Origin of the sequence: Pontibacter sp. SGAir0037, from assembly GCF_005491705.1 — a bacterium.
Taxonomy (GTDB): Bacteria; Bacteroidota; Bacteroidia; order Cytophagales; family Hymenobacteraceae; genus Pontibacter.
This window is the reverse complement of record NZ_CP028092.1, coordinates 1-57,671: the sequence shown is the minus strand read 5'-3', so window position 1 is coordinate 57,671 and position 57,671 is coordinate 1. Positions and strand designations below refer to the sequence as shown.

Below are 57,671 nucleotides of genomic sequence, written 5' to 3'. Positions count from 1 at the left end.
GGATTTTGAGGATATACAAGATTCATTTTTAGAACACTTGCCAGTGATAATTCATGGCATCTATCATCCTCCTCATCTTCTCCATCCTGAAGATCCTGATTCAGATAACAAAAAAGCCCGCCCCGGAGAGAGGCAGGCTTCCTGTATGTCTTTAGCTTTATCTTAGCTGGCCTGGTGTAGCCAGTCTTTCTTCGCTAATAGCTCCTCTTCTGATTCACGGTAGTCGGGGTCATCCACGCAACAATCTACCGGGCAGACAGCAGCACACTGAGGTTCCTCATGGAAACCCATACATTCTGTACATTTATCTGATACAATGTAGTAGAACTCATCTGAAATAGGAGTCTGAGGAGCATCACCAGGTATGATTTCGCCACCGTCGATCTCTACTTCAGAAAGTGCTGTACCGCCACCCCAGGTCCACTCCATACCGCCTTCATAAATAGCAGTATTAGGGCATTCCGGTTCGCAGGCGCCACAGTTAATACATTCATCAGTGATCATTATCGCCATAATCGTATCTCCTGTATATTTTTTATAATTTTGTAATTCTGGATTTATTATCGAACAAAATTAGGAACAATTAGTATCCTATCAAATAAATTTTTTACTAGAAGCATTTGCCATGACATTAGAGAACAGGATTGAGGCTTTCGTTAAACTTGGAAAACAACTGCAGGAAACGACAACAGAAGAGCGCAAGGCGATGGCATCTATTGCTTTTGCGAAGAATCCCTGGTTTACCGAAGACAATGTTTTCTCTGCCTTAAATGGCGTTATTTTAATGCTGCATGAGCAATACCTACGTGAGTGGCTTTACCCTTACCACCTTAAACAGGTTACACCCAAAAAGGTTGGGGTTGTTATGCCCGGAAATACGCCTCTGGTTGGTTTTCATGATTTTCTTTCTGTTCTGATAAGCGGGCACTACCTGCTAGCGAAGCTACATGCCGACGATGATGTATTAATGCGCCGCCTGGCCGGCATGCTTATAAACATCGAGCCAGCCTTTGCAAATCAGTTTGCTTTTGTTGATATGCTGAAAGAAGCCGACGCCATTATTGCGACAGGCTCAGACAACACGGCCCAGTCTTTTGCCTATTACTTTTCTAAAAGACCTCATCTTATCCGGAAGAACCGCACCAGCGTGGGTATTTTAACCGGACACGAAGATGAAGAGGATCTGAAAGCTTTTGGCGACGACTTTTTCGGGTACTATGGTTTAGGCTGCCGCAACATATCAAAGGTGTTTGTACCGGAAGGCTATACGTTTGACAAGCTTTTTCAGGCTAACGAAAAGCGCAAAGACGTACTGGACCACCACCGGTATCAGAACAATTACGACTACAACAAATCTATTCTGCTTGTAAACCAGGAGCCGCATTTCGACAATGGCTTTTTCCTGGTAACACCAAGCCAGCAGCTGGTTTCGCCTATTTCTGTGCTGTTTTACGAAACATTCAGTTCGTTGCCAGACCTGCGCCAGAAACTGGAGGCCGTGAAAGATCGGATTCAGTGCGTTGTTTCAGCGCATGGCTGGTTTGAAAACAGCCTCCCTTTCGGCACTACACAAATACCCATGGTATGGGACTATGCTGACAATATAGACACGTTAGAATTCTTGCAAAATTTATAATTAATGCTGGTTTAGCAGTTTTACACTTGCATTTATATAGGCATCCTCTTACATTACCTGCTTAATAACAGATACCACTATGAATGCATTAACCACACCTGCTCCCCTGGTAGAGAAAGAGGTAATTCCTTCTTTACACTTCAACTCGGAGGAAGTTCTCACTGATCCTGTTGCCCGTTCTAAAAGAATGAATGATCTGAGCCGCGCTACCACCTTAGGTAATTCGTATCATGGCAAAGTTGAAATAACGTTCCAGACAGCCGATGGAGAACGCAAAAGAGTAGCCACTACTATCTGGACAGTTGAAGACAAATTTATTACGTTAAAAGCGGGGTCATCTATTCCAATCAACGCTATTGTCGGAGTCGAATTCTTTTAAAACCATACCTATACAAAATCGGCCTGAGAATAGCTTAATGCTATTCTCAGGCCGATTTTGTATGCAGGAATAGAGCTGCTATATTCGCTCCAGCACCTTCAGAATCAGGTCGTCGATTACTTCGTCGGCATTAGCGGCAAAGGTATGCTCTATCCGGTTGGCTACAATGGCATTTACCGAAAGTACTTCATGCCCCAGTAAGCGCCCCATACTATAGTAACCAGCAGTCTCCATCTCGAAATTCGTAAACCTGAAGTCGCCTGCTCTAAAGGCATTATACTTTTTCAGCAGCTCCGCATTGCGCAAACCACCACGCAATACACGCCCCTGCGGTGCGTAAAAACCTGGGCAGGTTAAAGTATTGCCTAAAATCATACCTGCACCTATATCTGTCAGCAGGCTGATAGAACCGTTTACAAGATAAGGCCTGAATCCAATGCCCAGCTCCTGCTGCAGGGCTGTTGCGATCTGCAGTTCGGTATCGCTCTGCTCCAGCGGGTAAAATTCCATCAGCGTATCAAGGCCAACGGCATATTGCGACACCAGATGGCTTCCCAGGGGCACATCCTCCTGTAAAGATCCGGAAGTGCCAACCCGCACAATCTTCAGGGAAATTTTCTCCTGGTTAGGCTCACGGGTTATAAAGTCGATATTCACCAGCGCATCCAGCTCGTTCATAAGAATATCAATATTATCTGTACCCATGCCTGTAGATATAACCGTCAGGCGCTTGCCTTTGTAGTAGCCTGTATGCGTTACAAACTCCCGCTTAACAACCTCTACTTCAATGGCATCGAAATATTTGCTAACTTTTGCCACACGCTCCGGATCACCCACTGTAATAATCTTATCCGAAATATGCTCTGGCAGCAGGTTTAGGTGATAAATAGTTCCGTTAGGATTTATGATAAGTTCTGATGCTGGTATTGCCATAGTTTAGTCAGGTTTTTAGCTATTAGATACTAGATGTTAGATCGTAGAAGGTAGATAGTAGACAAACGTTTGAACATCAAAACACCTCTACAAGAAAATTCAGCTTTTCAAGTTAGAAAATTCAAGAGATACTGTATAGCAAAACATGAGCAAGTCTATCATCTAATATCTAAAGGTATAAAAAAGAAAAGCGTGGCTGAAAGGCACACGCTTTTCTCTAGCTTTAGTGAATACTTATACAGATACGTCTGTTTTCTTACGACGGTTGAACCCTTTCAACGGATTGTACCCGTTCATTTCTTTCTGATAGTAGCCGGTGCCATCGTAAGGGCGTTTCTCGGGATGCTCTTTACACTCTGCAGAACAGGCTCCTTCCAGCTCCCAACCACACTTTTCACAGATGGGCACGTGCAGGTTACACACCGGATTAGCGCAGTTTACCATGCGATCGCTTTCTGTATCGCATACATAGCACCTGGAAATCACTTTAGGGTTAACCTTGTTCACATCTACAGCCACACGGTTATCAAACACATAGCATTTACCCTCAAAGTCTTCTCCACCGGCTTCCATCCCGTACTTAATAATACCGCCATGCAGCTGGTACACATTTTCGAAGCCCTGTTCCAACAAGAAAGCACTTGCTTTTTCGCATTTAATACCGCCTGTACAATAAGTCAGGATTTTCTTGTCTTTATACTTTTCTTTCAGTTCGTCTACTTTAGCAGGAAAATCGCGGAAGTTCTCAATATCTAGGGTAACCGCATTTTTAAAGCGACCTACGTTGTACTCATAATCAGAGCGCACATCCAGCACCACCACATCTTCGCGGTCTTTCATATCTTTAAACTCTTTAGGCGAAAGGTGCACACCTGTACGTACATTCGGGTCGATGTGCAGCAAGCCAGAGTGCACAATCTCAGATTTCGTACGCACATGTAGTTTCGCAAAAGCATGGTTATCCGACTCATCTATTTTGAAGTCGGTTTTGGCAAAGCGCGGGTCCGCTTTCATGGTTGCCATGTATTTGTCGCAATCTTCTTTCAGGCCGGAGATCGTACCGTTCAATCCTTCTTTAGAGACGATAATACGGCCCAGGATATTGTTCTCCAGGCAAAACAGGTGATGCTCTTCACGGAAGGCCTCAGGATCTGCTATTGGTGTATAGCAGTAGTAAAGTAAAATGCTGTATGGTTTGTTCATAACGGCTTAGTTTCTCGCTAAGTGTTAACTCTTTTTTACGACACAAGTAGCACATACCACTTATGCACATTCTTTTTTAATGCAAAGGTAACTGCTGTTGCAATACCTGTAAATGATTTTTATCAGTTCTGTTTTTAACAGCCTGTAGCCGACAAAAGTTTATTTTACAGGAGCTGCCGGGTTACCGAATACGGTTGCTTTGGCCGGCACGTCGGCTACTACCACAGAACCAGCACCTACACGGGCATTTTTACCTATCTTAACGCCCGCTACAATTACTGCACCAGTACCGATAAAAGCTCCTTCTTCCACTACCACTTCTGAGTTTACAATGGCACCTGCCCCAACCTGCACATAGTCGCCGATCTCGGCCTTTGTATCAACAACAGCCCCGGACTGGATCAGGGTATAGTTACCGATCTTGCTATTATTGTTTACCACGGCACCGGCAGCAATCATGTTGCCGTGGCCCAGCCAGGCATGTTCCGATACAGAACTGAAGCGGTGAATGGCATTTACCGGCACCACTTTATACTCCTCCTTCAGCATTTTAATAAGGCCTTTGCGTGCGGCAGAATCTTCCACCGCCACAAATACATCGCACTTCTTGCCGATCAGCTTCAGAAATTCGCCGTCTTCTGTGTTGCTCATCACCGACACATTGTTAATTTCCTGCTCCTGCAAATTCTTGCTATCGTCGAGGAAGCAGTAAACCACTACACTGTTACTGTTAAAGATATCGAGTGCTGCGGTGCCCAATTTATCGGCACCAAGTATTATGACAGGATTTTGCATAGCTTTCTTAAATAAAATGCAAAGGTACAAATAAGCTGGGTAGATTAAAAGCAAGCCTCTTTTAAGGTAATTTCAGCTTTTTCAGAAAAGCCTGTACATATACGTTCCGGAGCAGCAGGTAAGCCAGAAATGGTAGAAAGGCAATGCGGTACCGGCTAAGAGAACCAAAATTAGGCGTTGTAAGCCCTATCATGACAGCAGTTACAACAATATAGAATATCAGGCAAACATGGAACAGAGTAAGGTGCTTTGCCCTGTGTTTTACAAAAGCTCCCAAGGCTGTTCCGGACAATACAAGCAGGAGCAGGTTTTCCAGCCCTACAGCCAGGTACAGCGGCTGCAAAGCCTCACCGGCAAAAGGCCTGTATACGGCATTAAAGAAAGCTTGTGGAGCATAAAAAGCCATACTTTGCCAGGTCGGCTCCAGGTAGGGGTATTCTATGTGTGGCACCTGCTGCGAATTAGCCAGCAGCACATTATAAGTGACAATAATCTGGCGGAAGATAAAATCAGGATTAAAAATACCGATCAACTGCATGGCGGTTACTCCCGCGATTGCTATAAAACCTACTATAACCAGCACTTGTACTTTCAGCTTACGCAGCAACTGATACCTGCCAGCCAGTAAGGTAACAATCGTATACACAAATAAGACAGCCAGGAGCGGAGCCGATAAAAAAACCTTTATCCGGACATAGGTATACAGCATCGGCAGGAACAGTATAACCGAACTTAACTGCAGCTTCTTCTCATGCGCTACCTGAAGCGCAAAGGCAACCACCCACATCATACTTCCCATCAGGACAGCATCTTTCAGCAAGCCGGAGCCCCAGAACACCACAGACGGAAAAAACAAAAGGGCAAGCACTGCGGCTTTTCTATGGTTGGGGAAAATAGTACTTAACACAGCGGCAAGCTTGGCCGAACCCCAGAAACTGAAAAGTGAAAAGTAGCAGGAGTTGAGGTAATAAGAACTGCCCGTAAGCAGGTTGAGGGCGCTGATAATTTTCAGCATAAAAAAAGAATTGGAAAAGCCCGGGTTCCTGGTAAACAATATAGAAGCCCGGAAGCTTTCGCTCTCGAACTCGTTGAAAACAAGCAGGCGCAGGTAAGCCGTAAAATTTTCAATTGCATAAGCTGTTAACTTAAGCGACTCCTGCTGGTAGGTAATGGTATCGCCTGCGCCATAGTAGTAGAAATACAGCAAGCCTAAACAGACGCCACAAAACAGTTTTAAGAGTAGTGCCGGCACATAGTAAGCTTTAATTTGCTTTACCCAGTCCTGCCTGTATAAAAGCCAGCCCAGCCCCGCCAGCACTGCCATATGTAGCACATATACCAGCAGCATCACAGCACTGAAAGGTTATTTTGTTTGATGATTTTGTTTCCGACAGCACATTGCAGGCAGTTAACCGGAGCACAATAGTGTTTATACAGAGCTAATGCAGCCTGGTTATCAGCAGCCGTTCTGGCTTTCCAGCCAAGTTCCTCGTACAGGCGGGTAGTTCTGTTAGAATCCTCCTTTAGCTTTTCCAGCAGGGCAACCGCTTTCTCGAGGTATGTTCGTTCCTGGCTATAGTGCGCATAACCAGCTAATAGAGGCACCACCACATTGATAATCAGGTTTTGGGCACTGCTTTTACCTATAGCTTCCTGCACAGCTTTAGACGATTTGCCTATATCGTAATGCTCCTGCCAATACGCAGAAACCGGCACTCTGAACAGGGCTTCATACGTTTTCACATCTGATGTTTCCATTAATCTGGCAAACAGATGCTGGTGGCTCGCCAGCACAGCTGCTAACTGAGACAGCCTGACAGTCGGAAAATTTGCCGGTCGCATTCGCAGAAAGTTCCAGTGATGCCGCTGCATCACCTGTGCTTTTAAACTATACTTGTAGCTCAGAAAGCTGAATTCCCTTACCTGCTGCTGACTGTACTCATCTTTTACTTCGTTCAGAAAGCCTGCCTGCCCAAACAGCAGCGCCTCTACCTGCATACCTTGTTGCTGATGCCGCCGCACTACCTGCCAGGGCAATGCTTTTGCCAGCCGTTCGAAAGGCTCCTGGTTTAGCTTAAAACCAAAGCCCTTGCACAACAACTGGTAAGCCGTCAGCTCCCAGTCATTGCCATTGTTGCGGTACATCGCTGTTACCTCCGCCCCTTTCAGTTCCAGCCGCTCTGTTAAGGCCCGCTCCATCATCATGGTTTTAGTAATATCGGGCACAGTAGGCCAGAAGCTGGCGCAGGGTATAGCACCACCTGCCAGCTGCAGTGTTTCATACTTCTGCAGCATAGCCGGCGCTATCCGGTTCTTGAGCTCCAGCGTCGGAATGGAAGTATTATCGGTACGCAACACAGCCTCATCAGCCTCCCACACCACATGCAGCACCACCTGGTTATACTTCTCATCTGTTTGGTGCCGGTGCCGCTGCCAGTCAGAGGCTCTGATATGTATTTCTACACTCCCCGACCACTCTACTTCTCCTATCCTGATAAGTGCCTCTTTAAAATCCGGGCCGGCATCGCTGTGGTAAAAGCCTGTCCGCAATACCTGTATTGGTTCGCCCTCTGCCGTTTCCAGGTTTGATTTATCGAAATACTGATGCTGCCAGATGTAGTGTAGAAATGCTTCTCTCATAAAAGCCTTTATAGCCAATGCAGAATGAATGATACGGCAAAAGCAGCAGAAGTGAAAATTTAGTTCCGAAAGCTCCTGAAAACTAGTAATAGCAGTGCCCATAGTTCAGTCCGAGCTATGGGCACCACAACTTATTTTTTATAGATACTAAGACAAATGCTGCACATACTGTTCCAGGTACTGCTCCATTTCCTGCTGCACCTGCAAGGCCGCTTCACGTGCCTTTTCAGCGAAGTCTGTGCCGGAAGAGGCATAAATAATAGCACGGGAAGAGTTTACCAACAGCCCGCATTGCTGGTTCATACCCAACCTGGATATTTCTTCCAGGCTACCACCCTGCGCCCCTACTCCCGGTACCAGCAGGAAATGGTCAGGCACCAGGTTACGTACCCGCTGCACGTATTCCGCCTGGGTGGCACCTACTACATACATCATCTGGCCGGCAGTTGCCCAGGAAGCACTTTCGCGGAGCACTTGCTCAAAAAGGTATTCTTCGTTTCCATCGGACAGCTTCAGCATCTGGAAATCCTGGCTGCCTGTATTAGAAGTTAAGGCGAGCAATATTACCCACTTCCCTCCCTGCACCAGGAAAGGCTTTACAGAGTCTGCTCCCATATAAGGAGCCACCGTTACTGAATCGAAATGCATGGTTTCGAAAAAGGCACGTGCATACAATTCTGATGTGTTACCGATATCGCCACGTTTAGCATCTGCTATGGTAAAAATCTCCTCCGGAATACACTGCAGTGTCTTCTCCAGGCTCACCCAACCTTTCGGCCCCTGTGCTTCATAAAAAGCGATGTTGGGTTTATAGGCAACGCAAAGATCAGCTGTAGCTTCAATTATCTGGCGGTTGAACTCAAATACAGGATCTTTGGTATCCAGCAGGTGCTGCGGTAGTTTCTTCGGATCTGTATCCAGGCCAACACAGAGGTAAGATTTCTTTTTCAGGATTTGCTCAAACAGCTGTTCTCTTGTCATGCGGCTTTAGAAGGAAAGGTTTCTGCAAAAGTAAAAGATTAAACGATGGGGCAAAAACTGATTTTATCGTGAAGCTGGCCTGAGGCTGTAGTCCATATGCTGCACCATTCGCTACAACCACAAAACAAAAGAGGCTGCTCCCACACTGGAAAGCAGCCTCTTCCGGATTAAAAGGGTTAGGTTTACCTCAGGTCTACCACACTTACACCTTTGTACTTGGCTTTGTTAAAGCTGAAAGTATCTGATGCCAGGGTGGGGTTGGCCACAAAGTTATTGATGCTGTAAGTATAGCGGTTACCATTGTTACGGAACATTTGCCAGCTTTTCAGGGTCTTATCTTTCTGGCTGATATACAGACGCACTTTAAATATAGGGTTGCTTCTGTCTTCTGGCGCCAGTTCAATTACATCAACCGTTTCTGCGCCTTGCTTTTCGGTACCTGCCAGGGCATATTTATACCCTTTTTTATACATGTCAAAAATCTTGCTTGGCGACATAGATTCAGCCTCTGCATCGTTTTCGGTAATGGTTACTTCGTTCACGTCCTTCAGGTAGGTCCACATCAGTTTGCCATCGTTTATAATTTCCTGGCCACTTACTGCCAGACGGTATTTAGGGCCACTCACCAGAATATCGCCCTGCATGGTTTCCTTTACCTTAGCCGAAGGGTTCTCCAGCGTTTGCGTAAAAGTAGCCTTAAAGGCATTCATGGATTTGTATTTCTGGCTCATCTGGTTCAGGATCTTCAGGGCCTGCGGGTCTTGCTGAGCATGTGCCAAGTTCACTACCATAAAAGCAAGCAGCAGGAAGGAGAATAACTTTTTCATATTTGTTGTGTAAAAATTGTCTTCTACTGCATTGTATTCAATAACTGTTCCAAACTGTATTCGTCCCGGATTAAAACTTCACGGGCTTTGCTTCCTTCGAACGGGCCTACTATACTGGCAGCTTCTAGCTGGTCGATCAGGCGACCAGCCCTGTTATAGCCCAGCTTCAGTCGGCGCTGGAGCAAAGATGTACTACCCTGCTGATGCTGTACAATAATACGTGCCGCTTCCTCAAACAACGGATCACGCGAAGACGGATCAAAATCTGTTTTCTCGGCACCGCTTTCGTCGCCCACAAACTCAGGCAACAGGTAAGCATCGTTATACCCCTGCTGTTCCCCAATAAAATCACAAATGCGGTCAACCTCAGGCGTATCCACAAAAGCACACTGAATACGCACAATATCCGATCCGATAGAAAAGAGCATATCCCCCTGCCCGATCAGCTGATCTGCGCCACCTGCATCCAGAATGGTGCGGGAGTCTATTTTTGAAGTTACTTTAAAGGAAATACGGGCCGGAAAGTTTGCCTTGATAATACCAGTGATGACGTTTACAGAAGGGCGCTGCGTAGCCACCACCAGGTGTATACCAATGGCACGGGCCAGCTGTGCCAGTCGGGCAATCGGCGTTTCCACCTCTTTACCGGCTGTCATCATCAAGTCTGCCAACTCGTCAATTACGAGCACAATAAATGGCATAAACCGGTGTCCTTTCTTCGGATTCAGCTTTCGCTCCACAAACTTGCGGTTATATTCTTTCAGGTTGCGGCATCCGGCATCCTTTAAAAGGTCATACCGCATGTCCATCTCCATACAAAGCGAGTTCAGGGTATTTACAACTTTCTTTGTATCAGTTATAATAGCTTCTTCGCTATCCGGCAGCTTTGCCAGGAAATGACGCTCTATTTTATTAAACAGTGAAAGCTCCACCTTTTTAGGATCGACGAGCACAAACTTGAGCTGCGAAGGGTGCCGTTTGTACAGCAACGATGTAAGAATAGCATTCAGACCAACTGACTTACCCTGACCGGTTGCACCTGCCATGAGCAAGTGAGGCATCTTAGCCAAATCAGTGATAAATACTTCATTGGTGATGGTTTTACCGAAAGCTATCGGCAGGTCCATCTCGCTTTTCATGAATTTCTCTGTAGACAGGATCGACTTGATCGATACCATCTCCTTCTTCGTGTTCGGCACCTCAATACCTATCGTACCTTTGCCCGGAATCGGGGCAATAATACGTATCCCCAAAGCCGCCAGGCTAAGGGCAATATCATCTTCCAGGTTTTTGATTTTGGAGATACGCACCCCGGCATCCGGCACAATTTCGTAGAGCGTAACTGTTGGCCCAATGGTGGCGGATATTTTAGCAATACCAATGTTATAGTGCCCGAGGGTTTCTACAATCTTAACTTTGTTCGCCTCCAGTTCCTCTTTCGTTACCTGAATCTTATTCACGCCGTAGTCGGTCAGCAGGTCGATGGTAGGATACTGATAGCGGGCCAGGTCCAGGGTAGGATCGTAATTCTCTCCGGAAATTACATCGGCCTCTTCCTCTTCCGGCACCTTCTGTATCTGCAGGTCCAGCGTTTCTTCCTCCTCTTCCACTATCTCTTCCTCTTCCTCTGCAATTTCGTCTTCTTCCACTAAGCCCTCTACATCCAGTTCTAAGGTAAGTGGCACTGCAGCAGGCTTTGGCGGCTCCGGCTTCTCAGGTTTCAGAGCACTCAGCTCCATTTCCAGGGCACGGTTAATGGCTTCATCCTCCTCAAAAAGCTCATCCACTTCCTCCTCTTCGTCTTCAGCTTCCAGCGAAGCAGTAGGGTCTGCGGTATGGTTGATGCCTCTGTTAGCATTGTGCAGCACATCACTTATAGAAGAGGCACTGTTCTTTTCAAATGCTCTTTCATTGTCTGGCGTATCCAGTATGACTTTACCGAAGCTTAGTGTCGTAATATTAAAGAAGAACACCAGGAAAAGAACCATCAGGAACGCCAGGAAGAGCCCGGTTCCCCAACCTATGAGGCTATTAAGCCATATTGCTGTCTCGATGCCGATTCCGCCGCCCAGGTAACCCAGCATATCTACTGTATTGGTCACAAACACGATGTAACCCAACGTAAGGCTCAGCCACAGCATAGAAAAACTGCAGAAGCCCAGAACATACGAAAGCGATATTGTTACACGCTTAAAAACAATGCGGGTACCGGCAAAGAAGATGATGGGCAACAGGAAGAAAGCTCCTAAGCCGAGTAAATCGAAAATAAAATAGTGGGAGATCCAGGCGCCGGTAAGCCCGAGCCAGTTCTCCGTTTCCTGCCCCGATTCTTTAATGCCGGCAGTGTTGATGGATTCTACCACACTCTGATCTGACTGCCCTGTAAAGAGGTAAGACACGAAGGCAATGGTTAAGAAAAACGAAAGCAGCAGAAAACTAAATCCTATAAAAAGCTTAAAGCGCCTGTCGTGTAAAAAACCTATGCGAAGGGACGGAAAAGAAAATTTTGGCAATTTAAAAGACCAACTTTTCTTCTCCTTCTTTACCTTATCACCGATTGGTGCATTTGCTTTCCTAGGCTCGTTCCGTCCTCGTACTTCGTTCTTAGCCCGCCCTGATTGCAGCGTATCGTTTCTGTAAGTGTTCTTTGCCATACCCTCGACTAGTTAGGATTTCAAATTTACATTTTTTTGTCAGAAAGCAGGCAGCTTAGTAGAGGCATTTTAGTGAAAGTGGGAATAAATTGACGCGGTGGTGCTATGTAGCACGACACACGCATCACGTAGCACGATTTGAAGAAGAAGCTTATACTTGTAGCAGAGATCGTAACCACCATCATTTTAAAATCATTAGTCGTGCTACTTGTGTCGTGCTACGCGTATCGCAGTTTTTTTACTTCACCCTATCCAGCAGCTTTCTGTTTATCTGGCTGATCAGGCCGGGGCCTTCGTAGATAAAGCCGGTATATAGCTGTACCAGGTCGGCTCCGGCATCCAGTTTTTCCAGGGCATCGGCAGCAGACATAATGCCACCTACCCCTATAATTTTGATTTGTGGCGGTAAGTGCTGGCGCAGGTACCGGATGATTTCTGTAGAATGCTTTGTTAAAGGCTTACCACTTAAACCACCTGCCCCTATTGCTGAAACGCGCCCTGCCGGAGTATGCAGACCATCGCGACTAATAGTGGTGTTGGTAGCAATAAGCCCGCTCAAATTAGCCTCTATGGCTATTTCGATAATATCGTTTAACTGATGCTCATTCAGATCCGGCGCTATTTTGAGGAGCAGAGGCTTTGGCTGAGGCATCCTGTTGTTTTGTTCCTGTAATGCCAGCAGCAGCTGTTGCAGTGGCTCTTTCTCTTGTAGTGCCCTCAGGTCTGGTGTATTGGGCGAGCTAACATTTACCACAAAATAATCAACCACTTCATATAAAGCTTTAAAGCAGTAGAGGTAATCGCTTAAAGCCTGTTCGTTAGGGGTTATTTTATTCTTGCCAATATTGCCGCCCACTATCACCTTACTTTTCCGGTTGCGGAGGCGTGTTACGGCAGCATCCACCCCTTCGTTGTTAAAGCCCATCCGGTTAATAATGGCCTGGTCTGATGGTAAGCGAAACAAGCGGGGCTTATCGTTTCCTGCCTGTGGCTTAGGCGTAAGCGTTCCGATCTCTATAAACCCAAAGCCAAAGCTGGTAAATTCGTCTATCAGCCTGGCATCTTTATCGAAACCCGCGGCCAGACCTACCGGGTTTGGAAACTTTAACCCAAACAACTCCCGCTCCAGCCGCTTATCCTGCACTGTAAACATATTGCTACAGATACTTTTTGCTAAGGGCAGTTTATAAGCCGCCTTTAAAGTATCAGCTGTCAGGTAATGTACTTGCTCAGGATCAAGTTTAAAGAGAAGCGGACGGATCAGGTTTTTATACACAACAGTTGCAGTTTGTTTTTGCTTGTGGCAAAGATAGGAAGCAGTTCTTCACCAAATTATAAATTAGAAATTAAAAAACAGAAATGGTGGTCAGGCTTCTTCGGGTTTTAAGCATGTTTTGCCAGGTATGCTACGCGTATGCTTCCCACTTAACTTCTCGGGTGGAAATCCTTTATCACCTGCTTCAGATAATCTCTGTCGAGATGCGTATAGATTTCGGTGGTGGTAATAGACTCGTGCCCCAGCATTTCCTGTACTGCACGCAGGTCGGCACCGCCCTCAATCAGATGCGTGGCAAACGAATGGCGGAAGGTATGGGGGCTTACCTGCTTATCGATACCGGCTTTAGCAGCCAGGTCTTTGATAATTGTAAACACCATTACCCGTGTCAGCTTTGCTCCCCTGCGGTTCAGGAACACAATATCTTCATGCCCTTTCTTAATTTTAAGGTGGCAGCGTACCCCTTCTTTGTATAACCTGATGTGCTTTAGTGCATCACGCCCGATTGGTACCAGCCGCTCTTTATCGCCTTTGCCTGCTACTTTTAAAAACCCCATGTCTTCGTACAGGTTGCTCAGTTTCAGGTCCAGCAGCTCCGAAACCCTTAAGCCTGAGCTATACAGTGTTTCAATAATGGCCCTGTTGCGCGTACCCTCTGGCGTAGATAAATCTATGGAAGACAGCAGCTGATCAATCTCATAAAAGCTTAAGGTATCCGGAAGCTTCCTGTCCAGTTTAGGGGCCTCTATGGTATCAGAGGGATCTACAGCAATCATATCCTCCATAATCAGGAACTTATAGAAAGCCCTGATGCCTGAGAGCGTCCGAGCCTGCGAATGCACCGTCATGCCCAGCTCTGTGATCCACTCCAGGAAATCCCGCAGTATAGCCGGCGTTACCTGCTCTGGCTGCACCTGCAGCTTTTTTATATCCAGGAAATCCGTCAGTTTACGAATGTCCCGCAGATAAGCTTCTACAGAATTCCCCGACAGCGATTTCTCCAGCCGCAGGTATTGCTCAAACTGCTTTATACAGATATTCCAGTTCATATTTATTTGGCCATAAGACGAAAAGGCCCTTTGACAAAGAACAAAAGACACAAACTTTTTTACTCACCTTTGGAAGCTTGCACAAATCAACCATGATTTTCAACACGTTGTATCGCACTTTGTACCTAATGTCCTGTTACAGCAACCCATCCTGTTTCGCCACCCAAAGATTGAAGTCTTGTGTCACAAAATCCTTTATCGAAATCCTTTAATTTAACTCTTCATACTATGATAATACAAAGATAGTTAATCCTTAACTTTGCGCCAGGATAATATGCTTAACCCGCCTTGGGCGCTGAACTATGAAGATACTCATCTTAAACGGACCAAACCTGAACCTATTAGGTACCCGCGAAAAATCTGTGTATGGCAGTCGTTCTTTCGAAGATTATTTTGAGGAACTGAAAGAGGCTTTCCCATCACTGGAACTGGTTTACTTTCAATCAAATACAGAGGGTACTCTGATAGACAAACTGCATGAAGTTGGCTTCAGCGATTATAAAGGCATTGTGTTTAATGCAGGGGCATATACGCATACGTCGGTAGCTATTTCTGATGCCATCCGGGCTATTGAAACACCTGTAGTAGAGGTGCATATTTCCAATGTATTTGCACGTGAAGCTTTCCGGCACAAAAGCATGTTAGCACCTTACTGCACAGGCAGCATCAGTGGTTTTGGCTTAGAAAGTTATCGCCTTGCTTTACAGCACTTTGAGCGTCTAAAACCAAAATCAATCGGATTTAATTCGAATAAATCGTAACAACAGCCGTTCAATATACGTCTTTAGCAACTCTGAAATTTATATAGCCTATAAGCTATATTTAGACTCAAAACCAATATGCTTAATTTTTACCCAGGCCCTTCTAAAGTATATCCCGAAGTGCGCAGCTACATGGTAGATGCCTACGACGAGGGATTCCTGGGTACGCCGCACAGAGGAGAACAGTTTGTCCAACTCACCCGCGAAACAGTAAGTTTATTAAAGCAGAAGCTAAACATTCCCCAGGATTATTACATCTTCTTTGCTTCCTCTGCCACGGAGTGCTGGGAAATCCTGATCCAGAGCCTTACCAAAGAAAAGAGCTTTCATATTTACAACGGCTCTTTCGGTGAGAAGTGGTGCGAATATGCCAGACGGCTGCGTCCTAAATCAGAGGGTTTCCGGTTTGGCATAAACGAGGAGATGCCTGTATCGCAGTTGGAGATCAGTTCTGATACAGAGCTGATCTGCTTTACCCAGAACGAAACTTCCAACGGAACGCAGGTTTCCGCAACTACTATTTTAAACCTGCAGAACCGTTTCCGCAATGCACTGATTGCGGTAGACGCCACTTCTTCGATGGCAGGGCTCAACCTGAAGCTGATTAAAGCCGATATCTGGTTTGCCTCTGTTCAGAAGTGCTTCGGTCTTCCTCCCGGGCTGGCTGTTATGGCTTGCTCTCCAAGAGCCATTTTCCGTGCCAAGCAGATTGCGGAGCGGGTTCATTATAATAGCCTGGTGTTTATGTATGAAAAAATGCTGAACCACCAGACTACCTATACCCCCAACACCCTGGGTATTTACCTGATCAGGCGCATACTCGAAGACAGACCCATTGTAAAAACAATCGATAAGGCGCTGACAGACAGAGCTGCCGATTTGTATACATTCTTTAGCCAGTTTGCCGATTTCCAGTTCTTAATTGAAAACGAAGAGGTGAGATCAAAAACAGTGCTTGCCCTGCAAGGCAATGAGCGGCTGATTGATGACATAAAGAAACGGGCGCTTCACCATAATATCCGCCTGGGCAATGGCTATGGCTTATGGGCCCGCAATACAGTTCGGGTTGCCAATTTCCCGGCTATTCTCGACGAAGAGTACGAAGAACTGAAGCGTTTTTTCCTGCACTATTACGCTTAAATCCTACCTTTGCAGCAACGTAGGTAAAAACGGCCAGTATCGTTTTTAGCAGTACAACATCCACCAGATTTAGAAACACCTCTATGCTCAATTTTAAGGAAATTGCTTCTGTTACACTCATTCTTTTTGCTGTGATCGATATACTGGGCTCCATTCCTATTATCATAGACTTGCGCAAACGGGAAGGAAGAATAGAATCAGAGAAGGCCACCATTGTTTCAGGTATTCTGATGATTGTTTTCCTGTTTGTAGGCGACGGTATTCTGCAGCTTTTTGGCATCGATTTTCAATCATTCGCGATGGCAGGTGCGATCATTATTTTCCTGATCGGCCTGGAAATGATTTTAGGCAAAGACTTTTTTCATACGGATCCGGATATTAAAAGCGGCTCTATAGTACCCCTGGCTTTTCCGCTTATCGTGGGAGCCGGCACCATGACCACCCTGCTCTCACTCAGGGCGGCCTATGCCTTGCCCAATGTATTGATAGGAATAATTATCAACCTGGTTTTTGTATACCTGGTCCTGAAAGCGTCCGGTTGGTTAGAGCGTAAGCTTGGCAAAGCAGGAGCCAACATACTTCGCAAAGTTTTCGGTATCATTCTTCTGGCCATTGCCATTAAACTTTTTAAAAGCAATCTACCTTTGTAAGATTAAGAAATTTGAAGATGAGGGAATTGACCTGTTCTGCAGAAACCTGTTCATCTTTTTGATTTTATTTCCTAAAACAGTTTCCCATATAGTTCCCACGCATCATTTATGAACTTAAAAGGAAGCAGCAACTTTAAATCTTCTTATTCCCAAATCGTATTATCTTTAAATTCACAAATTATAAATTCATGATCGAACTTTTTACAGATGGAGCTTCACGTGGAAACCCGGGCCCGGGAGGTTATGGTGTTATACTGCGGTGGAAGCAACATGTAAAAGAACTGAGTGCAGGATTTCGTAAAACCACCAATAACCGCATGGAGCTATTGGCTGTGATAGTGGGTTTGGAGGCCATTACAAAACCAGGGATTCCTGTAACCATCTTCTCCGATTCCAAATATGTAGTTGATGCCGTGGAAAAGCGCTGGGTATTTGGCTGGCAGAAAAAAGGATTTGCAGGCAAAGCAAATGGCGACCTTTGGGGCCGATTTCTCAGGATTTATCCTAAGCATCATGTAAAGTTCGTCTGGATACGAGGGCATGCTGGGCATCCGGAAAACGAGCGATGCGATGAATTAGCAGTGGCCAGCGCCCTTTCACCAAACTTACTGATAGACGAAGGCTTTGAGTCAGGCCTGTATAACTCGAAGTAGAAATGCCAAACAGCTATTTCCAGTTTAAGCAGTTTAAGGTGGAGCAGGAATCTTGCGCCATGAAGGTATGTACCGATTCCTGTTTATTCGGAGCTTACATAGATGTAGCGCAGGCAAAGCGCATTTTAGACATTGGTGCGGGTACAGGTTTACTTTCGCTTATGGCGGCCCAGCGCTCTTCGGCTTTGGTAGAGGCTGTAGAAATTAACCCGGAGGCACAGGTACAGGCCACAGAAAACTTTGCCGGAAGCCCCTGGCCCGATCGCTTAAAACTTATACCGGCCAGTTTACAGGAGTATGCACAACATAGCCAGCAGCAGTATGATGTCATACTTTCTAATCCGCCGTTTTTCCTGTCATCCCTCAAGTCTGACAACAGCGCCAGAAACACCGCTAAACACACCGGTGACCTGCTTTTTGAAGATATACTTTCCTTTGCACAAGAACACCTGGCCCCAGCTGGCAGGCTCTATCTTTTACTACCTCCTTCAGAAGCAGAACATTTTGCAAAACTAGCCACCTATCACCTCCTGTACCTGCAGGAAACGTTGGCTGTTTATACCTCTATTGGTGGCAAATGCATCCGCCACATTCAAACATACAGTGCTACACCGGCCACATCTCCGGCTATAAAGCAAATAGCCATTCGGGAAAAAGACAAAACAACCTATACAGCGGATTTTACAGAGCTGCTCCGCAATTATTATCTTATCTTTTGAAGCCGGGACAATTGCGTAGAAGTGGCAGCAAAACTTATCCGGTCCGGGCTTTAAACTTCTTTTAGACGATCACGCTCCTTAAAGTTAATCCCGTAGCTCTTCAGCTCCGCCAGTACAGGTTCGTATAGTTCCGGCGAAACCGGGATTACAACGCCATGCTGTTTTACCCTGCCCTGCAGCAGCAGTTTTGCCAGTATACCTACCGGCAAGCCTACTGTTTTAGCCATCGCTGTTTGCACGGTATCATCTCCGGGCACAACCAGCGTGGCAGTTAATTCCCGATGCTCCCCCTTCCACTCATACTCAAACAGGTGCTGCATCACAATCATATCCTTATCGGTTGGCGCTAAGGTCCACTTCTCTTTCAGGACTTTTTCCAGTACCTGGGCAGGTGTGGCACTCGCTAATGCTACGGGAATTTCTTCAAACAAATTCAGCCAGGCGAGCTTGTGCATGATATCGGAAGCTTCTTCTATCTCCAGATACTGCGCCAGGCGCTGCTGTATGGTTTGTGCAGCACCCGAAGCCGGAGGCAGGAAAGCTTCCACATAACTTCTGTAGGTCATGGAGCCGGAACCTTCCAGCAGGTAGCTATCATCGGTTAGGCCAAGTTGCACAAATACATGCCAGGCTTCACAAAAGCCTTTCCGCCGCAAAGTGCCCCGCAACATAGTCGGTATCATGTGCAACCCATACACATCTCTGTAGCTAAGGGAATCACGGTTGGCATAGCCTTCAAACTCCCCGTAATCTTCTATAAATAACTGGTCTGTGCGGGTAAACAGGTGATGGTACGGAATGTACTTGTATGCCCCATTCCGGATGTATTTTGCTGTACCCTGCCCTGCCAGTACCACATTGCGTGGGTTCCAGGTAAATTTATAGTGCCAGGGATTTTTATCAGATTCGGGTGCCAGCAACCCGCCAGTGTAAGATTTAAAAGACAAGAGTTTTGCTCCCAACGCCTGCAAACGATGTACCACCGCCATAGCCGACATGTGATCAATGCCCGGATCTAAGCCGCATTCCATTAATATAATTACCTGCTTCTGCTGTGCCTCCTGCTCTAACGCTTTAAGTTCCGGTGTTACATAAGATGCCGTTATCAGGTGTCTCCCCTGCTTTACACATTCCCGTGCGACTACGATGTGAAATGCTGCCGGAAGCAAGGATATCACCAGGTCAGCCTTGCCTGTTTCTTCTGAAAGCTGTGCCGCATGCTGCACATCAAAAACAAAGGCTTGTGCAAAGGGTAAATGCTTCACAAGCTCCTGTAAATGCCCAACCACTGTATCTCCAATGCGCACCTGCCACTGCTCCTGCACAGCATGCTGCAACAGATAATTGATCAGAACAGAGGCAGAGCGGCCGGCACCAAGCAGCAGAATAGTTTTCATAGTACGAAACGGTAATTAGTGGTTTTTGCTTAAGGTAAACGAATATGTGGTTTTATCAGAATATTCCCTTAAATTTAAAGCCCTTTTCCTATTTTTTAACCTAGAAGGAATAAATGGCTAGTGAGCTAAACTTACAAATTACGATAGATGTACTCGACTCGGCAGCAGAACTGAGCGAACAGGAAAAACAGGCGATGCAGCTGGCACAAGAGGCTGCCAATCATGCCTACGCCCCCTATTCCAACTTTTTAGTAGGTGCTGCTTTGGTACTGGAAGACGGCACCATGTTTAAAGGCAGCAACCAGGAAAATGCAGCCTATCCTTCGGGGCTCTGCGCGGAACGTACGGCTTTATTTGCGTTAAGCGCTAATTATCCGAACCAAAAGATAAAGATGATCGCTGTAACAGCACGCCGCAGAAGCAGCATGGAATTTTTGCCTGCCATGCCATGCGGGGCCTGCCGCCAGGTTATGGCCGAATATGAGTATAAGCAGCAACAGGCTATACCAGTACTGCTACAGGCTGCAGACGGTAAATATTACCGCTTACGTAGTGTGGCAGATCTGCTGCCTTTCCAGTTTACCAAAGATCATCTTTAGCAGTAGTTAATTCAGCGCTATTGATACCCGGTTCGCAACACTTTCATACACAATTAACAGCTAGAAGCACATGCAGGAACAGCAGCTGGTGGTACCACGCACGGCACGCTATTATACTTTAGGTACTCCTTCTGAAAAAATATGCCGCCTCTGGATTGTTTGCCATGGCTATGGCCAGCTGGCACGCTATTTCTTGCGGCATTTCAGTATTTTAGACGATGCGGAGACGATGATAGTAGCCCCGGAGGCTTTATCCAGGTTTTACCTGAACGGCTTTTCCGGACGTGTAGGCGCTACCTGGATGACGAAAGAAGACCGTATTTCTGAAATAGAAGACCAGGAAGCTTACCTGACGCTGCTGCAGCAAACGCTTTTGCGGCAACTACCCGAAAATGTGCACATTACTGTGCTTGGTTTTTCGCAGGGCTGCGCAACTGTTTGCCGCTGGCTTTCTTCCCGGCAAGGCATTTGCCATCGGCTTATACTTTGGGCAGGTGCTTTCCCGGCAGACATCGATTTCTCTGCCAGCAAAGAAGCTTTTCAAACAATCTCTACTATACTGGTGTATGGTACGCAAGATGAATTTATAACTCCGGAGTCGCTGAAACAGCAGGAGGCAGTACTAAGCCAACTGGGTATAGCGCCCACTGTAATTACTTTTGATGGCAAGCACGCCATAGATGCGGAAACGCTAAAAAGCCTGAAATAACACTTTCCCAACACACGCCTTGCGCTCCAAACCCAAGGCTTCTTTCCTGTTTAGCTGCTTGTTTTCTAGTAAGCACAAAGAACTACCTGCATGGCGCCCTTGTCGTTCTGAAATTGGCCGAGCTACCTCTCCCACATTCCCTCCATCACAAATTCCAGCAGGTGATTATCCGGATCTCTGAAGTAAAAGGAAAGAAATCCGTCTCCCCAGTCGAACTCCTGCTCCATGGGTATACCTGAGGCAGTGAGCTTCTGCTTCCAGTCTGCGTAATCAGCTTTTGTTACTTCAAATGCCAGGTGTAATTGCCCTGCCCCATCGTGAGGGGGCAACGTTCCTCCTTTCCCGGATTCGATCGGGTTAAAGCAAAGTAAAACTGATTCTCCCGCTCTGAAAAAAACGTGCCTGTTTTTCACTTCTCCAATTAATTCGAATCCCAGCTGTTTACTATAAAAAGCTTTGCACCTGTCTAGGTCTGACACATATAAACAGGTTTCTTTTATCTTTTTAACATTCATGTATAATTCTTAGCCTTTTATCCGGACAATCTGCTTATCTGCTTACTTTTCTTTATTCAAAAATGCAAATGAGGTATGCGTTATAAACCTGCTATACGTACTTAACGTTATAACATTCCTCCTGTTGATAAATTCAGGATACTGAAGAGATGAAACTTACATTAATAGTTACGGCTATCTTTTTATCGGTTCTGGCACTGATATTCTTTGCCTTTAAGGATAAACTTCTGGAACCGCCAAGCGATTCTGTTTCTGAGACCCTCGAAATCCTGGCTCCTCTTCCTGAAGAAGTAAAAGAAAGCTCCGGTATAGTTGCACTTCCCGAACAGGGGCAGTTTCTGACCCATAACGATGCCGGCAATAAGCCTCAGCTTTACCAGTTATCCAGCGAAGGTAAGATTGTAAAAACGTTCAAACTGAACGTACCGAATGTAGATTGGGAAGATCTGGCCAAAGACAATAAAGGAAACTTGTATATAGCCGACACGGGCAATAACGCCAACAAGCGGAAAGAGCTGGCAATCTATAAAACGAGTCTCAATAATCCGTCAAAAGCTGAAGCCATTCGTTTTACCTATGAAGACCAGGAAGAATATCCGCCTTCTAAAAAAGAAATGAACTTTGATTGTGAAGCTATCTTCTGGCATGATGGTAGCCTGTACCTGATTTCGAAAGACAGAGGCCGTAAGGAAACAGCCAAAATTTACCAGCTACCCGATCAGCCGGGAAACTATAAGGCTAAGCTATTGGGAAGCCATAAATTACAAACGCAGATAACAGGTGCCTCCATAAGTCCGGAAGCAGATAAAGTGGCGCTTGTAAGTAACGAAAAGCTACACCTCTTCCGCAATGTAGATGATCCGGCAGCATTTTACAAAGGCGATTATAAAGAGATAGATCTATCAGGTACAGGCCAGACAGAAGCTGTAGACTTTATAGATGCCAACACGCTTATCATGACAAGCGAGAGCGGCAGCCTGTACCAATACAAGCTAAGCCCGCCATAGCTGTTAATTCAGAGGCACAGGCGCATCAAAAGCAAAAGCCCGCATTGGTATTCCAATGCGGGCTTTTGCTTTTGATGCGTATTATCTTTTTTCTACAGCGGCTATTCTTCCTCCAGGTAAACCTGGCCTTGGCTTTTGCCATACTTTTAACAAAATAAACAGGCCCACCAGGATTAAAGGAATACTGAGCAACTGCCCCATGTTTAAGGCAAGCTCATCTTCGAACTTCTCCTGGTTTTCCTTCAGAAACTCTACCAGGAAACGGAAGGTGAACAGCACTGTTACAAAAATTCCGAAAAGCAAACCACGAGGCAGGGCACTTTTATACTTCTTCCATAGCCAGTAAAGTAATACAAAAAGCAGGAATGCTGCCAGTGCTTCATAAAGCTGTGTGGGATGGCGCGGATCGGCAGATGCGGCTACACCATTTATAATTTCATGGTTGTTTACAAACTTAAAGGCCCAGGGCAAATCTGCGGGCCTGCCAATTATCTCGGAATTCATCAGGTTGCCCAAACGGATAAATGTGCCGCCTAAAGCCACTACAATTACAATACGATCGAGCACCCACATGTAATCAAATTTCTGCTTCCGGCTGAACAACCAGAGTGCCAGCAAAATGCCAATAGTAGCACCATGGCTGGCCAGGCCGCCTTCCCATATCTTGAGTATCTCAATCGGATTGCTCAGGTAATAGTCGGGAGCATAAAAAAGGGTATGGCCTAAACGGGCACCTATCACGGTACCGATAATCATATAGAGCGTCAGCACGTCTACATCACCTTCGGTACGTCCTTCAGCCACATATATTCTGGAGATAATAATCTGACCAAAGACAAAAGCAAGGGCAAAAAATAACCCATACCACCGAACAGTTAAAAAACCAATACTGAAGATCTCAGGCTCAACAGTCCAGGTTATATAGTCTAATATATTCATAGCATAAAAAGAAGTCTGTTCAAAGTTACAATAAATAATATAGGTAAAAAAAGATACTACAAAACAAAAGCAGGCACGGTAAAAAGGCTGCCGTGCCTGCTTTATGTATAAAAATCAGTTCCAACCGCGGTTAAATCTCCCCGCTGCTTTTCAACTTCTCTAATTCGTCTCTGAAGCCTCCGCTTACAATAGGGAAACGGAGCCAGCTGCGAGGGTCCAGGTTATAATCGTCGAGATGGAAAGACGGGGCATACCGATCGCGTTTCCACTGATTACGGGACCATAACTTATAAAACTTCTCGATGTATTGCTGCGCCTTTTCTGAATCGGCTATACCCTCGCTTATCAATTTTTCCTGTACCTGTACCGGTGATAGCCTGTCGTAAAAAGCATAGCGCTCTATGGTGTTCAGAATCTCGTATGGCATCAGGTCTTTTTCGTCGGTTTGGGCTTCTGATGCCGGGCGCAACTCAGCTGTAGGTTGCAACTGGTTTACATACTGCAATCCCTCATAGCCAAGTTCCAGCTGCATCCAGATCAGCAACTGCCGGATAAAGGCTTTATCGATACCCGCAATAGGAGAAATACCGCCGGCAGTATCGCCGTCCATGGTAGCATAGCCTACTGCCGCCTCACTCCTGTTAGATGTTGCCATTAGCAAGGCTCCATGAATATTCGCCAGCATCCAGATGGCAGGAGCACGTACCCTGGCCTGTATGTTCTGCAGCGTCAGGTCATCGTTTTCCCACGTCAGGCGTCGTTCAATGGCACTTTCAATTTTAGAAGTATAGCCTACCACTTCATCGTCTATCGTCCAGCTATGGAACACAGCACCTATAGAATCAGCAAGTCCTTTGGCCGAATTATAGGTATCGTCTGATGAGTTCACCGTGCCCTGATAAGCACAAACCAACATACGGCCAACCAGCGCCCTTACCGCCTGCTCTTCGGGCATATCTTCGAATATAGCTGTTTCCCGAAGTGAAAACATCCGCGATTTAGCCACAAAACCCAGTACGCCCAGGCTTTCGACCCCACGCCGCACCATTTCGGCCACCGCCACCGCACATAACGAAGAGTCGGCTCCTCCGCTTAACGACAGCACAAAGCCACGGCTATAGCTTTTGCGCATATAGTCGAACAAAGCCAGGCTTAAAGCAGCAATTACTTCTTTGTTTTCATCGATCGGGGGCAGGTATTCTATTGTTTCCTCTATCGTAGGGTTTTCGCCAAAGCATACTTCGGCACACTCCATATCCACATCCTTAAAGCAGAGCAGGTCGTTACGGCGAATCAGCTTGCCGTTTTGCGCAATCAGCACTTCCCCGTCGTAGATCATGCGACCGGCTTCATTACCTAACAAATTGGCGTACAAGTAAGCACACTGGTATTTTTTAGATGCTTCTACCACCAGCCTGTAACGTAAATCAGTTTTACTTAAGGCAAAGTGGCTGGCACTGGGGTTTAGAATTAGCTGTACCCCTTTCTGCATATGGCGCTCAGCCGGTCGGTTTGGCCGCCATGCATCTTCGCAGATCTCAAAGGCATACTTTACCCCTTTTTCTTCATAAATGATATCTCCGATCTGGTAGCGCTGGCCAAACATTTCGAATTCAGATACCTGGTGGGCCGGCCAGGGTGTAAACCACCGCGGTTCATAATGCACGCCATCGCGGGCAAGAAACTGCTTGGCTGTAAAGCCAACAATTTGTTTGTTCTTGATAACGCAGGCTGTATTATACACATCCAGGCCGATAATTACATGCACGCCCAGGCAAACGGTAATGTTTTCACACCATTCTTTTACCTGGAGCAGCTTTTCGAAAGCTTCTTCTGCAAGCCAGGGACTCAGGAAAAGATCTTCGCAACCATAGCCGGTAATGCAGAGCTCAGGCAGCAGCAGTATGTCAACTTTATTTGAAATGGCCTCTGTAATGGCATCCTTTATGTTTTGCAGGTTTCTTTCCCAGTCTATGGGCGTCTGGTTTAGGGCAGCACCTGCTAAAAGCAGTTTAGTTTCTTCCATGAGCTTCTATAACGCAACTATACCGTAGCAAGTTAATAGTTAAAGCTTAAATACAGAATTTTGCATATTAGATTTGAAGAGGCATAGATCGTGTCATAACCTATTATTGGAATCCGGAAGGGTGTCACTCCGAGAGAAAGGACATACATACTATAGACTGCATCCTGACTTATCGAAAATTGAAATTGCATCTTTTTTGGAAACAGACACAAGTATCAAGACACAAGACGCACGACTTTTTTCTATCTTAGAATTGAACAATGGAAGGCTCTAATTCCAGAACAGACTATCGTTGTCTATATAGCAGGTATTCAGAAAGGCTAAGGAAAAAGCTATTACTTGATTTGCAGGATCTCCAGGCTCTTTTCTGCAGCAGCCTGGTCTGCTTTTTTCTTGGAAAGGCCTTCTCCTATGGCGATGGGCTTATCGTCTACGTAAACTTCGGATGTAAACTCAGTCGTGTTGCCCTGTTGCTTACGCTTCACAATTTCGAAACGCACTTCTTTGTTCTGGCTTTGGGCCCACTCAATCAGCTTGCTCTTAAAGTTGGCAGTTGTATTCACCAGCTGATGCAGGTCTACATGTGGCTTGATGAGCTTGTTCAGGATAAACAGGCGGGTTCTGTCATAGCCTTTGTCCAGGTAAACAGCACCCACCAGCGCTTCTAAAGCGTTGCCATTAACCGACTTATGCCGCATACCACCATGCGTTGTGGTATCTACTTTTACAAGCAGGTTCAGGCCCACTTTCAGGGCAATATGGTTCAGAGATTCCCTGTTCACAATGCGCGAACGAATCTCCGTCAGAAAACCCTCGTCTTCGTAAGGGAATTTATTAAAAAGGTGTTCTGCTACGACGGCTCCTAATACAGCATCCCCTAAAAACTCCAGCCGCTCATTGGTTTCATGTTTGCCGGCAGCAGACTGGCGCGCAAACGAAGTATGTGTGAGGGCAAGTTTATAGAGCCTGATATTATCGGGAGTGGAGCCAATAATACCAGAAACGGCGCGCACTAATTCTTTATCTCTTGTAAATAAGCTATGATAAAAGCGCCGTACTGGTTTAATTGGACCAAACACTAGTCGTTCAGTTGTCTGAAGATAACAGAAGTATTATGACCGCCAAATCCAAACGTATTGCTTAGCGCTACCTTTACTTCGCGCTCCTGCGCTTTATTAAATGTAAAGTTAAGGCCGCTGTCGAAGCTTTCGTCGTCGGTGAAGTGATTGATGGTTGGCGGTACGATATTGTTCTGGATAGCCATAATAGAAGCAATAGCCTCGATAGCACCAGCTGCACCTAACAGGTGGCCAGTCATAGACTTGGTAGAACTGATATTCAGCTTGTAGGCATGGTCGCCGAATACCTGCTGAATAGCTTTGGTTTCGCTCACATCACCTAAAGGAGTAGAAGTACCGTGTACGTTGATATAGTCTACTTCTTCCGGTTTGATGTTAGCATCGCGCAGCACATTCTTCATCACATTAAGAGCACCTAACCCATCCGGATGCGGAGCTGTAATATGATAAGCGTCAGCTGACATGCCTCCACCAATTACCTCAGCGTAAATCTTTGCGCCACGTGCCTTTGCATGCTCATACTCTTCCAGAATAAGGGCACCGGCTCCTTCGCCCAACACAAAACCATCACGGTCTTTGTCGAAAGGCCTGGAAGCAGTTTCAGGAGAATCGTTTCGCTCAGAAAGTGCCTTTAAAGCGTTAAACCCGCCAACACCAGCTTCCGTAACTGCAGCCTCGGAGCCACCGGTCACGATGGCATCGGCCATACCCAGACGGATATAGTTAAAGGAGTCTATAATAGCGTTTGTGGCAGAAGCGCAGGCAGACACAGTCACAAAATTAGGACCGCGGAAACCATACTTGATAGAGATATGGCCAGCACTAATGTCAGCAATCATCTTCGGGATGAAGAATGGGTTGAAACGAGGAGTACCGTCACCGTTTGCGAAGTTCACACACTCTTCCTGGAAAGTACGCAGGCCACCGATTCCAGAACCCCAGATAACGCCTATACGGCTTACATCCAGGTTACTGTCAGTCAGATTGGCATCCTGCACAGCCTCATCGGCTACTACCATGGCAAATTGTGAGAAGAGGTCCATTTTACGGGCCTCTTTGCGGTCGAAGTAATTTTCAGCTTCGTATCCTTTTACTTCACAGGCAAATTGGGTCTTGAACTTGCTTGCATCAAACCTTGTAATAGGCGCAGCGCCACTCACACCATTGATCAATCCGTTCCAATAACCGGAAACAGTATTTCCAACTGGTGTGAGTGCGCCCAGCCCAGTAACTACAACTCTCTTAAGCTCCATAAGCTGTTCGTAGAGGATAGATAGTAAAAATGTTTATACTAAATTAAATCAGGGTAAGGAGGGATATTACTTAGCGTGCTCTTCCAAGTAGCTAATAGCCTGACCTACTGTAGCAATATTTTCGGCCTGATCATCTGGAATAGATACGTTGAACTCTTTCTCAAATTCCATGATAAGCTCAACAGTATCTAGTGAATCAGCACCAAGATCGTTTGTGAAGCTAGCCTCTGGAGTAACCTCTGACTCTTCAACGCCCAGCTTATCGATGATGATAGCTTTTACTTTTTCTGCGATTTCTGACATTTTTTCTTATAGTTTATTAAAACACAGTGCAAAGAAATAACTTTCAAAAGACAATGTCAAAAAAAATTGCTCTAATAAAAGTTTTAGGCATAATCTGCGCATTTGCGCTCAGAGCTTCTTACATTTGGAACCATTAGACTACATGCCATGAAAACACTGTACCTGGACGTGGAGCACGAGTATAACTTTGACCTGTATGGTATGGTTTCTCCCTGCAAAGAATATAAGCTTGCCTGGGCGTTAAATAGGCTTTTAGATATTCATTTAATAAAAAAACAGGATATTTATTATGATTTAACGGGCAAAAATCAACTAGTTATTGCTAATTACCTTTATAGTAGCGAATTTAGCACCGTGAGGCTTTTCCGGAACAGAGCACTAGGTTTTAATACATTAAAAAAACCATTCCTGCTGCCCGACATGAAAGAATATGATTATATATTGCAGGTTACAGGTGCATTGCAGCAGTTGTACCCGCAGGAGCTCATAAAAAAATTACAGCGCATTTCGCTCATACAATATGTTAAGCAATTTGATCCACTAACACTTAAATTTAAGGAAAACCTTCTATTATAAACATGGAAATATCTTTTAACAAGACGAAAGTACTCGCAACCATAGGCCCGGCCAGTAACACGTACGAGCGTCTTTTGGCCCTGGTACAGGAAGGCGTAGACGCTTTTCGCCTTAACTTTTCTCATGGTGCTTATTCTGAGCACCAGAAGGTTATTGATTTTGTTCGCGAAATAAACAAGCAGTATGAGACCAATGTCTGCTTAGTGCAGGACTTACAGGGTCCTAAAATCCGACTGGGTGATGTAGAAAACGGTGGTATCGAAATTAAAGAAGGCCAGCGCATAAAACTGGTTTGCGACGGCTCTATTACTACTGCCGACAGACTTTCTACGATCTATAAAGACCTGGCAAAAGACGTTGAGCCCGGCCACAGCATCTTGCTGGATGACGGCAAACTGGAGCTGGTGGTTATCAGCACCGACAAAGACATGACGGTAGAGGCTGAGGTTATTTACGGTGGCATTGTGAAGCCGCGTAAAGGCATCAACCTGCCTGATTCCAAGGTATCTGCTCCGTCTATGACAGAGAAAGACGTGGAAGACCTGCACTTCGGTCTTGACAACGATGTAGAATGGGTGGCGCTTTCTTTTGTTCGCCGTGTAGAAGATATCTACGAAATCAAGAAGATCATTAGCGAAAGAGGTAAAGATACCCGTGTAATCGCTAAAATAGAGAAGCCGGAAGCTATTACCAATATCGATGAAATTATAGAGGCGACAGACGCTATCATGGTTGCCCGTGGTGACCTGGGTGTTGAAGTTGGGATGGAGCAGGTGCCTATGATCCAGAAAATGCTGGTGGCTAAATGTAACGAGGCAGGAAAACCTGTTATCGTGGCTACCCAGATGATGGAAAGTATGATTGTGAACCCTCGCCCAACCCGTGCCGAGACAAACGACGTAGCCAACGCCGTAATAGACGGAGCCGACACAGTAATGCTTAGCGCCGAAACAGCGGTAGGTGCCTATCCGATCGAGACAATCCGTTCTATGAACATGACCATCCGATCGGTTGAGCGCAATGCAACCAATATCTATAATAAGAACTACAAACTGAACGCAAGCTCAGAAACGTTCTACAACGATAGCCTGGTGGCAAATGCCTGTCATCTGGCCCATGACACCAATGCACGTGCCATTATAGGTATGACCAAATCCGGTTATACTGCTTTCCAGATCACCAAGCACCGTCCGAAGTCCGATGTGTTTATCTTCACAGAAAATCACCGCCTGCTTAACATCCTGAACCTGGTGTGGGGTATCCGTGGTTTCTACTATGATAAATTTGAATCGACAGATGCTACCATAGCTGATATCAAACAAATACTGGTAAAAGCTGGTTACCTGGAGCAAGGCGATGTATTCATCAACACAGCCAGCATGCCGCTTAACGAAGAAAAACGTACTAATATGATTAAGCTGAGCATCGCTTAACATGTGTACATACCACATAAAAAGCCCGGAGCGCTTATGGCTGCTCCGGGCTTTTTATTTTTACAATAGTAATAACAAACACCTCCGCACAGCTATCACTTTACTTGCTTTAAAACAGCACAACACACTACTCCCATTTCAGCAGAATGTTTACCTTTGTAAGATTTTTGGGGGAAGTGGCATTTTTATAACGCTATAGCTGTTGTAATAGCACAAACCCTTTGCTGCCTTCGCGTTAAGCCAACACAAAGGCAGCATTTCTATAGCAATAACAACAATTTTATTAATGGCAAAACGCGGATTCGGGCCTGGTGGAGAACAGAGCAGTGAAGGAAGAAAAAAAATTAGCAAAGAAAGCTTCCAACGTGGCCTTCAGATATTTAAGTACATCGCCCCTTATAAATTCAAGTTTATTATCGGCCTGATTTTTCTAGTGTTTTCCAGTCTTACCTTTATGGGGTTTCCCCTGTTTGCAGGTAAGTTAGTAGATGCGGCAACAGGCACTTCTGATTGGTTTATCCAGGATATCAACGTTATTTCCCTGGCTCTTTTCGCTATTATTCTGCTCCAGGGCATTTTTTCTTTTTTCAGGGTGTATTTTTTCGCGCAGGTAAGTGAGAATGCCGTAGCTGATATCCGCCGCGACCTGTATAGTAAATTCATGATGCTGCCCATCTCTTTTTTTGAGAAAAGGCGTGTTGGCGAAATTACCAGTCGCATTACCACCGATGTGGCCCAGGTACAGGATGCCATGTCTATTACTCTGGCCGAACTGTTCCGTCAGTTAACCACACTTATTGTAGGCGTTGCATTCATTCTCTGGCTTTCTACCAAGCTTTCGCTCTTTATGCTGGCAACGTTTCCTGTGCTGGTAGCTTTAGCGCTGGTTTTTGGGCGCAGGATTAAAACGCTTTCCAAAAAGACACAGGACGAGCTTGCCAATACCAACATCATTGTAGAAGAAACGCTGCAGGCTATTAACACGGTAAAGGCTTTTACGAACGAATTGTTTGAAGTAAACCGCTATAAAACCACTTTAAATAAAGCTGTTAAAACAGCCCTTTCTGCGGCTAACTACCGTGGTGCGTTTATCACCTTTATTATAGTTGGTTTATTTGGCGGTATAATCCTGGTGCTTTGGTACGGAGCTACGCTGGTACAAAACCAGGAATTATCGGCTGGCGAACTTCTTACCTTTGTCATGTTTACAGTGTTTATAGGTGCATCGGTAGGTGGTTTGGGTGAACTGTATGGCAAAGTACAATCGGCGCTGGGTGCAACCGAACGGGTACTTGAAATTTTAGAAGAACCGATCGAGCCTACTAACCAGGTACAGACACCGCTGCATGAGATACCTAAAGTAGCCGGTGCCATTTCCTACAATCAGGTAGCCTTCTCCTACCCTACCCGTACCGATGTAGAGGTGCTCCACGATATTAACTTTACCATACAATCAGGCGAGAAAATTGCGTTGGTTGGCCCTAGTGGTGCAGGAAAATCTACCATTGTGCAACTGCTGATGCGCTTTTATGATGTAAGCAGCGGCCAGATTCTGGTAGACGGACAGGATATCCGTGACATGAGCCTGACAACTTTACGAGCCAATATTGGCATAGTACCGCAGGAGGTTTTATTATTTGGCGGTACCATACGCGAAAATATAGCTTACGGCCGACCAGAAGCAACTGAAGAGGAGATCATAGCTGCTACTCAAAAAGCAAATGCCTGGAATTTTATTCAGTCTTTCCCGGAAGGGTTGGATACACTGGTAGGTGAGCGGGGTATAAAATTATCCGGCGGCCAGCGGCAGCGTATAGCAATTGCCAGGGCTATACTTAAAAACCCTGCCATACTTGTTCTGGATGAAGCTACCAGCTCCCTCGACTCAGAGTCAGAACACCTGATTCAGCAGGCGATGGATGAACTGATGCAAAACAGAACAACCATTGTTATCGCACACCGCCTGGCTACTATTCGCAAAGTAGACAAGATCTTGGTAATTGATGGAGGTGAGATTGCAGAACAGGGATCGCACGAAGAGCTGGCCATGAACGACAATGGCATATATGCTAATTTACTGAAACTTCAGTTTGAATTAACTTAATGCCCCCTTCTTCATCCACTTACCATGCAGGCTGATGCAGCCATGTTTATGTAACCTGTTACAACTCCTATAACACATACAGTCACCCTTACATGCGCTTACATCAAAAACTGCAGCATTCACCTTTACTGGCTATTCCTTTCCTGCTCCTGCTCTCCAGACCTGTAAAAGCGCAGGAATGGCTGCATAATTTCAAAGCCTATAATTCTGTTTACCTCGAATTGGGCGGCAACGGCGACGCCTACTCTATTAATTACGACCTGGTATACTACCAGAACTGGTATTTTAAAGCAGCCGCACGCGTTGGAGTAGGCACTAATTTATTTTTCCTGCCAGAGCAAACCTCCGTTTATCCTGTTGTACCTGTAGAGGCAATTGGTATGGTAGGGCGCAAAAGAAAACATTTTGAGTTTGGCCTCGGTTATACCCATCGCTTTACAGATGCCCCGGAAGAAGTACAGCAAATGTACTTTGGGCGTATAGGGTTCCGCTACCAGGTGCCTTTGGGTGGTTTATTGGTTCGGGTTGGCGCAACGCCTTATGTAAGCCCAAGCAGCAGCTTTAAATCTACCGGTGTAGCTGTTGTACCACGCTACGGGTTGAGTATGGGGTATAGCTTTTAATCTGTCGAGAAAGTAGCAGCTATTGCTGTTCCGGCTTATTTTAGTAGCGATATTTTTTGTAATATTACAGAAGAATATAATTGCTAAATAGAAAAAGCCATGAAGAAAATTTTGTTCAGTATTGCTCTTTTTGCTGCAGTAGTATGCGGCACAGATGCTGTGCAAGCACAACAACAGGGAATAGCAATGCCTGCTGCAAGCCCTGCTGCCACCATAAATCAGAAAGTTGGTTTAACTGACATTACCGTTCAGTATTCCCGCCCATCCTTAAAAGGTCGTAAATTCGGAGTAGAGCTTGCTCCTTATGGCAAATTATGGCGCACTGGTGCCAATGCATCCACAAAAATCAAATTCAGTGATGATGTAACTATTCACGGGAATAAGGTGCCTGCCGGAGAGTATGCGCTTTACACGATTCCAAATCAAAATGAGTGGACAATTGTTATACACAAAAACACCACGCATTGGGGAGACGGCGGACCAGCTTACAAGCAGGAAGAAGATTTGGCAAGGTTTACTGTAAAAGCGCAGACTAACGCCAGAGCTGTAGAAACATTTACGATTAATTTCGCCAACCTTAAAACCGGCTCGGCTGATGTAGAGCTGCTTTGGGATAAATCAATTGCAACTTTCACCATCGAAACAGATGTTGACAGTAAAGTAATGGCCCAGATACAGGAGCGCGTGGTAAAAGGCACTGATGTTACACCTGGTTTGTATGCAGCAGCTGCTTCTTATTATTTCGAAAATGGCAAGGACCTGAAGTTAGCTGCCGACTGGATGAAAAAAGCCAACGCAGCAGAGCCCAGGTTCTGGACTTTACATACACAGGCCAAAATACAGGCGCAGCTAAAAGATTATAAAAACGCGGTTACGACTGCTGAAAAATCTTTGGAAATGGCCAAAAAAGAAGGCAATGCGGATTATGTGCGTATGAATGAAGACGCCATAGCACAGTGGAAGAAAATGAAATAGAGCTATAGAGCTCTGGATTATATCGAAAGCCTCTGCTCTGCCAGAGGCTTTCTTTTTTACACATGTTTATTTTATCCTATTGGAAGAAAGAGAAAAAAAACATTCAGAAGAACACTTAGGACCTGCCCGCCAGTACTGGTGGAACGAGGATTACCTGGAGCTACTGGCTCACAGGCTACACATTGGCTATACCCAATCTTTGGTAGACATAGGTTGTGGCAAAGGCATGATGGGCTTTAAATTTTCGAAGTACCTGCCCGAGGGCGCAACCGTATACGGCGTCGATTTTGAGCCCGATTACATAGAGGAGGCACGCCAGCGGGCACAAAGTGTATATAACCATAACAGTATACATTACAATTTCAGCGTTGGCAATGCCTCTGATCTGCCCTTGCCCGATGCCTTGGCTGACATCACCCTCTGCCAGACCTTACTCATACATGTAAAAGATCCGCAAAGGGTAATTGAGGAGATGATCAGGGTTACCAAACCCGGAGGCTGGGTGCTGGCCCTGGAACCTAATAACCTGGTGCCAAACCTCATGTTCGACCGCTATGGCGAAACAGATTTTGATGTGGAAAGCACACTGGAAGTACTGGAGGTAAAACTACGGATCGAAAAAGGAAAGAAACGCCTGGGGGAAGGCTTCAATTCGCTTGGTGATGTTATTCCAGACCTATTTCTGAAAGCTGGCTTACAAGATATAAATGTCTGGATATCTGATAAAGCACTCTCTATTATCCCTCCTTACGATACCGAAGAAAAAATGCTGCGGGTAGACCAGATGCTGCAATGGATCGATTCGGATGCCATGGGCTACGATTACCAGGACAACCTGAACTACTTTATGGCAGGTGGAGGCGATAAAGACAAGTTTGACGCTTACTGGCAGAAACTGCTCTATAACAAAATTACTTTAAAGCAAAAGCTCCTTAACGAGGAATATGTGTCAGCTGGCGGTAGCCTGGTGTATATTGTAGCCGGGCAAAAACCGAGGCATTAGACTTTAGACATGATAGTAAAAGCCTCTTTTGATGCTCCTGCTTTATTTTTTCAGGAAGGATATGGCCCTCTATATAGACAGCGACAGAATTTCATGGAAACAGTTTTACGAAAAATACAAAAGAGAAAAAGTCTTGCGTCTTGTGTCTTTATACTTGTGTCCTGTTTCCAGAAGAGATGCAATCTCAATTTCCAATAAGTTAGGACGCAGCCTATAAAACGATTGAGAACTTGTGATAACCTGATTTAGGAAGAATTTTCAACAAAAAGGCTCTGTAGTTGGTCCTGCAGAGCCTTTTTTCAACAGAAATTAAATTCAGAAATCTAAAATCTAGTATCTGATATCTAACTTCTAAATTCTACTATCTCAAAGTGCCCCTTCTTTAATTTCATCTACCACAGCCGGATCAAGAAGAGTGCTTGTATCTCCCAGGTTTGAGGTATCGCCTTCAGCTACTTTACGCAGGATACGGCGCATAATTTTACCCGACCTGGTTTTAGGCAAGCCACTTACAATCTGAATCTTATCCGGCCTGGCAATCTTACCAATCATTTCTACCACGGTTTCTACGATCTCAGCCCGTAGCCATTCTTCGTTTTCAGGCACATCCTTGCAAATAACGAAAGCATATATGCCCTGCCCTTTCACATCATGCGGATACCCCACTACAGCAGATTCGATTACATGTTCGTTATGGTTAATGGCTTCTTCTATTTCTGCCGTACCAAACCTGTGACCAGAAACATTGATTACATCATCAACACGGCCAATAATGCGATAGAGGCCGTTCTCGTCACGCTTGGCACCATCACCGGTAAAATATAAGCCTTTATAGGTAGAGAAATAGCTCAGGCGGCACCGCTCGTGGTCGCCATAGGTAGTCCGGATGATGCTTGGCCACGGGTGCCTGATGCACAGATAACCTTCCACTCCGTTTTCCTTTATTTCATTGCCATCGCTGTCGATCAGGATTGGTTCGATACCTGGTAATGGTAAACCGGCATGGCTGGGCTTCATAGGCGTTACGCCTGCCATTGTCGAAATCATGATGCCGCCCGTTTCTGTCTGCCACCAGGTATCAACCACCGGGCTTCTGCCCTTGCCTACGTGGCGATGGTACCAGTGCCAGGCCTCTTCATTTATAGGTTCGCCTACCGATCCGAGCACCCTCAGGGAATCCAGGCTATACGACAGCACATCATCTATGTCACCACCCATAAGGGCACGAATGGCAGTAGGTGCTGTATAGAAGATGGAAACACCATACTTATCGCAGATCTGCCAGAAGCGCCCCATATCCGGGTAGGTTGGCACGCCTTCAAACATCAAGGTGGTAGCTCCCGCCAGCAGTGGCCCGTAAAGCAGGTATGTATGCCCTGTTACCCAGCCCACATCAGCCGTACACCAGTAAATATCGCTTTCTTCGTACTGAAACACATTGCAGAAGCTGTATTGCGCATATACCATGTAGCCGCCACAGGTATGCACTACTCCTTTTGGCTTGCCGGTAGAACCGGATGTATACAGTATAAACAGCATGTCTTCAGCATCCATTTCTTCTGCCGGACAATCTTTGCTCACCTCTTTTACCTCATCGTGGTACCATACATCACGGCCTTCCACCATTCTTACCGCCCATCCAAGCCTTTCTACCACAATTACTTTCTTTACAGAAGGGCAAGTTTCCAGGGCCTCGTCCACCACACGCTTAACAGGTATTTGCTTCGCACCACGGTTGAGCCCATCCGAAGTAAGCACCATACTACATGCTGCATCGTTTATGCGATCAGCCATGGCAGAAGCAGAGAAACCGGCAAAAACAACAGAATGTACCGCTCCGATCCGGGCACAAGCCAGCACAGCAATGGCCAGCTCCGGAATCATAGGCATATAGATACAGATTCTGTCGCCTTTTTTAGCGCCGTTGTTCTTCAGCACATTGGCAAACTGGCATACCTTCTCATGCAGCTCTTTATAGGTATAGCGAATAAACCGTTCCTTCGGGTCGTTCGGCTCCCATATCAAAGCCAGCTTGTTTCCCCGGGTCTTCAGGTGGCGATCCAGACAGTTTTCCGTTATGTTAAGCTTTCCCCCCTGGAACCACTTCACATCGGGTTCCTCAAAATTCCATTCCAGCACCTTATCCCACTTCTTTCGCCAGGTAAATGTATCGGCCACTTCAGCCCAGAAACCTTCAGGGTCTTCTATACTTTTCTTATAAGCTTGTTGGTACTCTTCAAAAGTCTTTAACTGGGTATTCATTATTGCTGTAGTTTTATTTTTGTATTGATGTGAAGAAATAGAAAGCGAATCTGATTTAGGTCAGGTAAAATACCTGACCGGTTTTAACAGATACGACATATTACGCATGAAGTATATTTTTCAGGTATAATACAACCAGGCTTAGTGGTCCACTGCTGCACCTGCCCCTCTTGGAATGCGGATATCTTCGACCAGCTCCTGCACATGCAGCGGCGGAGGGGGCGTAACAGCCGAAACAACGGCCGAAACAATAAAATTTAACAGCATGCCAAGTGTACCGATGCCTTCGGGCGACACACCGCACAGCCAGTTTTCAGGCACATTTGCTGCAGGTTCGATAAACTTGAAGTATGAAATATAGGCTATAGTAAACACCAAACCGGTAATCATACCCCAGATAGCGCCCTGCTTGTTCATGCGCTTCGAAAAGATGCCCATAATAATTACAGGGAAGAAAGAGGCAGCCGCCAGACCAAAAGCAAAGGCTACTACTTCAGCCACAAAGCCCGGAGGATAGATACCGAAATAACCCGCTATCACGACGGCACCTGTGGCGGCTAAGCGTGCGGCTATTAATTCCTGACGCTCTGTTATACGTGGCGTAAATGATTTCTTAAGCAGATCGTGCGCAATGGAGGTAGATATAACGAGCAGCAGACCTGCTGCCGTAGACAAAGCAGCCGCTAGTCCACCGGCTGCCACCAGCGCAACCACCCAGTTCGGTAGCTGGGCAATTTCCGGGTTTGCCAACACCATGATGTCTTTGTCTATTTTCAGCTCGTTTTGCTCCGCATTTTTCACATACTGCACCAGGCCGTCTCCGTTTTTATCGTCTACCACAATCAATCCTGTCCTCTGCCAGTTGTCTACCCATTGTGGCATCGAAGAAATTTCGCGGTTGCTGGTAGTATTCAGCATATTATACATACCAAAAGCACCTACAGCAGGAGCTGCTGTGTATAAAATGGCTATAAACACCAGTGCATAGCCGGCTGATTTGCGGGCATCCTTTACTTTTGGAACGGTAAAAAACCGTACAATCACATGCGGAAGGCCAGCTGTACCCACCATAAGAGCGGCTGTAATAAAGAAGACATCTATCTTCGACTTGCTACCATCTGTATAGGCTGCAAAGCCTAGTTCTGTAAGCATACCATCCAGTTTATCTAACAGGTAGCCTCCCTCTTTCAGCTCACCTCCGAAGCCGAGCTGCGGAACAGGGTTATCAGTTAACAGAATCGAAATAAAGATGGCAGGCACCATATAGGCAAAAATCAGCACGCAAAACTGCGCCACCTGTGTATAGGTAATGCCTTTCATACCTCCTAAAACAGCATAAAAAAGCACGATCACCATGCCTATCACCACACCGGTATCTATCTCTACTTCCAGGAAACGGGAGAAAACAATGCCTACTCCCCGCATCTGCCCTGCCACATAGGTAAACGAAACGAAAATGGCACAAACAACGGCTACTAAACGCGCTGTTTTAGAGTAGTAGCGATCTCCAACAAAATCGGGCACGGTAAATTTACCGAATTTGCGCAGGTAAGGCGCCAGCAACAGGGCCAGTAATACATATCCGCCGGTCCAGCCCATTAGGTAAACGGAGCCATCGTAGCCCATAAACGAAATAAGGCCTGCCATGGAAATAAAGGAGGCAGCCGACATCCAGTCAGCAGCTGTAGCCATGCCGTTGGCCAAAGGTGAAACACCGCCACCGGCTACATAAAAATCTTTGGTAGAACCCGCCCTGGTCCAGACAGCAATTCCAATATAAATAGCAAAGGTGAGGCCTACAATCAGGTAGGTCCAGGTCAGTATATCCATGCTGAGGTTGCGTTATTTAAGATTAGTCTTCGTGAACACCGTATTTTTTATCCAGCCGGTTCATCAACCAGACATATATAAATATGATGAGCACAAAGCAGTAGATGGCTCCTTGCTGTGCAAACCAGAAGCCCAGTTTAAAGCCTCCTAGCCTGAACTGATTCAGTTCGTCTACCAGCAGAATACCGAATATGTAGGAAACAGTAAACCAGATGGCCAGCAGCGTAAGCACAATTCGAACGTTGCTGCGCCAATAGGCCTGCATCTTTTCTTTTTTATCTAACATGAATATAATTTACTTATTATGAAAATATAGTAATAGGTATATCAAGGTATTATAAATCCTGCAAAACAACAAGCATAAGCTTTAAAGAAAAGTGATTACTTAATAACTATAGTGTACTAAAATAGAAAAGGCTCTTCCTTCTCGGGAAGAGCCTGGCCAGTAGCAGAAGTTTTAATATTACATATCCCTCACCGATAAGATTACTTCCTGATAGCTGTCTGTGCTGTTTAGAAACTTTACGATCTTTCTACCTACCTCATCCGGAGTTGCCAGGTCGTTGTTCTGTTTATAGTTTCTGAACTTCTCTACAGCGCTGAACTTTTGCGGATCAGCCTCCCGAATCTGCCCCTGCATAGCTGTATCTACCACTCCTGGTGCCAGTGCAAATACCTTTACACCTGTACCTCGTTTATCCTGCTCTAACTGTACTGCCTGCGACAGCATATCAATGGCAGCTTTAGAGGCACAATAGCTGGCCCAGCCATCCACAGGGTATTTACCTGCCCCGGAACTGATATTCACAATTACCTTAGCACAATTCTGCTGCCGGTAGGTGTGCAGAAACGTATTCATGAGCATGGCAGGCACAACAACATTTACATCAAATACAAATTCAAAGCCCTCATTCGGCATCTCCTCCCCCACATAAGCAATATCGCCTAACACACCGGCATTGTTCACCAGTACCAGCCGCTCAGCATCCGGATAAGCCAGAAAAATTTTATGTAAATTATGTTCTACAGCTGCTACATCAGAAAAATCAAGTGGCTGATAGCGGTAGTTCTGATGCGCCAGGGCATTTGTTCTGGATACACCAATCACGTAGTTATTCGCGTCTTGCAGCAATTCCTCTGCAATCGCCTTGCCTATACCTTTGCTGGCTCCTGTTACAAAATAATAGTTCACCTTACCTGAATTATAAATTAGAAATTATGAATTTGTGAAAGCAAGAAACTTCTTTGTTCAGTCTTATGCTTTAAGCTCAAGATACGTGCTTCTAGGCTACAATGGCTTATATTTATTTACAAAATGTGCGGGTTGGCTTCTGCTACCGAAGCGACCGTATGTATACCAGCAAAATCAGGCAAATGAGCAGCAGTAATGAGAGTGCCAGTAGAAAGCCTTTGTAGGCAGCACCAAACAAAAACAGGTTCAGAACAGAAACAACGGCTACAAGTAGATAGGCTAACGTTACGTGGCTGCTGCGAACCTGCTTTTCTTCCTGCCCCAAACGAAGCGATTTATCAATAACTGAAAGCAAAAAGAGGTATGCCCCTATGGTAGCAGTTACAGACAGATATGGCACCACAGAAACGTTGCCTGCATGAAACTGCCTGTAAAATATGCCTGCTACTGCCAGCACCAACAGCGCCAGCACAGTACCTTCTTTAGCCGATACTTTCTTCTTTCTGCCCCACAACATGGCTTTACCCTTTAGCAACCCCTATCATAAAATGAGAGCCTCTGCCATACATATACGGCAGAGGCTCTCATTTTATTCTGAAGTCAGGGCGAAATATACCTGATTTTCCCCTATAAAATGTACTGGCTCAGGTCGCGGTTACGCACCATGTCGGATAGCCTCTCCAGCACCATTTCACGTGTAACCACGATGTGTGCATTGGCTCCGATTTTATCCGGCACATCAAACAGAATATCGTTCAGCAAACGGCTCATCACCGTATGCAGCCTGCGGGCGCCAATATTCTCTACTTCTGCATTTACCTCGTAAGAGATGGCCGCAATTTCATCCAGCGACTCGTCCGAGAAAGACAATTCCACTCCTTCGGCGGCCAATAAAGCTTCATACTGCTTGGTTAAAGCGTTTTTCGGAAACTTCAGAATCTGGTAGAAATCTTCTTTGGTGAGACTTTGCAACTCTACACGAATAGGAAAACGGCCCTGTAACTCCGGAATCAGATCGGAAGGTTTAGCCACGTGAAAGGCACCTGCAGCAATAAACAAAATATGATCTGTATTGATCACACCGTATTTTGTGTTGACGGTACTACCTTCTACAATCGGCAGCAAGTCACGCTGCACACCTTCACGGCTTACATCGGGGCCGCTGCCTTTCTTGCTGGAACTGGCTACTTTATCTATCTCGTCGATAAAGATAACGCCCGAATTCTCGGCCTTGAAGATAGCCTCCTCCTTTACCTCATCCATATCAATGAGCTTGGCAGCTTCTTCGTCCAGCAAAATCTTACGGGCCTCTGCAATGGTTACCTTGCGCTTCTTGGTTTTCTTCGGCATCATGCCGCTGATCATCTCCTGGATGTTCATCATAGAGGCTTCGTCCATGCCTGGCCCCATAACACCCACACCCGGCATGGCACTCTGGCTGATCCTGATTTCTATCTTCCGGTCTTCCAGTTCTCCGTTTCTGATCTTTTCGCGGAAGCGCTCTCGGGTACGCTCATTCAGTTCCAGATCGCTGTCAGGCATACCATTGGCATCTGCTGTAGTATTTACAGGAGCCAGGTTACGCCCCTGAATAGGAGGAATAAGCGCATCCAGGATAATGTCTTCTACTACTTCGGCAGCTTTTTGCTTTACTTCTTCCTTTTTGCGTGTTTTCACCATATTTACCGACTGCTCTACCAGGTCGCGCACCATGCTTTCCACATCGCGGCCCACGTAGCCTACTTCAGTAAATTTTGAAGCTTCTACTTTTGTAAAAGGGGCATCCGCAATCTTAGCCAGTCTGCGCGCAATCTCTGTTTTACCTACCCCGGTTGCACCAATCATCAAAATGTTGTTTGGCACAATTTCTCTGCGGATGTTCTCGTCGGCATTCATGCGGCGCCAGCGGTTCCGTAAGGCAATGGCTACGTTTCGCTTCGCTTCTTTCTGTCCGATGATATATTTATCCAGCTCTTCTACAATCTGGGCTGGTGTTAAGTGTTCTAACGAATCTAACATCTTGCTATTTTTTTAAAAATTCAGCAGGTATCAATTTCTGTCTTCTCCTGCTTTCCTCTTAGTTTGATCTTCTAAATAAGGTACCTGTATCGGTACTGATAGTTATATAGTGGCCTGCTCCCGAAGGATGAATAAAAGCACTGCTATAGTTCAACTCAAAGGTTCTTATACGTAACATGGCTCCTATTGAAAAGCCGGCACCACCTGAAGCATTTTCGAGTCGAAGCTCTTTTCTTCTTAAATGGTTATACCCTGCTCTTAACTGGAAGTTATTACTAAATATAAATTCAGTACCAACTGCAAAATGCCGGGCTATTTTGTCTCCTGCTGTTGCTTTCTCTTTTATCTCGTTTCCATCTGCATCGAGGCGACCGGGGGCATCAGGATCTAAGTATACTATATCGAACTGGTACAGGTGATGTGCGGTTAAAGACAGCCTTACAGGCATATGCTCTGGTTTAAAACTAGCCCCAAGCTGCACATCAAACGGCATTGGAGCACGCTCGCCACCATCAAAAGCTTTCACCTGGTATCCTACATTTTTAAAAACCAGCCCCACTGTCAGGTCCTGCTCCGGATGCCTGAACATACCGCCTACATCGGCCAGTAATCCTACTGCTTTATTACCTGCCATACTGGAAACCGCCAGCTTTGCTGTTGCGCCCACTGTAAAAGCTTCGCTCTGGCGGGCATGGCTCAGGCTGAGGGTATAGTCGTTCACAGAAAATGTACCCTCCTCCAGACCAGTTGCATCGCGCTGCACAAAGTCGCCGTAGTTCAGGTAATTTAATCCTACAGCCCACCTGCCCCGCTTCTCATGGTTAAAGGCATAGGCAAGGTTGCTTTGGTTAATATCTGCCAGGTAGCCTACATAGCTTAGCGACAACTGCCGATCCATCTGCTCATTCAGCAAAGCCGGATTAGCTGCCACCATATTTACATCGTGGCTGTAGGAGCTAACGGTATAGCCGCCCAATGCTGCTGCCTTGGCGTTAGCGGGCAATTCCAGAAAGGTAAAACCACGCTGCCCACCTACCTGGGCATCAGCAGCGAGTGCCAGCCCCAGGTGTAGTAGTACAAACAGAAAACCCTTCTTTATGCCCATATGCTACTTAGAATACCGGAATCCGAATCATGAGAAAGTTACCCGGAATTCAGGACATCCTCCTTCTATTAAGCAGAATTTTGCTATTTCATTATTCTGCTTTCGCCTTTTCTTCCGTTACTGTCAGGTCAAGCGGAGTTTTCACCTTCTCTTTCAGCAGGGCAATTTTTATCACATCTTCTACCCTATCCACATAATGTATGGTAAGTCCTTTGATGTACTGCTCCGGAATTTCATTGATGTCTTTCTTATTTTTCTGGCAGAGAATTACATCGGAAATACCCGCGCGCTTGGCCGCCAGAATCTTTTCTTTAATACCGCCAACAGGCAGTACCTTTCCACGCAGGGTTATCTCACCTGTCATAGCCAGTCGGGAGCGAACCTTCCGTTGCGTGTATACAGAAGCAATAGAAGTAAAAATAGCTATACCAGCCGAAGGACCGTCTTTTGGCACAGCTCCTTCGGGGAAGTGAATATGCAGATCGTACTGATCAAAAACTCTGTAATCTATATCCAGCAGGTCGGCATGCGCTTTTAAATAAGAAAGCGCGGTAATAGCCGATTCTTTCATCACATCTCCCAACTGACCGGAAAGCGTGAGTTTTCCTTTGCCTTTGCTCAGGATAGACTCTATAAATAAAATATCGCCCCCAACAGATGTCCAGGCCAGGCCTGTTACGACACCGGCTGTGTCTATATCCTGGTAAATCTCTTTGTCAAATGTTTCAGAACCCAGAATCTTCACTACATCTTCCGGTCTGATGGTAGGATTAAACTCCTCCTCCAGCGCCTTCAATTTGGCCGTATTCCGAACAAGGCGGCTCAGCTTCCGCTCCAGGTTTCTAACGCCTGATTCGCGGGTATAGTCTTCAATTACTTTCTGTATGGTAGCTTTTGGCATCTTTACATCTTCTTCCTGCAAGCCATGGTCGGCTACCTGTTTTGGAACAAGATGGCGCTTGGCTATCTCTGTTTTCTCTTCCATGGTATAGCCAGTCAGTTCAATTATTTCCATACGGTCGCGCAGGGCAGGCTGTATAGTGTCCAATGAGTTGGCTGTGGCTATAAACAGAACCTTCGAAAGATCGTATTCCACATCCAGGTAGTTATCCATAAAAGTATGGTTCTGCTCCGGGTCCAGCACTTCCAGCAAAGCAGACGACGGATCGCCACGGAAATCAGAAGCCAGCTTATCTATCTCATCCAGGATAATAACCGGATTAGACGAACCCACTTTTTTAATCTGGCTGATAATTTTACCAGGCATAGCCCCCACATACGTGCGGCGGTGCCCACGAATTTCTGCTTCGTCGCGTACGCCACCCAGTGACATTCTGACATAATTACGCCCTAAAGCTGTAGCGATGGAACGGCCTAAAGATGTTTTACCAACTCCCGGAGGGCCATACAGGCACAGGATTGGCGCTTTCATATCGTTCTTTAGCTTTAAAACAGCCAGATACTCAATAATACGCTCTTTTACCTTTTCCAGCCCATAATGATCGGCATCCAGTATTTTTTTGGTCCGCTTCAGGTTAAAGTTGTCTTTAGTATACTCATGCCAGGGCAGGTCCAGCAGAAACTCAATATAATTTACTGCCACCGGGTATTCGGCAGCCTGCGGATTTAACCGGGCCAGCTTATCGATTTCTTTCTTAAAGTGCTTCTCTACCTGTTCCGGCCACTTTTTCTTAGCTGCGCGCTCCCTGAAACGCTCAATTTCCTGATCAGGCCCCTCCTGCCCCAACTCATCCTGCAACACTTTAATCTGCTGGCGCAGGAAATAATCGCGCTGCTGCTGGTCTATATCGGTGTGTACTTTTGTATGGATCTCCTGCTTCAGTTCCAGCATCTGAACCTCACGCAGCATCAGTTGCAACAACTGTGTGCCTCGTTCAGCCCCGTCGTTTACTTCCAGCAAAGCCTGCTTCTGACTTACCTCAACATTCAGGTTCGACGATAAAAAATGCGTCAGAAAGCTTGGGCTGTCAATATTATCCAATGCCACCTGAGCTTCCTGCGGAATCTCGGGGTTCAGCTTCAGAATTTTGGCCGCTGCATCTTTCAGAGACTGAACCAGCGCCTTTACTTCTTTGCTTTTCTTGTTCGGAAAGGTTTCTTTGCAATAACTGATTTTCCCAGCCAGATAAGGGTCTTCCTGGGTAATTTCATCAATCTTAAAACGGCTGTGCCCCTGGATGATAATGGTTGTGTTTCCATCGGGTAACACCAGCATTTTCAGAATTTTAGCAACAGTACCAACTTCATACAGATCTTCTGCTCCAGGATCGTCGGAGCTCATGTTTTTTTGAGCAACAACTCCAATTGTTTTGTCTCCCTTGTGGGCTTTTCTAACCAGCTTAACAGACTTTTTCCGGGTAACTGTAATAGGTAACACTACTCCCGGAAATAATACTGTATTGCGTACAGCAAGTATAGGAAGCTCGTCAGGCAGCTGTTCAACAGGAATCGACTCTTCAGGATCAGTAGATATAACAGGTATTAATACATCGCTGTCTTCGTCGGATGCACTGCTAAGAAGAAGATTCTGTAAAAAATTATTTATGGTGTAGTTCATAGTCAGATTCAGTGTCAATATGACAGAAAGCACAGTATTAACAGAAAATAAAGTGCTCCACTACTATTAGTCAAGACCTGTGCCAATAAACTCTACGTCATGAAATTAATTTGGCTGGCCTTTCAGCTAAGATTATATACATCAAGCTCATGATGCAGGATGTTTTCAGAAGCCGCCTGTCCCGAATGTAAAGTTTTATTTGCTGAAAATGCGTTACCCCCAATTAATATAAATAATACATCATTAAACTTAATTTAATTGATAACGTAAAACAATTAATTGTTATTTAGTTTATATATTTGCTCACTTTCCCCAATTTCTATCATGAAGTGGAGCATGTTCATATGGTTAGGTCTCTACCTGCTCCTTCCTCTTACTGGAATAAGCCAGAAAAAGCACGCCCTGCTTAACCCGGTAAACCATAGTAAGACCTTAAAAACACCACATTCCCGATTCACAGCATTCGATTTCCCTAACTTAAACAAGGTTAATTTCTATTCTGCTCCCAAAAAGCTCGATGCCATCTATAAATATGAGAAACGCAAAGAATATGCGCTGGCCCTGCCGCTTCTGGAAGAATATGTGTTCAATTTCGGAGTAGAAAACTTTTATAAAGATACATACCTGCTATGGCGCCTCGGCCAGCTGTATGAACGGCAGCAGGAGCAGGAAAAAGCGAAAGCCTTATACCGCTTGGTCCTAAAGCATCATCGGGCGGACGTGCGCGAAGTAAAGTCTTATTATGACTCGCTGGAGGCAAACAGCAAAGACTATTATGTACCGCTCCATTACTATTACGAAATGGTGGAATACCGGAAGACCATTGCTGCCTTTCAGCCTCCTAAAGGAGTATACACCAATATGGGGGACAACATTAACTCCTCTGCCGCTGACTATGGTCCCGCCATGCACTCTAATGATAACCTGCTTATATTTACCTCAAAGCGAAACACAATTGGTATAAACGGCAGAATAAACGAAGACCTTTTTTATACCAGGAAAACAAGCAACGGCTGGGAAAAAGCACAATCGTTCGGGAAACCAATAAACAGCATTTACAACGAAGGTTCGGCCTGCTTAAGCCGTGACGGCAACACCTTGTATTTTGCTCGCTGCGATGCGCCAGACGGACTGGGCAACTGCGATATTTACGTGGCTACCAAACAAAAAGACGGCAGCTGGGGAAATATAGAGAACCTGGGTCCTAACGTGAACAGCTCTGCCTGGGATTCTCAGCCTACACTTTCAACAAAAGAAGATACCCTTTATTTCGCCTCCGACCGCCTCGACGGCTTTGGCTTATCAGATATTTACTTTACCTATAAAACCCGAAATGGAGAATGGGCGCCAGCTCAAAATATGGGACCGGTTATTAACACGCGCGGCAGCGAAGTCAGTCCTTTCTTTCATCCGCTCTACCAAGTGCTTTACTTCAGTTCGACAGGCCATCTGTATAACTTCGGCGACTTTGATATTTATAGAAGCCACCGCGTTCGTGGCAAATGGCAGGAACCCATTAATGTGGGTCCGCTGGTAAACGGACGAGGCAGCGAATACTATTTTGCGATAGATGCGGCCTCCAAAAACCTCTTTTATGCACGTTCCGAAGCCGATGACCTGCAGAACCTGGACCTGTACTCTTTCCCGCTGCCAATGGAGGCGCACCCGCTGGCTGTAACGAAAGTACAGGGCATGCTCCTCGATTCGGTAAACAATAAGCCTCTTACAGGAATTATCTCTGTAATTGACCTAGACAATGGCGTGGAAATTTCATCTAAATATGCCCGTCCGGATGGCTCTTTCGAATTTAACCTGATAAAAGATTCACGCTACATGCTGATTATCGAGAGCCCCGATTTCTTTACCTACGAACGAGAAATTTCGCTGCAACAGGATACAGCGCTGCACATTATCCCTACTCTTATCAACCACAAGCTTCCTTTAGTCTTCAAAGCTATTGAGTTCGACAAAAACCAGGCGCAGATAAAAGACAGCATGCGTCCTGTACTGGACGAAGTAGCCTTGTTTTTAATTAACAATCCTAACTACAATCTGGAGATTGGCGGCCATACCGATATGCTGGGCGATAACACAATAAACCTGGCACTATCCCAAAGCCGGGCAGACGCCATAAAAGCGTATATAGAAGAAAAGGCCCGACTCAAAAGCGATGGCAGGATTGAAGCCTTTGGCTATGGCAGTTCTAAACCACTACGTGAAGAACTTACCGATGAAGATCGCAGGATAAACCGCCGCGTTGAGTTTAAGCTTCTTAAGAGAGAGCAGCAAGCTATTGCAAAATAGGCAACTCCTCCTCCATCTCCACTATTCAAAAAGCCTTGCCGCATACGAAGCAACCTGATGCAACGTTTTCAGGTACTATAGCTTTGGAAAATTGCTGGCCGCAGCTATTGCTTTATGCCACTTCCATATAGTAACTTACACAGTTATAGCGCCCTTATCATGAGCCGCTATGCTGTGCATTACTCTAAACTTTTCAGCAGTTATAACAGCTGCTATAATTTTTTAACGCATATGCCATTTACAGCTTCGCACCCCGCTATTATATTGCCGCTTCTAAAGCTTCGCAGTAAATGGTTTTCTACAACAGGCCTGGTAGTAGGCAGCCTTTCACCTGATTTCGAGTACTTTTTCAGGTTAGAAGCCTACAGTGAGATCAGCCATACTTTAAGAGGAATATTTTTGTTTAACCTGCCGCTTTCTTTTGTTCTGGCCACTATTTTCCATTTATATGTGCGGGATGAGGTAGTGCATCATTTACCTGCTTTTTTACAAAGAAGAGCATATGCCGTAAAGCCAGTCAGATGGATGTCTTACCTGAAGCGCAATTGGCTTGTCTTTTCCGTCTCAGCCATTATCGGAGCCACTTCGCACGTTTTTTGGGACGACTTTACCAATGTAAACGGCTATGTGCAACGGGTGCTGCCCATCATTCAAGATGGTGTTAATGTATTCGGAAAAGAGTTTATCATAGCCAGGCTTATTCAGCATGTAAGCACTATAGTTGGAGGCCTCATCGTAGCAGCTTACATCCTTAGCTCCGCCTCAAAGCCTGTACGGTACTCTGTAAGCCGCTTGCAGAAAGTAAAATTCTGGACAGCCGTTTCAGTTTTAAGCTTCAGCTTTCTGGTGTTCTCTGCCCTTACCGACCTCACAACAGACTATATCAAATCGTTGGCGGTAACGCTCTTGAGTGGTCTGCTGCTGGGCACACTCTTTGTTAGCCTGGTGGCCAGGTCCAGAAGGTTGTATCCTAATACGTAACTTACAGAACCATCTTTTTTATTCCATCGCTTTTCTGGAATAAAGCACTGTTTACTTTGCCTTTATAGGTTACGTTCACCACATTCATCTGATCAGTGAACAGCTCTGTCAGCACAGCATTTTTGATGAATAACTGGGGCAGTACAGCCGTCTGCACAGGTATTTCGACATATAGCCAGACAACATCTGTATCCTCCTCCGATCCAAGAAACTTTTGCGGCAGAGGCTTTCCCTTCTCCACCTCAAACTGCAGCACAGTTTGCAGATAATTGCTCAGCAATTTATGCACCTGCTCCGAGCTACTATAGGTCACTTTGCTTTTACTTCTTTTAGACAGGGCGCTTTCCAGGTCATCTGTAAAAACTTTTACGGCTACTTCTAAGCTCTGGGTCCTGGAGTTGAAAGTAACATCTGTAATGCTGGCATGATAATCATGCGCCTGCACATAGCGGCCTGTAAAAAGGAGGCACAGTACTGTAAAAAGGATTTTATATTTCATATTGCTGTTAATGCGCCTTAGGCAAATCTGCCAATACCTTTCTCGCCATGGAGGGTAAATTGTCGCTGGCTATCCGGTGAATATCGTTCATATTAGACTGGTAAGGCACTTTCACTTTATTACCGGACACCAGCTTCCCTGAGCTGTCGTAGATAGAATAATGAACCAGAAAACTGCGCTCATAGTTCATGGCAGCACGATCCAGGCAGTTTTCATAGTTCGTGGTTACCTCGAACTGATTAATGAAAACATAATAATCGATGCCGTATTGGCTGTTAAAGTGAGAGAAGAAGTTGGGGTCTTTCACCTCTACCCCATAGTGCTTGGAATCGTTCTGCGCATCCGACGACGCAACAGGAGGCGATTTTATACCTAACTTTTCTTTCTGACGCTTCGCCCATACCAGCAGATCAGAGCCCTCTTTCTCCTTTACTACTGGCTGTTTGTTAAAAACAGACTCTTTGTTATCCTGGTAACTATAATGCAGCGACTTGTATAACGATTGCATCTCACTTACGCTATCGCGGTAAACACCTCCCAATAAATGGATGGTTTCGTACCCTTTCGGAGCCATTAAAGCATCTAAACGGCCTCTGAATACCTGGCGCACATTCTGTCTCGGAATTTTAGACTGGCGGGCAATTTCGTAATCGGCATCAGAGAAATACAGGTACGGGTCGAAAGGCACGACAAGAATACGTTGCCTGGTTTTAAACTCGGCTGTCGTTGGAAGAGGATTGGCCGATGCAGAAGTACTGCCCTGTGCTGGAGAAGGATTGGCTTTACGAACTGTTGAAGGGGGCGTTGCTGTTGTGCTGGCCGTAATTGCTTTGGGAACTGCTTTGCTTGTCGGCTCGGTGAGGTATAAGGTTTGGCCGGCTTTAAGACTGGGGCCATTCCACTGTTGCAGCGTTTCTACCGGAATATTAAACCTGCGGGAGAGGCTGTAGTAGGTATCGCCTTGCTGCACCTGGTAGGTACTATCGGCTACAATAGCGGGTGATGCTAATATATTGGCGGAGACTGCAGGCACAGCCTCCGCCTTATTTATCGTTAAAACAAATAAAAGAACTAAAAGGGCACTGGTAAAATGAACGATTGTCTTCATAGCAATTCTTTGGTTAGAAGAATTTCAACACATCGTTAAAGATAGCAAATGCCATTAAGCCTAACAAAATTACCATACCCACTTTTTGGGCGTTTTCTAAAAAGTTATCAGATGGTTTGCGGCCACTGATCATCTCATAGGTTAAAAATACTACGTGTCCGCCATCTAAAGCAGGTATCGGCAGAAAATTCATAAAGGCCAGCACCATCGACAGCATAGCTGTAATGTTCCAGAACTTGTACCAGTTAAAGGTATCACCAAAAATCTGGGCTATACCAATTGGCCCGCTCAGCGATTTCTGAGCAGATACTTCGCCACGGAAAATTTTCCCGAAACCCTTCAGGTTGGCTGTGATTACACCAAATGCCTGGTTGGTGCCTTTCGGAATAGATTCACCAAGGCTAAAGTCGCGTGTGGCGTATTGCAGCAAAGGCTCCTGGTAAAACCCGATAGTGCCCTCCTCACTTACATTTACATTCAGCTCAACAGGGTTACCGTTACGCTCCACCGTCATGGCTACGGCTTTACCGGCATTCTTCTGAAGCGCCTGCTGAAACTCATGAAAGAAGCTCACGCTTTCGCCGTTCACACTCTTGATAAAGTCTCCCGATTCCAGCCCAGCCTTATCAGCCGCACTGTTCTTCTGCACCTCGCCTACTTTAAACGGAATGCGTGGCTGCACAAAGAACATACGATCTTTATTATCTGCCACCCGGTCCATCAGGTCAACCGGCACCTGTATATCTACACGCTGGCCATTACGGTCTACAGTATAGTACGCATCACGGCCAAGCAGCATGTCCATCGAGTATACATCCTCAAACTTCTCCAGCTCTTTTCCATTAACGGCCACTATCCTGTCACCGGTCTGGAAACCGATTTCCTGTCCTATTTCATTTGGAATGATACCGTAACGGGCTTCACTGGCAGGCAAATAGCTTTCGCCGTAGTTGTAGGTAAGCACAACATAAATAACAATACCTGTGATGATATTGACAATAATACCGCCCATCATTACAATTAGACGCTGCCAGGCGGGTTTAGCCCGAAATTCCCAGGGTTGTGGCTCCTCCTGTAGCTTTTCAGTATCCAGCGATTCGTCCACCATACCTGTAATCTTGACAAATCCACCTAAAGGGATCATGCCGAGCATGTATTCTGTTTCACCTATTTTCTTGCTAAAAATTTTTGGAGGAAAGCCAATTGCATATTTTTCTACACGCATTCCAAACCATTTGGCGGCCAGCATGTGCCCCAGCTCATGCAGACCTACTAAAATTGTTAGGCCCAGAATTAGCTGGCCTACCATTATCAAAACATCCATTTAAAAAAATTGAGATTTATAAATCTTATAGTTTTCCTTCTTTACACTTCGCTACCGATGCTTACATTAGTTTCGGTGCTACTTCTTTACTAATTCAGCAGAACGCATACGTGCCTCTTTATCAGTATGAACATAGTCGTCGTAAGAAGGGTTTGCAATATACGTAACTTTTGCCATACAGCTTTCAATGATATCCGACATCTCCAGAAAGCCTACTTCATCCTTCAGAAAAGCCCCTACGGCTACTTCGTTAGCTGCATTCAGAATGCAGGGCATGTTTCCACCCTGCTCCATGGCTGTAAAAGCCAGCTGCAGGTTCCGGAAAGTTTCCAGGTCCGGCTGCTCAAACGTTAGCTGCGGGTAGTCCAGGAAGTTGAACCTCGGGAAAGCTGACTTCAGGCGATTCGGATAACCCAGCGCGTACTGAATAGGCAGCTTCATGTCTGGCAGGCCCAGCTGTGCTTTTATAGAACCGTCTTCGAACTGCACCAGCGAATGTATAATAGACTGCGGATGCACCACCACCTCAATCTGTGTATTTTTCAAACCAAACAACCACTTCGCCTCAATCACCTCCAGCCCTTTGTTCATCAGAGAGGCTGAGTCTATGGTAATTTTAGCTCCCATTTCCCAGTTCGGGTGCTTCAGGGCCTGCGCTTTGGTTACGGCTTGCAGTTCCTGCACAGTACGTCCTCTAAACGGCCCACCAGAGGCTGTCAGTATAATCTTTTCTATCGGATTGTGAAATTCTCCTGCGAGGCACTGAAAGATGGCGCTGTGCTCTGAGTCCACAGGGTAAATATTAACTCCTTTCTGCCTTGCAAGATCAGTGATAAGCTGCCCCGCCACTACCAGTGTTTCCTTGTTAGCCAGCGCTATTTCTTTTCCGGCTTGTATGGCGCGTATGGTTGGCTGCAGGCCTGCATAGCCCACCATCGCCGTCAGCACCATGTCTACAGTACCCATTTCCACAATAGAATTCAGGGCATTGGCGCCAGCATATACTTTTATATCTTCCCCCTGCAGGGCCTTCCGCACCTTGTCGTAAAGGTCTTCGCGGGCAATAACAACGGCATTCGGCTTAAAGGCAAGCGCCTGAGCTATAAGTAAATCGGCATTGCTGTTTGCAGTAATTACCTCCAGTTCAAAACTCTCCGGGTTGGCCTGTATTACCTCCAGTGCTTGTGTGCCTATAGAACCCGTTGAGCCTAGTATGGCAATTCTTTTCATGCGTTACGCGTTATGTTCGCAATTTTAATTAGTTCATCTGCCAAGGAGCGGTCGTTGCTAAGGCGCGGTACTTTATTTTGCCCACCCAGTTTGCCCTTCGACTTCATATAATTCTGAAATGCCCCGATTGGTAAGGCCCTTACCCTTAAACCGGACAGAATGTTACCTTCAATCAGATCATCGTAATAAGTATTCAACTTTTGCAGCTGGGCATTTAACTCTTGCTCGAATTGCTGCATATCCTTCGGCGGCTTCGAAAATTCTACGAGCCATTCGTGGTAAGACTTCCCTTCACCCTGGCTTACATAAGGCGCCACGGTAAACTCCACCAGCTCCACATTTCTGAACCTGTTCATGGTATACTGCATGGCTTTTTCCACTTCCTCCCCTATCACGTGCTCGCCAAAAGCTGAAATAAAGTGCTTGATACGCCCGCTGACAATTATTTTGAAAGGGCTGAGAGAAGTAAATTTAACGGTATCGCCAATCGAATAACCCCACAACCCTGCATTACTACTGATCACGAGGGCATAGTTTTTATTCAGCTCGACTTCACCTATTGTTAATCGTGTAGGATTTTCATCAAAAAATTCCTCTACAGGTATAAACTCGTAGAAGATACCTGCATTTAATAAAAGCAAGAGGCCTTTATCGTTCTGCTCGTTCTGGTAAGCGAAAAAACCTTCAGAAGCCGGGAATGTTTCAATGCTATCTACTTTTTTACCGATAGATTCGAACATCTTGGCCCTGTATGGCTCAAAATTCACGCCACCGTACACAAAAAGAGAAAAATTAGGAAAAATATCTTTGATTGGCTTTCCTCTTTGCTGCATCAGCTTATCGAAATACATCTGCACCCACGGCGGAATGCCTGAGATCAGTGTCATGTCCTGATCTACCGTTTCTTCAATTATTTCATCAAGCTTGGTTTCCCAGTCTTCTATGCAATTGGTTTCGTAAGAAGGCAGCTGGCTTGTGCGCAGGTAGCCCGGCACATGATGATTGGATATACCGGACAGCCTCCCGGTTTTAATGCCACCTACCTCTTCCAAGGTCGGGCTTCCTGACAAAAAAATCAGCTTCCCGTTCAGAAAACGGGCATTACCAGTTTCATGAATGTAGGCTAACAGCGCATTGCGGGCACCATTTATATGATTGGAAATAGAATCGCGGGAAATCGGGATATACTTCGTACCGGAAGTTGTACCGGAAGTTTTAGCAAGGTAAAGAGGTTTCCCGGGCCACAGCACATCTTCTTCGCCTTTCTTTACACGGTTGAAATAATCGGAAAGCCCTTCGTAATCCCGCACGGGCACGGCTTTTTTAAAGTCATCGTATGAATGAATCTCTGAGAACTGATGATCTTTACCAAAGGCGGTATTTTGTGCTTTCCTGATTATTGTTTCAAATATGGCCTGCTGCGCTTCCACAGGACATTCTATCCACTTCTGATCCTGCTTATGCACATAAGCTGCAAACACTTTGCTTAGCCATGCTTTTACACCCATACTTCTCAAGTTTGTCTCGTGTAAATATAGGCATATATACTGGCATTGCCATAATTGCTATTCCGGCCCTTTCTTACACGCTTTAAAAACAAAATTCTTCTTTCTAACGATTAACAAAAAAATAATGCTCGGCGCGAGTGAAAAGAGCACAAAAAGAATATTTTTACTAAAACTAAAGCACATCCTATGAAAAAAAGTATCGCAAATGCCCGTTGGGAAAAAGGTCTGAAAGACGGTTCAGGAAAGCTTACCACCAGAAATGGCAGCCTGGATGCCAGCTATTCCTTTGCAACACGTTTCGAAGAAGGTAAAGCAGGCACCACGCCTGAAGAACTGATTGGTGCGGCGCATGCCGGCTGCTACTCTATGTTCCTGAGTGCCTTGCTTGGCAACAAGAACCTGACGCCTGATTATATCCAAACTGAAGCCAGGGTTTATTTAGGCGAAAAGGACGGAGCCCCGCTGATCACTAAAATAGAATTAACAACAGAAGCACAGGTTCCTGACCTAAGCGAAGAGGAGTTTCAGCAACTGGTGCAGCAGGCTAAAGAAGGTTGCCCGGTATCAAAAGCCCTTTCTGCTGTACCTGAAATCACGGTACAGGCCACTTTAAAGGGATAAATTTATTATATTGCAGAAAGGCCATACGTTGGCCGCCATGTTCAACCAAATATTCCCTTTATGTCAGCAGCTGGTAACAGTAAAAGAGGCTCCTTACTGGTACAATTAAGTCCATCCCGAAGTGCTAAAATAACCTTTACAGTACAACTTATTTTAACATTGTTCTGGCTCGCATGGGCTGTTATGCTACTTGTTTCTGACAATGCTCCTGCAAAGCAGAATTACCTGTATTATATATTTTTAGGACTTGCTTTGGCCTTTATGCTGTATGTAATCCTGCAAAACACATCTGTTTTTGGAGTACAATCTTATATAGAAGTTACCCCGGAATACATTGTGCAGAAGCAGGGGGTTTTCCGGACAAAGCATATCACTTCTATACCCGAAATAGAAACAGTACATATATCGCCGCTTGCACTTCGCATAACAGAGAGAACAGGCTCTAACATATTTTTAGACCTGAAGCAGGTTCGCAAAAAGAAGGATCTGGAAAAAGTTAAAAATAAAGTACGGGAGTTAAGCAGCCAGTTTAATTTTGCTATAACGGAGTCTGCCACTGCCACTAATTAATGACATCTGACATGATACATCAAGTAAACTCTAAAGCAGCGGTGATCCGCTTTTTTCTGGGCATGGCCCTACTGTTTGGTATGGCTGCTTACCTGATAGCTACAGGCGGTGCCGATAAAGCGGCCTGGTTAGTGCTGGCTTTTGGTGCTATACCCGTTGCCGCCGCTGGCACCCGTATACTACGGAATGCTCGTAAAAAACAGGCATAGCCACCATTGGCTAAAAAAAGGAAGGGTGCCATTTGTACAAATGGCACCCTTCCTTTTTTTAGTATCTGTTTATCCTGCTTTCGACTTAAATTTCTTCTGCAGTTCCTGTATACTTACTTTAAATTTCTTATCTGTATCAATCAGATCAGAGACTGTTTGAACCGAGTGTATAACGGTGCTGTGGTCGCGGCCTCCGAAATGGTAACCAATCGACTTTAGCGAATGATTCGTAAATTCTTTGGCAAAGTACATGGCCACCTGGCGTGCCGTTACAATTTCTTTCTTTCTTGTTTTAGCTTTCAGGGAATCTAGGCTTACCTGAAAATATTCCGCAACCGTTTTCTGAATAAAGTCGAGGTTTACTTCTGTTTCTACATCTTCAATGATGTGCTTCAGGGCCTGTTTTGCCAGCTCCAGGTCCACCTCCTTGCGGTTGAGCGAAGATTGGGCGATCAGCGAAATAAGCACCCCCTCCAGTTCACGCACGTTGGTATCTACGCTATACGCCAGGTATTCCACCACATTATCCGGGATATCGATCCCGTCGCTCTGCATCTTTTTCTGGATAATGGCCATACGTGTTTCAAAATCCGGGCTCTGCAGGTCGGCTGTCAATCCCCATTTGAAGCGTGAAAGCAAACGCTCCTCCAGCCCTTTCAGGTCCCGCGGCGGACAATCAGAAGTCATCACGATCTGCTTGCCTGACTGGTGCAGGTGGTTAAAGATATGGAAAAACATTTCCTGCGTTTTCTCTTTTCCGCTCAGGAACTGTACGTCGTCAATGATCAGGATATCTACCAGAAGGTAAAAATTAGCAAAATCCTGCACGTTGTTTGTCTTTAAGGATTCGATGAACTGGTTCACGAATTTTTCAGAAGAAACGTACAGTACAAATTTATCAGGATAGGTATTTTTAATCTGATTTCCGATAGCCTGCACCAGGTGCGTTTTTCCAAGCCCTACTCCACCGTATACCATCAACGGATTAAAAGAAGTAGTACCCGGCTTATTGGCTACGGCATACCCCGCAGAACGTGCCAGGCGGTTACAATCGCCTTCTATATAGTTCTCGAACGTATAGGCCGCATTTAATTGCGAGTTCAGGAAGTTCCTGTCTATCGTTTTCGATTCAAAGGGGCTCTTTATAAAGCTTTGCTCAGGCTTGTATGAATTTACTACCGCAGCCGGAATTTTTTTGGTAGGGATATTTACCGTTTGCGGTTTATTGGAATCATTGCCTCTGTCTACAATAATGGAGTATTCCAGACGTCCCTCGCTGCCTAACTCCTGGTAAATGACCTTCTTTAACAGACCGACATAGTGCTCCTCCAGCCATTCGTAGAAGAATTGGCTCGGCACTTGTATCGTAAGCACACTATCACGAAGCGATATAGGTTTGATCGGTTCAAACCAGGTTTTATAGCTCTGGTCACCGATACTTTCCTTAATTACTTGCAGACAGTTACTCCATACGGTCGAACAGTCTTTAATCAT

The 57,671-nt window shown here is 45.6% G+C and carries 53 protein-coding genes; 21 read left to right on the top strand and 32 right to left on the bottom strand.

The window, feature by feature from the left end; all coding sequences use genetic code 11:
• Positions 1-162: 162 nt before the first annotated feature.
• Complete coding sequence (locus C1N53_RS00265; RefSeq protein WP_137757427.1) at positions 163-513, bottom strand: 4Fe-4S binding protein; 351 nt, start codon at positions 511-513, stop codon at positions 163-165.
• 112 nt (positions 514-625) lie between these two features.
• Here C1N53_RS00265 and C1N53_RS00260 point away from each other — a divergent pair, with 112 nt between their 5' ends.
• Both C1N53_RS00260 and C1N53_RS00255 read left to right on the top strand, forming a co-directional pair.
• Positions 626-1,636 carry an acyl-CoA reductase gene (locus tag C1N53_RS00260; protein ID WP_137757426.1) on the top strand — a complete coding sequence of 337 codons (1,011 nt, stop codon included), beginning with the start codon at positions 626-628 and terminating at the stop codon, positions 1,634-1,636.
• Positions 1,637-1,715: 79 nt separating this feature from the next.
• The gene (locus tag C1N53_RS00255) at positions 1,716-2,015 is read left to right on the top strand and encodes a hypothetical protein (RefSeq protein WP_137757425.1); all 300 of its coding nucleotides are present in this window, start codon (positions 1,716-1,718) and stop codon (positions 2,013-2,015) included.
• Between the two features lie 78 nt (positions 2,016-2,093).
• Here C1N53_RS00255 and C1N53_RS00250 read toward each other — a convergent pair whose 3' ends face one another.
• The 10 genes from C1N53_RS00250 to xerD form a co-directional block, all read right to left on the bottom strand.
• The gene (locus C1N53_RS00250; RefSeq protein WP_137757424.1) at positions 2,094-2,948 is read right to left on the bottom strand and encodes a nucleoside phosphorylase; all 855 of its coding nucleotides are present in this window, start codon (positions 2,946-2,948) and stop codon (positions 2,094-2,096) included.
• Positions 2,949-3,182: 234 nt separating this feature from the next.
• A complete protein-coding gene (locus tag C1N53_RS00245) occupies positions 3,183-4,151 on the bottom strand; it encodes a rhodanese-related sulfurtransferase (RefSeq protein WP_137757423.1) in 969 nt (322 codons plus the stop codon).
• 159 nt (positions 4,152-4,310) lie between these two features.
• Entirely contained in the window at positions 4,311-4,946 is a 636-nt protein-coding gene (locus C1N53_RS00240; RefSeq protein WP_137757422.1) for a NeuD/PglB/VioB family sugar acetyltransferase, read from the bottom strand.
• Between the two features lie 61 nt (positions 4,947-5,007).
• Positions 5,008-6,297 carry a hypothetical protein gene (locus tag C1N53_RS00235; protein WP_137757421.1) on the bottom strand — a complete coding sequence of 430 codons (1,290 nt, stop codon included), beginning with the start codon at positions 6,295-6,297 and terminating at the stop codon, positions 5,008-5,010.
• Positions 6,294-7,586 carry a DUF2851 family protein gene (locus tag C1N53_RS00230; protein ID WP_168193923.1) on the bottom strand — a complete coding sequence of 431 codons (1,293 nt, stop codon included), beginning with the start codon at positions 7,584-7,586 and terminating at the stop codon, positions 6,294-6,296. The genes C1N53_RS00235 and C1N53_RS00230 overlap by 4 nt, the downstream gene beginning before the upstream one ends.
• 147 nt (positions 7,587-7,733) lie before the next feature.
• Entirely contained in the window at positions 7,734-8,567 is an 834-nt protein-coding gene (pyrF, locus tag C1N53_RS00225; RefSeq protein ID WP_137757419.1) for an orotidine-5'-phosphate decarboxylase, read from the bottom strand.
• Between the two features lie 182 nt (positions 8,568-8,749).
• The gene (locus C1N53_RS00220; RefSeq protein WP_137757418.1) at positions 8,750-9,394 is read right to left on the bottom strand and encodes an outer membrane lipoprotein carrier protein LolA; all 645 of its coding nucleotides are present in this window, start codon (positions 9,392-9,394) and stop codon (positions 8,750-8,752) included.
• 23 nt (positions 9,395-9,417) lie between these two features.
• Positions 9,418-12,048, bottom strand: coding sequence for a DNA translocase FtsK (locus tag C1N53_RS00215; protein WP_137757417.1), 2,631 nt, complete (start codon positions 12,046-12,048; stop codon positions 9,418-9,420).
• A 238-nt stretch (positions 12,049-12,286) separates the two neighbouring features.
• A complete protein-coding gene (locus C1N53_RS00210; protein ID WP_137757416.1) occupies positions 12,287-13,324 on the bottom strand; it encodes a quinone-dependent dihydroorotate dehydrogenase in 1,038 nt (345 codons plus the stop codon).
• A gap of 149 nt (positions 13,325-13,473) precedes the next feature.
• Positions 13,474-14,373 carry a site-specific tyrosine recombinase XerD gene (xerD, locus tag C1N53_RS00205; protein WP_137757415.1) on the bottom strand — a complete coding sequence of 300 codons (900 nt, stop codon included), beginning with the start codon at positions 14,371-14,373 and terminating at the stop codon, positions 13,474-13,476.
• 302 nt (positions 14,374-14,675) lie between these two features.
• On the opposite strand from xerD, the gene aroQ reads away from it, so the two are divergent.
• The 5 genes from aroQ to C1N53_RS00180 all read left to right on the top strand — a co-directional run bounded on the left by aroQ (position 14,676) and on the right by C1N53_RS00180 (position 18,296).
• Positions 14,676-15,134 carry a type II 3-dehydroquinate dehydratase gene (gene aroQ, locus C1N53_RS00200; RefSeq protein WP_137757414.1) on the top strand — a complete coding sequence of 153 codons (459 nt, stop codon included), beginning with the start codon at positions 14,676-14,678 and terminating at the stop codon, positions 15,132-15,134.
• A 78-nt stretch (positions 15,135-15,212) separates the two neighbouring features.
• Positions 15,213-16,274: an aminotransferase class V-fold PLP-dependent enzyme gene (locus C1N53_RS00195; RefSeq protein WP_137757413.1), complete on the top strand. Its 1,062-nt coding sequence runs from the start codon at positions 15,213-15,215 to the stop codon at positions 16,272-16,274.
• Positions 16,275-16,357: 83 nt separating this feature from the next.
• Positions 16,358-16,924, top strand: coding sequence for a MarC family protein (locus C1N53_RS00190; RefSeq protein WP_137757412.1), 567 nt, complete (start codon positions 16,358-16,360; stop codon positions 16,922-16,924).
• A gap of 188 nt (positions 16,925-17,112) precedes the next feature.
• Complete coding sequence (gene rnhA, locus C1N53_RS00185) at positions 17,113-17,577, top strand: ribonuclease HI (protein WP_137757411.1); 465 nt, start codon at positions 17,113-17,115, stop codon at positions 17,575-17,577.
• 2 nt (positions 17,578-17,579) lie between these two features.
• On the top strand, positions 17,580-18,296 hold the full coding sequence (locus C1N53_RS00180; RefSeq protein ID WP_137757410.1) for a tRNA1(Val) (adenine(37)-N6)-methyltransferase: 717 nt from the start codon (positions 17,580-17,582) through the stop codon (positions 18,294-18,296).
• Positions 18,297-18,346: 50 nt separating this feature from the next.
• On the opposite strand, the gene C1N53_RS00175 is transcribed toward C1N53_RS00180, so the two are convergent.
• Positions 18,347-19,693, bottom strand: coding sequence for a saccharopine dehydrogenase C-terminal domain-containing protein (locus C1N53_RS00175; RefSeq protein ID WP_137757409.1), 1,347 nt, complete (start codon positions 19,691-19,693; stop codon positions 18,347-18,349).
• 113 nt (positions 19,694-19,806) lie between these two features.
• On the opposite strand from C1N53_RS00175, the gene cdd reads away from it, so the two are divergent.
• Both cdd and C1N53_RS00165 read left to right on the top strand, forming a co-directional pair.
• On the top strand, positions 19,807-20,292 hold the full coding sequence (gene cdd / locus C1N53_RS00170) for a cytidine deaminase (protein WP_137757408.1): 486 nt from the start codon (positions 19,807-19,809) through the stop codon (positions 20,290-20,292).
• Positions 20,293-20,362: 70 nt separating this feature from the next.
• Positions 20,363-21,001: an alpha/beta hydrolase gene (locus tag C1N53_RS00165; RefSeq protein ID WP_137757407.1), complete on the top strand. Its 639-nt coding sequence runs from the start codon at positions 20,363-20,365 to the stop codon at positions 20,999-21,001.
• 122 nt (positions 21,002-21,123) lie between these two features.
• On the opposite strand, the gene C1N53_RS00160 is transcribed toward C1N53_RS00165, so the two are convergent.
• Positions 21,124-21,516: a VOC family protein gene (locus tag C1N53_RS00160; RefSeq protein WP_137757406.1), complete on the bottom strand. Its 393-nt coding sequence runs from the start codon at positions 21,514-21,516 to the stop codon at positions 21,124-21,126.
• Positions 21,517-21,665: 149 nt separating this feature from the next.
• Here C1N53_RS00160 and C1N53_RS00155 point away from each other — a divergent pair, with 149 nt between their 5' ends.
• Positions 21,666-22,523: a hypothetical protein gene (locus C1N53_RS00155; protein ID WP_137757405.1), complete on the top strand. Its 858-nt coding sequence runs from the start codon at positions 21,666-21,668 to the stop codon at positions 22,521-22,523.
• An 81-nt stretch (positions 22,524-22,604) separates the two neighbouring features.
• On the opposite strand, the gene lgt is transcribed toward C1N53_RS00155, so the two are convergent.
• From lgt to C1N53_RS00130, 5 genes are all read right to left on the bottom strand, one after another.
• Positions 22,605-23,462 carry a prolipoprotein diacylglyceryl transferase gene (lgt, locus tag C1N53_RS00150; RefSeq protein ID WP_137757404.1) on the bottom strand — a complete coding sequence of 286 codons (858 nt, stop codon included), beginning with the start codon at positions 23,460-23,462 and terminating at the stop codon, positions 22,605-22,607.
• Between the two features lie 130 nt (positions 23,463-23,592).
• Entirely contained in the window at positions 23,593-25,488 is a 1,896-nt protein-coding gene (gene nadE / locus C1N53_RS00145) for an NAD(+) synthase (protein ID WP_137757403.1), read from the bottom strand.
• Between the two features lie 335 nt (positions 25,489-25,823).
• The gene (gene rnc / locus C1N53_RS00140) at positions 25,824-26,501 is read right to left on the bottom strand and encodes a ribonuclease III (protein ID WP_240773333.1); all 678 of its coding nucleotides are present in this window, start codon (positions 26,499-26,501) and stop codon (positions 25,824-25,826) included.
• 65 nt (positions 26,502-26,566) lie between these two features.
• A complete protein-coding gene (gene fabF, locus C1N53_RS00135; RefSeq protein ID WP_137757401.1) occupies positions 26,567-27,820 on the bottom strand; it encodes a beta-ketoacyl-ACP synthase II in 1,254 nt (417 codons plus the stop codon).
• Positions 27,821-27,886: 66 nt separating this feature from the next.
• On the bottom strand, positions 27,887-28,123 hold the full coding sequence (locus tag C1N53_RS00130) for an acyl carrier protein (protein ID WP_007659745.1): 237 nt from the start codon (positions 28,121-28,123) through the stop codon (positions 27,887-27,889).
• A 147-nt stretch (positions 28,124-28,270) separates the two neighbouring features.
• Here C1N53_RS00130 and C1N53_RS00125 point away from each other — a divergent pair, with 147 nt between their 5' ends.
• From C1N53_RS00125 to C1N53_RS00100, 6 genes are all read left to right on the top strand, one after another.
• Positions 28,271-28,699 (top strand): IPExxxVDY family protein, encoded by a 429-nt coding sequence (locus C1N53_RS00125; RefSeq protein ID WP_137757400.1) that lies wholly within the window; start codon positions 28,271-28,273, stop codon positions 28,697-28,699.
• A 2-nt stretch (positions 28,700-28,701) separates the two neighbouring features.
• Positions 28,702-30,132 (top strand): pyruvate kinase, encoded by a 1,431-nt coding sequence (pyk, locus tag C1N53_RS00120; RefSeq protein ID WP_137757399.1) that lies wholly within the window; start codon positions 28,702-28,704, stop codon positions 30,130-30,132.
• Between the two features lie 286 nt (positions 30,133-30,418).
• The gene (locus tag C1N53_RS00115) at positions 30,419-32,236 is read left to right on the top strand and encodes an ABC transporter ATP-binding protein (protein WP_137757398.1); all 1,818 of its coding nucleotides are present in this window, start codon (positions 30,419-30,421) and stop codon (positions 32,234-32,236) included.
• A 92-nt stretch (positions 32,237-32,328) separates the two neighbouring features.
• Positions 32,329-32,859: a hypothetical protein gene (locus C1N53_RS00110; RefSeq protein WP_137757397.1), complete on the top strand. Its 531-nt coding sequence runs from the start codon at positions 32,329-32,331 to the stop codon at positions 32,857-32,859.
• A 99-nt stretch (positions 32,860-32,958) separates the two neighbouring features.
• Positions 32,959-33,834 (top strand): DUF2911 domain-containing protein, encoded by an 876-nt coding sequence (locus C1N53_RS00105; RefSeq protein ID WP_137757396.1) that lies wholly within the window; start codon positions 32,959-32,961, stop codon positions 33,832-33,834.
• A 79-nt stretch (positions 33,835-33,913) separates the two neighbouring features.
• Positions 33,914-34,837, top strand: a complete 924-nt coding sequence (locus tag C1N53_RS00100) for a bifunctional 2-polyprenyl-6-hydroxyphenol methylase/3-demethylubiquinol 3-O-methyltransferase UbiG (protein ID WP_137757395.1) — start codon at positions 33,914-33,916, stop codon at positions 34,835-34,837.
• 366 nt (positions 34,838-35,203) lie between these two features.
• Here the strand turns inward: C1N53_RS00100 and acs are convergent, their stop codons facing one another.
• From acs to lon, 8 genes are all read right to left on the bottom strand, one after another.
• Positions 35,204-37,138, bottom strand: coding sequence for an acetate--CoA ligase (gene acs, locus C1N53_RS00095; protein WP_256377514.1), 1,935 nt, complete (start codon positions 37,136-37,138; stop codon positions 35,204-35,206).
• A 102-nt stretch (positions 37,139-37,240) separates the two neighbouring features.
• On the bottom strand, positions 37,241-38,929 hold the full coding sequence (locus C1N53_RS00090) for a sodium:solute symporter family protein (RefSeq protein ID WP_137757393.1): 1,689 nt from the start codon (positions 38,927-38,929) through the stop codon (positions 37,241-37,243).
• Positions 38,930-38,951: 22 nt separating this feature from the next.
• Positions 38,952-39,215, bottom strand: a complete 264-nt coding sequence (locus C1N53_RS00085; RefSeq protein WP_137757392.1) for a DUF4212 domain-containing protein — start codon at positions 39,213-39,215, stop codon at positions 38,952-38,954.
• Between the two features lie 177 nt (positions 39,216-39,392).
• A complete protein-coding gene (locus C1N53_RS00080; RefSeq protein WP_137757391.1) occupies positions 39,393-40,121 on the bottom strand; it encodes an SDR family NAD(P)-dependent oxidoreductase in 729 nt (242 codons plus the stop codon).
• A 142-nt stretch (positions 40,122-40,263) separates the two neighbouring features.
• A complete protein-coding gene (locus C1N53_RS00075) occupies positions 40,264-40,638 on the bottom strand; it encodes a hypothetical protein (RefSeq protein ID WP_137757390.1) in 375 nt (124 codons plus the stop codon).
• Positions 40,639-40,748: 110 nt separating this feature from the next.
• Complete coding sequence (hslU, locus tag C1N53_RS00070; RefSeq protein ID WP_137757389.1) at positions 40,749-42,140, bottom strand: ATP-dependent protease ATPase subunit HslU; 1,392 nt, start codon at positions 42,138-42,140, stop codon at positions 40,749-40,751.
• Between the two features lie 58 nt (positions 42,141-42,198).
• The gene (gene porQ / locus C1N53_RS00065; RefSeq protein ID WP_137757388.1) at positions 42,199-43,245 is read right to left on the bottom strand and encodes a type IX secretion system protein PorQ; all 1,047 of its coding nucleotides are present in this window, start codon (positions 43,243-43,245) and stop codon (positions 42,199-42,201) included.
• A 91-nt stretch (positions 43,246-43,336) separates the two neighbouring features.
• Complete coding sequence (gene lon / locus C1N53_RS00060; RefSeq protein ID WP_137757387.1) at positions 43,337-45,823, bottom strand: endopeptidase La; 2,487 nt, start codon at positions 45,821-45,823, stop codon at positions 43,337-43,339.
• Between the two features lie 336 nt (positions 45,824-46,159).
• Between lon and C1N53_RS00055 the strand changes: the two genes are divergently transcribed.
• The gene (locus C1N53_RS00055; protein ID WP_240773331.1) at positions 46,160-48,127 is read left to right on the top strand and encodes an OmpA family protein; all 1,968 of its coding nucleotides are present in this window, start codon (positions 46,160-46,162) and stop codon (positions 48,125-48,127) included.
• Positions 48,128-48,358: 231 nt separating this feature from the next.
• Complete coding sequence (locus tag C1N53_RS00050) at positions 48,359-49,108, top strand: DUF4184 family protein (RefSeq protein ID WP_168193922.1); 750 nt, start codon at positions 48,359-48,361, stop codon at positions 49,106-49,108.
• 1 nt (position 49,109) lies between these two features.
• Here C1N53_RS00050 and C1N53_RS00045 read toward each other — a convergent pair whose 3' ends face one another.
• The 5 genes from C1N53_RS00045 to C1N53_RS00025 all read right to left on the bottom strand — a co-directional run bounded on the left by C1N53_RS00045 (position 49,110) and on the right by C1N53_RS00025 (position 54,777).
• Complete coding sequence (locus C1N53_RS00045; protein WP_137757384.1) at positions 49,110-49,607, bottom strand: DUF6702 family protein; 498 nt, start codon at positions 49,605-49,607, stop codon at positions 49,110-49,112.
• 7 nt (positions 49,608-49,614) lie between these two features.
• Entirely contained in the window at positions 49,615-50,715 is a 1,101-nt protein-coding gene (locus tag C1N53_RS00040; RefSeq protein WP_137757383.1) for a LysM domain-containing protein, read from the bottom strand.
• 13 nt (positions 50,716-50,728) lie between these two features.
• Entirely contained in the window at positions 50,729-52,039 is a 1,311-nt protein-coding gene (gene rseP / locus C1N53_RS00035) for an RIP metalloprotease RseP (protein ID WP_137757382.1), read from the bottom strand.
• 78 nt (positions 52,040-52,117) lie between these two features.
• Positions 52,118-53,269, bottom strand: a complete 1,152-nt coding sequence (locus C1N53_RS00030; RefSeq protein WP_137757381.1) for a 1-deoxy-D-xylulose-5-phosphate reductoisomerase — start codon at positions 53,267-53,269, stop codon at positions 52,118-52,120.
• A complete protein-coding gene (locus C1N53_RS00025) occupies positions 53,266-54,777 on the bottom strand; it encodes a GH3 auxin-responsive promoter family protein (protein ID WP_137757380.1) in 1,512 nt (503 codons plus the stop codon). Before C1N53_RS00025 ends, C1N53_RS00030 begins: the two co-directional genes overlap by 4 nt.
• A 186-nt stretch (positions 54,778-54,963) precedes the next feature.
• On the opposite strand from C1N53_RS00025, the gene C1N53_RS00020 reads away from it, so the two are divergent.
• Genes C1N53_RS00020 through C1N53_RS00010 form a run of 3 tightly spaced genes read left to right on the top strand, consistent with a single transcriptional unit; the run spans position 54,964 to position 56,177 of the window.
• Positions 54,964-55,398: an OsmC family protein gene (locus tag C1N53_RS00020; protein WP_137757379.1), complete on the top strand. Its 435-nt coding sequence runs from the start codon at positions 54,964-54,966 to the stop codon at positions 55,396-55,398.
• Between the two features lie 60 nt (positions 55,399-55,458).
• Complete coding sequence (locus C1N53_RS00015) at positions 55,459-55,968, top strand: hypothetical protein (protein ID WP_137757378.1); 510 nt, start codon at positions 55,459-55,461, stop codon at positions 55,966-55,968.
• Positions 55,969-55,979: 11 nt separating this feature from the next.
• Entirely contained in the window at positions 55,980-56,177 is a 198-nt protein-coding gene (locus tag C1N53_RS00010) for a hypothetical protein (RefSeq protein ID WP_137757377.1), read from the top strand.
• A 69-nt stretch (positions 56,178-56,246) separates the two neighbouring features.
• On the opposite strand, the gene dnaA is transcribed toward C1N53_RS00010, so the two are convergent.
• Positions 56,247-57,671 (bottom strand): chromosomal replication initiator protein DnaA, encoded by a 1,425-nt coding sequence (dnaA, locus tag C1N53_RS00005; RefSeq protein WP_137757376.1) that lies wholly within the window; start codon positions 57,669-57,671, stop codon positions 56,247-56,249.

Excerpts from the sequence above, each read along its gene's own strand:
- C1N53_RS00265 (WP_137757427.1), bottom strand. The coding sequence starts at position 513 with ATGGCGATAATGATCACTGATGAATGTATTAACTGTGGCGCCTGCGAA.
- C1N53_RS00260 (WP_137757426.1), top strand. The coding sequence starts at position 626 with ATGACATTAGAGAACAGGATTGAGGCTTTCGTTAAACTTGGAAAACAA.
- C1N53_RS00255 (WP_137757425.1), top strand. The coding sequence starts at position 1,716 with ATGAATGCATTAACCACACCTGCTCCCCTGGTAGAGAAAGAGGTAATT.
- C1N53_RS00250 (WP_137757424.1), bottom strand. The coding sequence starts at position 2,948 with ATGGCAATACCAGCATCAGAACTTATCATAAATCCTAACGGAACTATT.
- C1N53_RS00245 (WP_137757423.1), bottom strand. The coding sequence starts at position 4,151 with ATGAACAAACCATACAGCATTTTACTTTACTACTGCTATACACCAATA.
- C1N53_RS00240 (WP_137757422.1), bottom strand. The coding sequence starts at position 4,946 with ATGCAAAATCCTGTCATAATACTTGGTGCCGATAAATTGGGCACCGCA.
- C1N53_RS00230 (WP_168193923.1), bottom strand. The coding sequence starts at position 7,586 with ATGAGAGAAGCATTTCTACACTACATCTGGCAGCATCAGTATTTCGAT.
- pyrF (WP_137757419.1), bottom strand. The coding sequence starts at position 8,567 with ATGACAAGAGAACAGCTGTTTGAGCAAATCCTGAAAAAGAAATCTTAC.
- C1N53_RS00220 (WP_137757418.1), bottom strand. The coding sequence starts at position 9,394 with ATGAAAAAGTTATTCTCCTTCCTGCTGCTTGCTTTTATGGTAGTGAAC.
- C1N53_RS00215 (WP_137757417.1), bottom strand. The coding sequence starts at position 12,048 with ATGGCAAAGAACACTTACAGAAACGATACGCTGCAATCAGGGCGGGCT.
- xerD (WP_137757415.1), bottom strand. The coding sequence starts at position 14,373 with ATGAACTGGAATATCTGTATAAAGCAGTTTGAGCAATACCTGCGGCTG.
- aroQ (WP_137757414.1), top strand. The coding sequence starts at position 14,676 with ATGAAGATACTCATCTTAAACGGACCAAACCTGAACCTATTAGGTACC.
- C1N53_RS00195 (WP_137757413.1), top strand. The coding sequence starts at position 15,213 with ATGCTTAATTTTTACCCAGGCCCTTCTAAAGTATATCCCGAAGTGCGC.
- C1N53_RS00190 (WP_137757412.1), top strand. The coding sequence starts at position 16,358 with ATGCTCAATTTTAAGGAAATTGCTTCTGTTACACTCATTCTTTTTGCT.
- rnhA (WP_137757411.1), top strand. The coding sequence starts at position 17,113 with ATGATCGAACTTTTTACAGATGGAGCTTCACGTGGAAACCCGGGCCCG.
- C1N53_RS00180 (WP_137757410.1), top strand. The coding sequence starts at position 17,580 with ATGCCAAACAGCTATTTCCAGTTTAAGCAGTTTAAGGTGGAGCAGGAA.
- C1N53_RS00175 (WP_137757409.1), bottom strand. The coding sequence starts at position 19,693 with ATGAAAACTATTCTGCTGCTTGGTGCCGGCCGCTCTGCCTCTGTTCTG.
- cdd (WP_137757408.1), top strand. The coding sequence starts at position 19,807 with ATGGCTAGTGAGCTAAACTTACAAATTACGATAGATGTACTCGACTCG.
- C1N53_RS00165 (WP_137757407.1), top strand. The coding sequence starts at position 20,363 with ATGCAGGAACAGCAGCTGGTGGTACCACGCACGGCACGCTATTATACT.
- C1N53_RS00160 (WP_137757406.1), bottom strand. The coding sequence starts at position 21,516 with ATGAATGTTAAAAAGATAAAAGAAACCTGTTTATATGTGTCAGACCTA.
- C1N53_RS00155 (WP_137757405.1), top strand. The coding sequence starts at position 21,666 with ATGAAACTTACATTAATAGTTACGGCTATCTTTTTATCGGTTCTGGCA.
- lgt (WP_137757404.1), bottom strand. The coding sequence starts at position 23,462 with ATGAATATATTAGACTATATAACCTGGACTGTTGAGCCTGAGATCTTC.
- nadE (WP_137757403.1), bottom strand. The coding sequence starts at position 25,488 with ATGGAAGAAACTAAACTGCTTTTAGCAGGTGCTGCCCTAAACCAGACG.
- fabF (WP_137757401.1), bottom strand. The coding sequence starts at position 27,820 with ATGGAGCTTAAGAGAGTTGTAGTTACTGGGCTGGGCGCACTCACACCA.
- C1N53_RS00130 (WP_007659745.1), bottom strand. The coding sequence starts at position 28,123 with ATGTCAGAAATCGCAGAAAAAGTAAAAGCTATCATCATCGATAAGCTG.
- C1N53_RS00125 (WP_137757400.1), top strand. The coding sequence starts at position 28,271 with ATGAAAACACTGTACCTGGACGTGGAGCACGAGTATAACTTTGACCTG.
- pyk (WP_137757399.1), top strand. The coding sequence starts at position 28,702 with ATGGAAATATCTTTTAACAAGACGAAAGTACTCGCAACCATAGGCCCG.
- C1N53_RS00115 (WP_137757398.1), top strand. The coding sequence starts at position 30,419 with ATGGCAAAACGCGGATTCGGGCCTGGTGGAGAACAGAGCAGTGAAGGA.
- C1N53_RS00110 (WP_137757397.1), top strand. The coding sequence starts at position 32,329 with ATGCGCTTACATCAAAAACTGCAGCATTCACCTTTACTGGCTATTCCT.
- C1N53_RS00105 (WP_137757396.1), top strand. The coding sequence starts at position 32,959 with ATGAAGAAAATTTTGTTCAGTATTGCTCTTTTTGCTGCAGTAGTATGC.
- C1N53_RS00090 (WP_137757393.1), bottom strand. The coding sequence starts at position 38,929 with ATGGATATACTGACCTGGACCTACCTGATTGTAGGCCTCACCTTTGCT.
- C1N53_RS00085 (WP_137757392.1), bottom strand. The coding sequence starts at position 39,215 with ATGTTAGATAAAAAAGAAAAGATGCAGGCCTATTGGCGCAGCAACGTT.
- C1N53_RS00075 (WP_137757390.1), bottom strand. The coding sequence starts at position 40,638 with ATGTTGTGGGGCAGAAAGAAGAAAGTATCGGCTAAAGAAGGTACTGTG.
- hslU (WP_137757389.1), bottom strand. The coding sequence starts at position 42,140 with ATGTTAGATTCGTTAGAACACTTAACACCAGCCCAGATTGTAGAAGAG.
- porQ (WP_137757388.1), bottom strand. The coding sequence starts at position 43,245 with ATGGGCATAAAGAAGGGTTTTCTGTTTGTACTACTACACCTGGGGCTG.
- lon (WP_137757387.1), bottom strand. The coding sequence starts at position 45,823 with ATGAACTACACCATAAATAATTTTTTACAGAATCTTCTTCTTAGCAGT.
- C1N53_RS00055 (WP_240773331.1), top strand. The coding sequence starts at position 46,160 with ATGTTCATATGGTTAGGTCTCTACCTGCTCCTTCCTCTTACTGGAATA.
- C1N53_RS00050 (WP_168193922.1), top strand. The coding sequence starts at position 48,359 with ATGCCATTTACAGCTTCGCACCCCGCTATTATATTGCCGCTTCTAAAG.
- C1N53_RS00045 (WP_137757384.1), bottom strand. The coding sequence starts at position 49,607 with ATGAAATATAAAATCCTTTTTACAGTACTGTGCCTCCTTTTTACAGGC.
- C1N53_RS00040 (WP_137757383.1), bottom strand. The coding sequence starts at position 50,715 with ATGAAGACAATCGTTCATTTTACCAGTGCCCTTTTAGTTCTTTTATTT.
- rseP (WP_137757382.1), bottom strand. The coding sequence starts at position 52,039 with ATGGATGTTTTGATAATGGTAGGCCAGCTAATTCTGGGCCTAACAATT.
- C1N53_RS00030 (WP_137757381.1), bottom strand. The coding sequence starts at position 53,269 with ATGAAAAGAATTGCCATACTAGGCTCAACGGGTTCTATAGGCACACAA.
- C1N53_RS00025 (WP_137757380.1), bottom strand. The coding sequence starts at position 54,777 with ATGGGTGTAAAAGCATGGCTAAGCAAAGTGTTTGCAGCTTATGTGCAT.
- C1N53_RS00020 (WP_137757379.1), top strand. The coding sequence starts at position 54,964 with ATGAAAAAAAGTATCGCAAATGCCCGTTGGGAAAAAGGTCTGAAAGAC.
- C1N53_RS00015 (WP_137757378.1), top strand. The coding sequence starts at position 55,459 with ATGTCAGCAGCTGGTAACAGTAAAAGAGGCTCCTTACTGGTACAATTA.
- C1N53_RS00010 (WP_137757377.1), top strand. The coding sequence starts at position 55,980 with ATGATACATCAAGTAAACTCTAAAGCAGCGGTGATCCGCTTTTTTCTG.
- dnaA (WP_137757376.1), bottom strand. The coding sequence starts at position 57,671 with ATGATTAAAGACTGTTCGACCGTATGGAGTAACTGTCTGCAAGTAATT.